The organism is Variovorax sp. (genome assembly GCF_035634955.1).
Taxonomy (GTDB): Bacteria; Pseudomonadota; Gammaproteobacteria; order Burkholderiales; family Burkholderiaceae_C; genus Variovorax.
The window spans coordinates 223,366-280,822 of record NZ_DASQBZ010000016.1 but is presented as its reverse complement, the minus strand read 5'-3'; the positions used below and the strand labels follow the sequence as shown (position 1 = coordinate 280,822).

Annotated in this window: 48 protein-coding genes (2 of these 48 running past the window's edge); 29 read left to right on the top strand and 19 right to left on the bottom strand. The window is 69.8% G+C overall.

The window, feature by feature from the left end; genetic code table 11:
- Window positions 1-18, bottom strand: partial view of a class I SAM-dependent methyltransferase gene (locus VES41_RS08850; RefSeq protein WP_324815767.1) — the beginning only. Its footprint begins 1,047 nt before the window's first position; only the first 18 of its 1,065 coding nucleotides appear in the window; it begins with the start codon at window positions 16-18; the stop codon falls past the left edge of the window.
- A gap of 56 nt (window positions 19-74) precedes the next feature.
- On the opposite strand from VES41_RS08850, the gene VES41_RS08845 reads away from it, so the two are divergent.
- From VES41_RS08845 to VES41_RS08800, 10 genes are all read left to right on the top strand, one after another.
- Window positions 75-890 (top strand): SDR family oxidoreductase, encoded by an 816-nt coding sequence (locus VES41_RS08845; RefSeq protein WP_324815664.1) that lies wholly within the window; start codon window positions 75-77, stop codon window positions 888-890.
- Entirely contained in the window at window positions 887-1,279 is a 393-nt protein-coding gene (locus VES41_RS08840) for a dihydroneopterin aldolase (protein ID WP_324815662.1), read from the top strand. Before VES41_RS08845 ends, VES41_RS08840 begins: the two co-directional genes overlap by 4 nt.
- The gene (gene ttcA, locus VES41_RS08835) at window positions 1,276-2,193 is read left to right on the top strand and encodes a tRNA 2-thiocytidine(32) synthetase TtcA (RefSeq protein ID WP_324815660.1); all 918 of its coding nucleotides are present in this window, start codon (window positions 1,276-1,278) and stop codon (window positions 2,191-2,193) included. Before VES41_RS08840 ends, ttcA begins: the two co-directional genes overlap by 4 nt.
- A gap of 46 nt (window positions 2,194-2,239) precedes the next feature.
- A complete protein-coding gene (locus VES41_RS08830; protein ID WP_324815659.1) occupies window positions 2,240-3,013 on the top strand; it encodes a DUF4136 domain-containing protein in 774 nt (257 codons plus the stop codon).
- Window positions 3,014-3,020: 7 nt separating this feature from the next.
- A complete protein-coding gene (locus VES41_RS08825) occupies window positions 3,021-3,665 on the top strand; it encodes a histidine phosphatase family protein (protein WP_324815657.1) in 645 nt (214 codons plus the stop codon).
- A 462-nt stretch (window positions 3,666-4,127) separates the two neighbouring features.
- Entirely contained in the window at window positions 4,128-11,501 is a 7,374-nt protein-coding gene (locus VES41_RS08820; protein WP_324815654.1) for a polyketide synthase, read from the top strand.
- A gap of 7 nt (window positions 11,502-11,508) precedes the next feature.
- Entirely contained in the window at window positions 11,509-16,524 is a 5,016-nt protein-coding gene (locus VES41_RS08815; RefSeq protein WP_324815652.1) for a non-ribosomal peptide synthetase, read from the top strand.
- Window positions 16,525-16,526: 2 nt separating this feature from the next.
- Window positions 16,527-17,282 carry a 4'-phosphopantetheinyl transferase family protein gene (locus tag VES41_RS08810; RefSeq protein ID WP_324815649.1) on the top strand — a complete coding sequence of 252 codons (756 nt, stop codon included), beginning with the start codon at window positions 16,527-16,529 and terminating at the stop codon, window positions 17,280-17,282.
- Window positions 17,279-18,103, top strand: coding sequence for an alpha/beta fold hydrolase (locus tag VES41_RS08805; RefSeq protein ID WP_324815646.1), 825 nt, complete (start codon window positions 17,279-17,281; stop codon window positions 18,101-18,103). Before VES41_RS08810 ends, VES41_RS08805 begins: the two co-directional genes overlap by 4 nt.
- Entirely contained in the window at window positions 18,093-19,100 is a 1,008-nt protein-coding gene (locus VES41_RS08800; RefSeq protein ID WP_324815643.1) for an alpha/beta fold hydrolase, read from the top strand. The genes VES41_RS08805 and VES41_RS08800 overlap by 11 nt, the downstream gene beginning before the upstream one ends.
- Window positions 19,101-19,121: 21 nt before the next feature.
- Here the strand turns inward: VES41_RS08800 and VES41_RS08795 are convergent, their stop codons facing one another.
- Window positions 19,122-22,280 (bottom strand): efflux RND transporter permease subunit, encoded by a 3,159-nt coding sequence (locus tag VES41_RS08795; RefSeq protein ID WP_324815640.1) that lies wholly within the window; start codon window positions 22,278-22,280, stop codon window positions 19,122-19,124.
- Window positions 22,277-23,524 (bottom strand): efflux RND transporter periplasmic adaptor subunit, encoded by a 1,248-nt coding sequence (locus tag VES41_RS08790; RefSeq protein ID WP_324815637.1) that lies wholly within the window; start codon window positions 23,522-23,524, stop codon window positions 22,277-22,279. The genes VES41_RS08795 and VES41_RS08790 overlap by 4 nt, the downstream gene beginning before the upstream one ends.
- Window positions 23,525-23,699: 175 nt before the next feature.
- Here VES41_RS08790 and VES41_RS08785 point away from each other — a divergent pair, with 175 nt between their 5' ends.
- The 7 genes from VES41_RS08785 (at window position 23,700) to mdoH (ending at window position 31,599) form a co-directional block, all read left to right on the top strand.
- On the top strand, window positions 23,700-24,173 hold the full coding sequence (locus tag VES41_RS08785; RefSeq protein WP_324815635.1) for a hypothetical protein: 474 nt from the start codon (window positions 23,700-23,702) through the stop codon (window positions 24,171-24,173).
- A gap of 96 nt (window positions 24,174-24,269) precedes the next feature.
- Window positions 24,270-25,625: a tRNA (N6-isopentenyl adenosine(37)-C2)-methylthiotransferase MiaB gene (gene miaB / locus VES41_RS08780; RefSeq protein ID WP_324815632.1), complete on the top strand. Its 1,356-nt coding sequence runs from the start codon at window positions 24,270-24,272 to the stop codon at window positions 25,623-25,625.
- Window positions 25,625-27,040: a sensor histidine kinase gene (locus VES41_RS08775; RefSeq protein WP_324815630.1), complete on the top strand. Its 1,416-nt coding sequence runs from the start codon at window positions 25,625-25,627 to the stop codon at window positions 27,038-27,040. Before miaB ends, VES41_RS08775 begins: the two co-directional genes overlap by 1 nt.
- A gap of 48 nt (window positions 27,041-27,088) precedes the next feature.
- Window positions 27,089-27,751, top strand: coding sequence for a hypothetical protein (locus tag VES41_RS08770; protein ID WP_324815628.1), 663 nt, complete (start codon window positions 27,089-27,091; stop codon window positions 27,749-27,751).
- A complete protein-coding gene (locus VES41_RS08765; protein ID WP_324815626.1) occupies window positions 27,748-29,175 on the top strand; it encodes a sigma 54-interacting transcriptional regulator in 1,428 nt (475 codons plus the stop codon). The genes VES41_RS08770 and VES41_RS08765 overlap by 4 nt, the downstream gene beginning before the upstream one ends.
- Before the next feature lie 182 nt (window positions 29,176-29,357).
- Window positions 29,358-29,564, top strand: coding sequence for a hypothetical protein (locus tag VES41_RS08760; RefSeq protein WP_324815624.1), 207 nt, complete (start codon window positions 29,358-29,360; stop codon window positions 29,562-29,564).
- A 16-nt stretch (window positions 29,565-29,580) separates the two neighbouring features.
- Window positions 29,581-31,599, top strand: a complete 2,019-nt coding sequence (mdoH, locus tag VES41_RS08755) for a glucans biosynthesis glucosyltransferase MdoH (protein ID WP_324815622.1) — start codon at window positions 29,581-29,583, stop codon at window positions 31,597-31,599.
- Between the two features lie 105 nt (window positions 31,600-31,704).
- Here the strand turns inward: mdoH and VES41_RS08750 are convergent, their stop codons facing one another.
- The 5 genes from VES41_RS08750 to VES41_RS08730 are packed head-to-tail and all read right to left on the bottom strand — an operon-like array spanning window position 31,705 to window position 36,253.
- Window positions 31,705-32,334 (bottom strand): SCO family protein, encoded by a 630-nt coding sequence (locus tag VES41_RS08750; RefSeq protein ID WP_324815619.1) that lies wholly within the window; start codon window positions 32,332-32,334, stop codon window positions 31,705-31,707.
- 15 nt (window positions 32,335-32,349) lie between these two features.
- Window positions 32,350-33,258: a heme o synthase gene (gene cyoE / locus VES41_RS08745; protein WP_324815616.1), complete on the bottom strand. Its 909-nt coding sequence runs from the start codon at window positions 33,256-33,258 to the stop codon at window positions 32,350-32,352.
- Complete coding sequence (locus VES41_RS08740; RefSeq protein WP_324815613.1) at window positions 33,255-34,475, bottom strand: COX15/CtaA family protein; 1,221 nt, start codon at window positions 34,473-34,475, stop codon at window positions 33,255-33,257. The genes cyoE and VES41_RS08740 overlap by 4 nt, the downstream gene beginning before the upstream one ends.
- Before the next feature lie 13 nt (window positions 34,476-34,488).
- The gene (locus VES41_RS08735) at window positions 34,489-35,223 is read right to left on the bottom strand and encodes an SCO family protein (RefSeq protein ID WP_414719071.1); all 735 of its coding nucleotides are present in this window, start codon (window positions 35,221-35,223) and stop codon (window positions 34,489-34,491) included.
- Window positions 35,159-36,253: an SURF1 family protein gene (locus VES41_RS08730; RefSeq protein WP_324815608.1), complete on the bottom strand. Its 1,095-nt coding sequence runs from the start codon at window positions 36,251-36,253 to the stop codon at window positions 35,159-35,161. The genes VES41_RS08735 and VES41_RS08730 overlap by 65 nt, the downstream gene beginning before the upstream one ends.
- An 18-nt stretch (window positions 36,254-36,271) precedes the next feature.
- Here VES41_RS08730 and VES41_RS08725 point away from each other — a divergent pair, with 18 nt between their 5' ends.
- Window positions 36,272-36,493, top strand: a complete 222-nt coding sequence (locus VES41_RS08725) for a twin transmembrane helix small protein (RefSeq protein ID WP_324815605.1) — start codon at window positions 36,272-36,274, stop codon at window positions 36,491-36,493.
- A 146-nt stretch (window positions 36,494-36,639) separates the two neighbouring features.
- Here the strand turns inward: VES41_RS08725 and VES41_RS08720 are convergent, their stop codons facing one another.
- The 8 genes from VES41_RS08720 to VES41_RS08685 form a co-directional block, all read right to left on the bottom strand.
- A complete protein-coding gene (locus VES41_RS08720) occupies window positions 36,640-37,521 on the bottom strand; it encodes a cytochrome c oxidase subunit 3 (protein ID WP_324815602.1) in 882 nt (293 codons plus the stop codon).
- Between the two features lie 49 nt (window positions 37,522-37,570).
- Entirely contained in the window at window positions 37,571-37,819 is a 249-nt protein-coding gene (locus tag VES41_RS08715; protein ID WP_324815765.1) for a DUF2970 domain-containing protein, read from the bottom strand.
- On the bottom strand, window positions 37,819-38,439 hold the full coding sequence (locus VES41_RS08710) for a cytochrome c oxidase assembly protein (protein WP_324815600.1): 621 nt from the start codon (window positions 38,437-38,439) through the stop codon (window positions 37,819-37,821). The genes VES41_RS08715 and VES41_RS08710 overlap by 1 nt, the downstream gene beginning before the upstream one ends.
- A gap of 16 nt (window positions 38,440-38,455) precedes the next feature.
- On the bottom strand, window positions 38,456-38,566 hold the full coding sequence (locus VES41_RS08705) for a cytochrome oxidase small assembly protein (protein ID WP_324815762.1): 111 nt from the start codon (window positions 38,564-38,566) through the stop codon (window positions 38,456-38,458).
- 32 nt (window positions 38,567-38,598) lie between these two features.
- A complete protein-coding gene (gene ctaD, locus VES41_RS08700) occupies window positions 38,599-40,230 on the bottom strand; it encodes a cytochrome c oxidase subunit I (RefSeq protein WP_324815599.1) in 1,632 nt (543 codons plus the stop codon).
- A gap of 48 nt (window positions 40,231-40,278) precedes the next feature.
- Window positions 40,279-41,451: a cytochrome c oxidase subunit II gene (gene coxB, locus VES41_RS08695; RefSeq protein WP_324815597.1), complete on the bottom strand. Its 1,173-nt coding sequence runs from the start codon at window positions 41,449-41,451 to the stop codon at window positions 40,279-40,281.
- 72 nt (window positions 41,452-41,523) lie between these two features.
- Window positions 41,524-42,000, bottom strand: coding sequence for a DUF2244 domain-containing protein (locus VES41_RS08690; RefSeq protein WP_324815595.1), 477 nt, complete (start codon window positions 41,998-42,000; stop codon window positions 41,524-41,526).
- Between the two features lie 156 nt (window positions 42,001-42,156).
- On the bottom strand, window positions 42,157-43,083 hold the full coding sequence (locus tag VES41_RS08685) for a biotin synthase (RefSeq protein WP_324815592.1): 927 nt from the start codon (window positions 43,081-43,083) through the stop codon (window positions 42,157-42,159).
- A 22-nt stretch (window positions 43,084-43,105) separates the two neighbouring features.
- Here VES41_RS08685 and VES41_RS08680 point away from each other — a divergent pair, with 22 nt between their 5' ends.
- Together VES41_RS08680 and VES41_RS08675 are read left to right on the top strand one after the other, a co-directional pair.
- The gene (locus tag VES41_RS08680; protein WP_324815590.1) at window positions 43,106-43,843 is read left to right on the top strand and encodes a ComF family protein; all 738 of its coding nucleotides are present in this window, start codon (window positions 43,106-43,108) and stop codon (window positions 43,841-43,843) included.
- A 26-nt stretch (window positions 43,844-43,869) separates the two neighbouring features.
- Window positions 43,870-44,331, top strand: coding sequence for a tRNA (cytidine(34)-2'-O)-methyltransferase (locus tag VES41_RS08675; protein WP_324815586.1), 462 nt, complete (start codon window positions 43,870-43,872; stop codon window positions 44,329-44,331).
- A 21-nt stretch (window positions 44,332-44,352) separates the two neighbouring features.
- Here VES41_RS08675 and VES41_RS08670 read toward each other — a convergent pair whose 3' ends face one another.
- A complete protein-coding gene (locus VES41_RS08670) occupies window positions 44,353-44,814 on the bottom strand; it encodes a MaoC family dehydratase (RefSeq protein WP_324815583.1) in 462 nt (153 codons plus the stop codon).
- Between the two features lie 57 nt (window positions 44,815-44,871).
- Window positions 44,872-45,492: a ParA family protein gene (locus VES41_RS08665; RefSeq protein WP_324815580.1), complete on the bottom strand. Its 621-nt coding sequence runs from the start codon at window positions 45,490-45,492 to the stop codon at window positions 44,872-44,874.
- 136 nt (window positions 45,493-45,628) lie between these two features.
- Here VES41_RS08665 and VES41_RS08660 point away from each other — a divergent pair, with 136 nt between their 5' ends.
- Together VES41_RS08660 and kefC are read left to right on the top strand one after the other, a co-directional pair.
- Window positions 45,629-46,321 carry an NAD(P)H-dependent oxidoreductase gene (locus tag VES41_RS08660; RefSeq protein ID WP_324815578.1) on the top strand — a complete coding sequence of 231 codons (693 nt, stop codon included), beginning with the start codon at window positions 45,629-45,631 and terminating at the stop codon, window positions 46,319-46,321.
- 2 nt (window positions 46,322-46,323) lie between these two features.
- A complete protein-coding gene (kefC, locus tag VES41_RS08655) occupies window positions 46,324-48,165 on the top strand; it encodes a glutathione-regulated potassium-efflux system protein KefC (protein WP_324815575.1) in 1,842 nt (613 codons plus the stop codon).
- Window positions 48,166-48,176: 11 nt separating this feature from the next.
- Here the strand turns inward: kefC and VES41_RS08650 are convergent, their stop codons facing one another.
- Window positions 48,177-49,040: an amidohydrolase family protein gene (locus VES41_RS08650; RefSeq protein WP_324815572.1), complete on the bottom strand. Its 864-nt coding sequence runs from the start codon at window positions 49,038-49,040 to the stop codon at window positions 48,177-48,179.
- 118 nt (window positions 49,041-49,158) lie between these two features.
- Between VES41_RS08650 and VES41_RS08645 the strand changes: the two genes are divergently transcribed.
- The 7 genes from VES41_RS08645 to VES41_RS08615 all read left to right on the top strand — a co-directional run.
- The gene (locus VES41_RS08645; protein WP_324815568.1) at window positions 49,159-49,929 is read left to right on the top strand and encodes a crotonase/enoyl-CoA hydratase family protein; all 771 of its coding nucleotides are present in this window, start codon (window positions 49,159-49,161) and stop codon (window positions 49,927-49,929) included.
- Between the two features lie 43 nt (window positions 49,930-49,972).
- Window positions 49,973-51,850 (top strand): feruloyl-CoA synthase, encoded by a 1,878-nt coding sequence (locus VES41_RS08640; protein WP_324815566.1) that lies wholly within the window; start codon window positions 49,973-49,975, stop codon window positions 51,848-51,850.
- Window positions 51,847-52,611 carry an SDR family NAD(P)-dependent oxidoreductase gene (locus VES41_RS08635; RefSeq protein WP_324815565.1) on the top strand — a complete coding sequence of 255 codons (765 nt, stop codon included), beginning with the start codon at window positions 51,847-51,849 and terminating at the stop codon, window positions 52,609-52,611. Before VES41_RS08640 ends, VES41_RS08635 begins: the two co-directional genes overlap by 4 nt.
- Window positions 52,612-52,657: 46 nt before the next feature.
- Window positions 52,658-53,794 (top strand): ABC transporter substrate-binding protein, encoded by a 1,137-nt coding sequence (locus VES41_RS08630; RefSeq protein ID WP_324815562.1) that lies wholly within the window; start codon window positions 52,658-52,660, stop codon window positions 53,792-53,794.
- A gap of 145 nt (window positions 53,795-53,939) precedes the next feature.
- Window positions 53,940-54,980 (top strand): branched-chain amino acid ABC transporter permease, encoded by a 1,041-nt coding sequence (locus VES41_RS08625; protein WP_324815560.1) that lies wholly within the window; start codon window positions 53,940-53,942, stop codon window positions 54,978-54,980.
- 2 nt (window positions 54,981-54,982) lie between these two features.
- Complete coding sequence (locus tag VES41_RS08620; protein ID WP_324815557.1) at window positions 54,983-56,824, top strand: branched-chain amino acid ABC transporter ATP-binding protein/permease; 1,842 nt, start codon at window positions 54,983-54,985, stop codon at window positions 56,822-56,824.
- On the top strand, window positions 56,821-57,457 hold the 5' portion of the coding sequence (locus tag VES41_RS08615) for an ABC transporter ATP-binding protein (RefSeq protein ID WP_324815554.1). Its footprint extends 98 nt past the window's final position; only the first 637 of its 735 coding nucleotides appear in the window; its start codon is at window positions 56,821-56,823; the stop codon falls past the right edge of the window. Before VES41_RS08620 ends, VES41_RS08615 begins: the two co-directional genes overlap by 4 nt.

Below are 57,457 nucleotides of genomic sequence, written 5' to 3'. Positions count from 1 at the left end.
GTCGATAATCGGATCCATCGGCTCGTCGTCTCGCGCGTTCGCGTTCGGCTCATTCATTGCAAGGAATCTATCAGGTGCTCCCATCCGCTCACAGGCAGGTGCTGGTGACCGGCGGCGGACGCCGGCTCGGCGCGGCGATCTGCGAAGCCTTCGCCCAGGCCGGCTGGCGGGTCTGGTGCCAGTATCGCGCCTCGAAGGACGAGGCGCTGGCGCTGTGCGAGCGCCTGCGCGCCGAAGGCGGCACGGCGCGGGCGGTCGAGGCCGACATCACCACCGAGGCCGGGCGCCGCGCGCTCATGGCAGAGGTTACCGCCGTTGCGCCACTGGATGCGGTGGTCAACAACGCATCGGCCTTCGAGCCCGACTCGGCACAGGACTTCGCGGCCGATGCAGCCGGGCGCCAGCTCGGGGTCAACCTGATCGCGCCGCTCGACTTCGCACGCCTGCTGGCCGCGCAGCCGCAGCCGGCCGGCACCGCGCCGGCCGACCGCTGCGCGCTGCACATCCTGGACCAGAAGGTCTACAACCTCAATCCCGACTATTTCACTTACACCGTCTCCAAGCTGGCGCTGGAGCGGGCGGTGGCGCTGCAGGCCCAGGCGCTGGCACCTTCGGCACGGGTGTGCGGGGTGTCTCCGGGCATCCTGTATGCAAGCGGGCCGCAGACCGGGGATAATTTCTCCCTGGCGGCGCGCGCCAACCTGATGCGCCGCCCGATCGACCCGGCCGACGTGGCACGAAGCTGCGTCTTCCTGGCCGAGACCGCCAGCGTCACCGGCAGCACGCTCAGCGTGGACAACGGCCAGCACCTGGTGCCCTTGCCCCGCGACATCATGTTCGTCGTCGACGAACTGCTGGCCGGCACGGCGCCTTCCACCCCTGCACCATGACTCACGCCCCCATCGACCCCCTGCTTGCCACCTGCCGCCGCGTCTTCCTGCGCGACTACGAGGTGTGGATCAACATCGGCGTGCACGAATTCGAGAAGCGCGCCGAGCAGCGCGTGCTGATCAACGTCGACCTGTACGTGCCGCTGGACGTGTCGACCCCCACCGCCGACGAACTCGACGAAGTGCTGGACTACGACTTCATCCGCCGCACCGTGGCCGAGCGGGTGCGGCGCGGCCACGTCCAGTTGCAGGAAACGCTCTGCGACGACATCCTGGCGCGGCTGATGGCGCACCCCAAGGTGCAGGCGGCGCGGGTGTCCACCGCCAAGCCCGACGTCTACCCCGACTGCGACGCCGTGGGCGTCGAGGTCTTCAGGAGCAAGCAATGAGCGCAGTGCTCGACCCGCAACAGCAGCAGGCCTACCAGGACGCCCGCACCAAGGCCGAGCGCGAGGCCCGGAAGCTGGACAAGCGCCTGTGCCGGCTGGTCGGCCAGGCCGTCACCGACTTCAACATGATCGAAGCGGGCGACAAGGTCATGGTGTGCCTGTCCGGAGGCAAGGACAGCTACGGAATGCTCGACATCCTGCTCAAGCTGCAGGCCCGCGCGCCGGTGCCGTTCGAGCTCATCGCGGTCAACCTCGACCAGAAGCAGCCGGGCTTTCCGCAGGACGTGCTTCCGAACTACCTGCGCGGGCTCGGCGTGCCGTTCCACATCGAGGAGCAGGACACCTACTCCATCGTCAAGCGCGTGGTGCCCGAGGGCAAGACGACCTGCGGCCTGTGCAGCCGGCTGCGCCGGGGCATCCTGTACCGCGTGGCCGACGAGCTGGGCGCGACCAAGGTCGCCCTGGGGCACCACCGCGACGACATCCTGCAGACCTTCTTCCTCAACATGTTCTTCGGCGGCAAGCTCAAGAGCATGCCGCCCAAGCTGGTGAGCGACGACGGCCGGCACGTGGTGATCCGGCCGCTGGCCTACGTGCCCGAAAAGGAACTCGTGGCCTGGGCCGCGCACCGCGGCTTTCCCATCATTCCCTGCAACCTGTGCGGCAGCCAGGAGAACCTGCAGCGCCAGGTGGTGGGCGACATGCTGCGCGACTGGGAGCGCAAGCACCCGGGCCGGGTCGAGAACATGTTCAACGCGTTGCAGAACGTGGCCCCCTCGCACCTGCTCGATGGAACGCTGCACGATTTCCGCGGTCTCAAGCCCACGGGCGTGCCCGACGCCGATGGCGACACCGCCTTCGACCCGCCGAGCTTTCCGGCGCCGACGGCCACGGTACGCATCGTGCAGGCCTGACGCGCGGCACCGCCTGCCACCACCGCACCTACCGGGAGACAGACCGATGAATGGCGCCCTTCCCACCCGTTGCCTTGCCCCGGCGGCGCTCGCAGTCCTGTTGTCCGGCTGCGCGACGAGCTGGACGGTCGAGAACCAGGTCACCAGTTTCTCGCGGCCACCCGGCGCCACGACACCGGCCACCTACCGCTTCGACCGCCTGCCGTCGCAACAGGCCCAGGAAGGCCCGCAACTCGAACTCGAAGCGATGGCCGCTATCGCCATGAGCAAGGTGGGCCTGCGCCGCGACGACGTCGCGCCACGCTATGCGGCCCAGATCAACGCCCGCGTCTCGGTCCAGATTTCTCCCTGGGCCGACCCGTGGGGACCCGGATGGTGGGGGCCCGGCTGGGGCGGCTACTACGGCCGGCCCTGGCCCTACTACGGCTATCCGCGCGCCGGCTTCGGCTACGGCTACGGCTGGGGCGGAGGCTGGTACGGCGGCGCCGGCGCGGCCTCGCCCTGGTACACCCGCGAGGTGAGCGTCGTGCTGCGCGAACTGCCGGGCAACCAGGTGGTATACGAGACGCGCGCCGTCAGCGACGGCCCCTACGCCGACAGCGGCCCGGTTCTCGCCGCCATGTTCCAGGCCGCGATGCAAGGCTATCCACGCCCGCTGGACGGCGTGCGGCGGGTCGACGTCACGATTCCGCTGGGCCAGGCGCCTCAGGCCGTGCAGCCGGTGCCGGACGGGCTGGCGGCCCCGGCCGCCGGCGATGCACCGGCGCCGGGCGCCACGGCGGCGCCAGCCGCGCCTGCCGCCGCGCCGGCACGGCCCTGACCGCGACATGGAGTTGCCGACCCGCCTGATCGCCGTGCGCCATGGCGAAACCGCCTGGAATGCGGACGCCCGCCTGCAAGGCCAGCTCGACATCCCGCTCAATGCCAAGGGGCGCTGGCAGGCGGCCAGGGTAGCGCAGGCGCTGGCGCAGGAGCCGGTTGCCGCCGTCTATTCGAGCGACCTGGCTCGCGCCTGGCAGACCGCCGACGCCATCGCCGCGCCGCACACGCTGCAGATCCGGCCCGAAGTTCGCCTGCGCGAGCGGGCCTTCGGCCAGTTCGAAGGACGCACCTTCGCCGACATCGAGCGAGAGCTGCCCGAGCAGGCCGAGCGCTGGCGCCGCCGCGATCCCGATTTCTCGCCGCCCGGCGGCGGCGAGGACCTGCGGACCTTCCAGGCCCGCGTGGTCGAGGCGGTGGGCGACCTCTCGGCCCGCCATGCCGGCGAGCTGGTGGTGCTCGTGGCCCATGGCGGCGTGATGGACGTGCTCTACCGGGCCGCCACCCGCCAGGCGTTGCAGGCCCCGCGCACCTGGCTGCTGGGCAACGCAAGCGTCAACCGCCTGCTCTACACGGCGCAAGGGCTCACTCTGGTGGGCTGGGCGGACGACACGCACCTCGCGGGCGACGCGCTGGACGAAGCCGCCGCCTGAGCCACCGCCGCCTCGGCGCTCCGCGCGCCAAGAAGCGGCCGGTTGCGCGCCGCACACGCGGGAAATCCCCGCAGCCTAGATAAGCCAAAAGCAATACGGACTTGTAACATACCGGCCCGGATTGTTAGCTTTTTGTATTATTTTTCGCCACAATGCCCACGATCCAGGGCTCTGGCGGTGAGGCTTGCGCATTTTTGGAAACAGATTGCGTCACGTCCGGGCGATACGCAAGCGCCCTATGCCGTTCGGGCAGCACCCTTTGGCAAATGGCGGCCCAGGGAGCAAGGACGCACCATTCAGTCCGGCCGCGCACACGATCCACAAGGGCAGAAACGCGCGAAGCCGGATACATGAAGTTTCATGGCGTGGTTGACGGAGGTTTGCGATGGTCCGCAGTGCTGAATTTGCCAAGGCAGGGAGGGAACCCGTTCGGGGACCGGCGCGCGGCCAGGACGTGCAGCCATGATGCGGGCCGGCAACGACGCGCCCGGCCAGCCCGGCGCCAACCTCCTGGAGCTCCTCCCCTCGCGCGGCCGCGAGGCCCGGCCCGGTGCCTCCCGCCATCGGCATCCGTGCGCGCAGCAACGCGCATGGGCCGCTGACGCAGGGCGCGCTGGCTGGGCCGCCGATGCGTGGCATGCCGCTGCCTGGGCCTGGCTGCGATGCGCCTGGCTCGGCCAGGCATCCTGGCTGGAACTCGGCTCCGACGGCGCCGCGGTGCGGCAAGCCGGGCTGGCCCCCACACCGGGCACCAGCAGCGCCGACTGGGTGGCCCAGGTCGACACCGCCCGCCGCGCGGCAGGCAGCAGCCCGGGCGGGGCCGAAGACATCTGCTGGCAGGCGATCGACGTCGCCACCGCCGCGGCATTGGCAAATGCTGGCGCCCATGCATGCATCGGCCTCGAGGCGGACGCGCTGTACCTCGACGACCCGCTGGACCGCATCGACCCCGCGGTGGCCCGATCGTGGCTGGCCGCCCTCGAGGAAGTCGCACAGCAGCTGCACGACATGCCGCAGGCGCCGCTGGCGCAATGCCCCGCGCTGGCGGCAGAGGACCGTGCGCGCCAGCTGGAACAATTCAATGCGCCGCTGCCGGCGCTCGATCGGTCGCTCACGGTAGACGGGACCTTTGCGCGCCGCGTGCAGGACGACCCGGCGGCCATCGCCGTGATCGACGGTCCGCTGCAGTGGAGCTACGCGGTGCTGGACCGCCAGTCGCGCCATGTGGCGGCACGGCTGGCCGCCGAGGGCGTGGTGCCCGGCGACCGCGTCGGCGTGCTGATGGAACGCTCGGCGTCGGCGCTGGCGAGCCTGCTGGGCATCCTCCGTGCCGGCGCCATTTACCTGCCCGTCCAGCCCGACTTTCCGGCCGGGCGCATCGCCTACATGCTGGACGATGCCGGAGTTCGCGTCCTGCTCATTGGCGCCGGCGCCGAGCTGCCCGCCATCCTGCCCCAGGGCATGCGGGTGCTCGCGGCCGACGCGCCGGACGACGCGCCGGGCGGACCACAAGCCGAGCCGACGCACGACGGCAGTGCCGGCGCCTACGTGATGTACACGTCCGGCTCGACCGGCCAGCCCAAGGGCATCGAGATCCAGCACAGTGCAATCCTGCGGCTGGTGACGCGGCCCAACTTCGTGCGCCTCGAGCGCGGCGACCGCGTGCTGCACGCAGCGCCGCTCGGATTCGACGCCGCCACGCTGGAAATCTGGGGGCCGCTGCTCAACGGCGGCTGCTGCGTCGTGCATGACGAGCGGGTGCCCAGCGGTCCCGGCCTGCAGCGCACCATCGCCGCGCACCATGTGCGCACGGCCTGGCTGACCGCGGCGCTGTTCAACGCGGTGGTCGACGACGACCCGGCCCACTTGCAGGGGCTGGAGCAATTGCTGGTCGGCGGCGAAGCGCTATCGGTCCCCCACGTCCGTCGCGCGCAGGCGGCGCTGCCGGGCACGTCGCTCATCAACGGTTACGGGCCGACCGAGTGCACCACCTTCGCCGCGACGCACGCGATCGCGCGCCCGCTGGCCGAGACCGCGCGCTCCATTCCCATCGGCAAGCCGATCAACGCCACCGTGCTGCGGGTGCTGTCGCCGAACCTCGCGATGCTGCCCGAAGGCATGGCGGGCGAGCTGTGCATCGGCGGGCATGGCCTGGCCCGCGGCTACCTGAACCGCCCGGCACTCGACACCGAACGCTTCGTCCCGGACCCGTTCGGTGCCCCGGGCGAGCGCCTGTACCGCACCGGCGACCTGGCACGCTGGCTGCCCGACGGCACGGTGGACTGCCTGGGCCGGATGGACGACCAGGTGAAGATCCGTGGCCACCGGGTCGAGCTGGGCGAGATCGAAGCGGCGCTGATGAGCCACGCCGGCGTGCGCTCGGCCGCCGTGCTGGCGCGTGCCGACGATGGCGAGCAGCTGCGCCTGGTGGCCTACCTGGTGGCGCATGGCGAACCGGTGCCGTGGAGCGCGCTGCGCGAATACCTGGCGCAGCGGCTGCCCGACGCGTTCCTGCCGGCGGCGCAGGTCTGGCTCGAACAGTTGCCGGTGACCGCCAACGGCAAGCTGGACCGCCGGGCGCTGCCCGAGCCGGCGCGCGAGCGGCCGGAACTGGCCCAGGCCTACGAGGAGCCGCGCAACGCCGCCGAGGCCAGCGTGTGCGCGGCGTTCGGCCGGGCGCTAGGGTTCGACCGCGTCGGGCGCCTCGACAACTTCTTCGACCTGGGCGGCGATTCGCTGCGCGTGCAACGCGTGCTCGCCGATCTGAAGAACGACCACCCCGCGTCCGCGCTGTCGGCCAACCTGTTCTTCCGCCAGCCCACGCCGCAAGCCCTGGCGCGGGCGATCGACGCCGGCGGCGATGCGAGTTCTTCGCTGCCCGCGAGCGCGCCGGGCGGCAGCGCGCCGGGCGGCAGCGCGCCGGCCGCGGACCGCGGGCGCGAGGCAGTGGCGCTGATCGCCATGTCGGGCCGCTTCCCGGGTGCCGACGACGTCGAGGCGCTCTGGGAAAACCTGGTGGCGGGCCGCGACACGATCACCATGTTCGACGACGCCACGCTCGACGCCGGCGTCAGCGCGGCTTTGCGTGCCGACCCCGACTACGTCAAGGCACGCGGCGTGATCGACGACGTGGAGAATTTCGACGCGGCCTTCTTCGGCATCAACCCGAAGGAAGCCGAACTGATGGACCCGCAGCAGCGCATCTTCCTCGAGTTGTGCTGGGAATGCATGGAGCGCGGCGGCTATGCGCCCGATCGTTGCGAGCGCCTGGTTGGCGTGTGGGGCGGCATGTACAACGCCACCTACTTCCAGCGCCACCTGAGCACGCGGCCCGACCTGGTCGAGGCAGTCGGCGAATTCCAGGTGATGCTGGGCAACGAGAAGGACTACATCGCCAGCCGGGTGGCGCACCGCCTGAACCTGCATGGTCCGGCGGTGAGCGTCCACACTGCCTGCTCGACCTCGCTGGTGGCCGTGCACCAAGCCTTCCGCGCGCTGCAGAACGGCGACTGCGACATGGCCCTCGCGGGCGGCGTCGCCGTCACCTGCCCCCCGCGCAGCGGCTATCTCTACAACGAGGGCTCGATGCTCTCGCCGGACGGGCACACGCGCAGCTTCGACAGCCGCGCCAGGGGCACCGTCTTCAGCGACGGCGCGGCCGTGGTGCTGCTCAAGCGCCTGTCGGACGCACTGGCCGATGGCGACCCGATCTACGCCGTGCTGCGCGGAACCGCCGTCAACAACGACGGCGGTGCCAAGGCGAGCTTCACCGCGCCCAGCGTGGACGGGCAGGCGCAGGTGATCGGCGCGGCCCTGGCCAACGCCGGGGTCGATCCGCGCAGCATCTCGTACGTGGAGACGCACGGCACGGCCACGCCGATGGGCGACCCCGTCGAGATCGAGGCCCTCACGCAGGCCTGGCGCCAGCACACGACGGACACCGGCTTCTGCCGCATCGGCTCGCTCAAGAGCAACGTCGGCCACATGGTGATCGCCGCAGGCGCTTCGGGACTGATCAAGGCGGCCCTCTCGCTGCACCACGAGAAGCTGCCGGCGTCGCTGCATTTCGAGTCGCCCAACCCGGCCATCGATTTCGACGCCACGCCGTTCCGGGTGAACGACCGGCTGTCCGCCTGGCCGCGCCACGACGCCACGCCGCGGCGGGCCGCCGTCAGCGCGTTCGGCGTCGGTGGCACCAACGCGCATGTGATCGTGCAGGAGGCGCCGCTGCGCGCACCGTCCGAGGCCGGCGAAGGACCGCACCTGCTGCAGCTGTCGGCACGCACACCCACCGCGCTGGCCGCCGCCTGCGCGCGGCTGGCGGAGCATCTCGAGGCGCACCCGGACATCCCGCTGGCGGACGTCGCCCACACGCTGCGCGTCGGCCGCACGCCTTTCGCACAGCGCGCGGTGGTCGTGGCCGATACGCCCGCGCAGGCCGCCGCCGCGCTGCGCACGGCCGACGCGCCGCGCCGAGCACAGGGCGCGACCGGCGCGCGCGTGCCGCAACCCGTTTTCATGTTTCCCGGCCAGGGCGCGCAGTACCCCGGCATGGGACGCACCCTTTATGCCAGCGGCCGCGCACCCCGGGCGGCGTTCGATGATGTCTTGCAATGCTTCGACGGGGTTCTGCCCTTCGATCTGAGCGAGCGCATGTTCTCGCCCGACCCCGCGGCGCTGGCGCCAACTTCGGTCACGCAGCCGGCAACCTTCGCGCTCGAGTACGTGCTGGCCCGGCAACTGCTCGGTCTCGGGCTGCAGCCCGCGGCGCTGATCGGCCACAGCGTGGGCGAATTCGTCGCCGCCGTGCTCGCCGGCGTGATGCGCCTCGAGGACGCGACCCGCCTGGTCGCCCGCCGCGGCGAACTGATGCAGGCGCTGCCGCCCGGCGTGATGCTGTCGGTGCGCTTGCCGGCCGAACAGTTGCAGGCGCGTCTTCCGGAAGGGCTCTCGCTGGCGGCGGACAACGGCCCGCAGGTCAGCGTCGCGGCAGGCCCGGCCGACGCGATCGAGGCGCTGCGCGCCGCGCTGGAAGCCGACGGCGTGGTCGCGCGCGTGCTGCAGACCTCGCATGCCTTCCACTCCGCCATGATGGACCCGGCCGTCGCTCCCTTCGAGCAACTGGTGCGCGGCATCGAACTCCAGGCGCCGCACCTGCCGCTGTATTCCACTCTCACCGGCGCCCTGCTGGCTCCGCACGAAGCGACCGACCCGCGCTACTGGGCACGGCACCTGCGCGAGCCGGTGCGCTTCTCGCCCGCGGTGCGCACGGCGACCGCTGCGCTGCCCGGTGCGGTGTTCGTCGAGCTCGGCCCGCGCAATACGCTGGCGACGCTGGTGCGCCAGCACGGCGGCGCGGCGCCGGCGCTGTCGCTGCTGTCGGACACGCCGGCCGAAGAAGCGCATGCATGGCGACTCGCCGCCGGACGCCTGTGGGCGCTGGGCGCCGGACTCGACCTGGCTGCCCTGGACGCGCGCAACGACAAGCGGCGCCTGTGCCTGCCGACCTACCCGTTCGAACGCAAGCGCTGCTGGGTGGATATCGCGCATGCGCCGGCGGCCGCCGTGACCGCCATCACTTCTGTGTCCATGCCCGTGGCCGAACCGGTCGCGGCCCTCCCTCTTCCAATGCCGACCCCTGCAATTCCGGAGCCGACCATGACCGCCGCCAGCACCGACCGCCGCGCCGACCTCGCCCAGCGCCTGCGCACCCTGTTCGAGGACATTTCCGGCATCGACCTGGCACAGGCCGATGTCTCGTCGCCGTTCGTCGAACTGGGCCTCGATTCGCTCACGCTCACCCAGGCCGCAACGCAGGTGAAGAAGACCTTCAAGGTCAACGTCACGTTCCGCCAGCTGATGGAGAGCTTGCGCAGCTTCGGCGCACTGGCCGAGTACCTCGACGGCAGCCTGCCGCCGGAGCAATCCGCGCCGGCGGCAGCCGCGGCTGGCAATGTTCCGGCGGCCACCGCCGCGGCAGCGCCGGCCATGCTGCCAGTGTCGCCCACCCTGCCGGCGGCAATGGCCGTCCCGATGCAGCCGATGGCCGGACTGCCGATCGGCGAGGGGTCGCTGGTGCAGCAGTTGATCGCACAGCAGATGCAACTGATGCAGCAGCAGCTGGCCTTGCTCTCAGGCGGTGCGAGCATGCAGCAAGGCGTTGCGCCGGCCGCGGTTCAGCCCGTGCCTGCCGCGCCTGCAGCCGCCGAGACATCCGCACAGGCCGCACAGCCCACGCCGGCCGCCGCCGGCCAGCCGGCCGCGCCAGCAGACGATGCGCAGGGCCCGATCAAGTACGACGTGAAGAAGGCCTTCGGCGCCATCGCTCGGATCCACACGCAGAACAAGGAGATCACCGAGCGGCAGAAGGCGCGCCTGTCGGCCTTCGTGCGGCGCTACACCGAGCGCACGGCCCGGAGCAAGGAATTCACCGTCGCCAACCGTCCGCACATGGCCGACCCGCGCGTGGTCAACGGGTTCCGGCCGGTAACCAAGGAGATCACCTACCAGGTCGTCATCGAGCGCACCAAGGGATCGCGCATGTGGGACCTGGACGGCAACGAATACGTGGATGTGCTCAACGGGTTCGGCATGAACCTGTTCGGCTGGCAACCCGACTTCGTGCAGGAGGCCGTGCGCAAGCAGCTGGACCTGGGCTACGAGATCGGGCCGCAGCACCCCCTCGCGGCGGACGTCACCAGGCTGATCTGCGAACTGACCGGATTCGACCGCGCCGCGCTGTGCAACACCGGCTCTGAATCGGTGATGGCGGCGGTGCGCATCGCCCGTACCGTCACCGGGCGCAACACGGTCGTGCTGTTCACCGGCTCCTATCACGGCACCTTCGACGAAGTGCTGGTGCGCGCAGGCCGCAACGCCAAGGGGCTGCCGGCCGCACCGGGCATCATGAGCGGCATGTTCGGCGACGTGCGGGTGCTCGAATACGGCACGCCCGAATCGCTGCAGTTCATCCGCGACAACGCCGACGACCTGGCCGCGGTGCTGGTCGAAGTCGTGCAGAGCCGGCGCCCCGACTTCCAGCCGCGCGAGTTCGTGCACGAGCTGCGCGCCATCACCGAGCAGTCGGGCACCTGCCTGATCTTCGACGAGGTGATCACCGGCTTTCGCGCGCATCTGCGGGGGGTGCAGGCCATCTTCGGCGTACGCGCCGACCTGGCCTGCTACGGCAAGGTGATCGGCGGCGGGTTCCCCGTCGGAGTGATCGCCGGCAAGCGCCAGTTCATGGACGCGCTCGACGGCGGTGCCTGGCAGTACGGCGACGACTCCATTCCCAGCGTGGGCGTGACCTACTTCGCCGGCACCTTCGTGCGCCACCCGCTGGCACTGGCTGCGTGCAAGGCTTCGCTCGAGCACCTCAAGCAGGCCGGCGAAGGCCTCCAGACGCAGCTCAACCTGCACACGGCGGCCATGGCCGACGAACTCACGGCCTTCTGCCGCGAGGTCGGCGCGCCGATCGAGATCCGCTATTTCGCGTCGCTGTGGCGGGTCAGCTGGCAGGAAGACCATCCGCTGCAGGACCTGCTGTTCGCCATGATGCGCAGCCGCGGCGTGCACATCCTCGACAACTTCCCCTGCTTCATGACCACGGCGCACACGCACGAGGACATCGCGCTGATCAAGCAGGCCTTCAAGGAATCCGTGGCGGAGCTGCAGGAGGCGGAGTTCCTGCCGCGCAATGCCACCGCCAGCGCGGGCATGGACGCCTCGCGCCCGCCGCTGCCCAATGCGCGGCTGGGCCGCGACAAGGACGGCCAGCCGGCATGGTTCATTCCCGACCCGGCAGCGGCGGGCAAATTCAAACGCGTGGAAGCGTGACGACGACATGAACACCCTTACTGACGATCAGTCCCTGGCCTTCGACCCGTTCGCCGCCGGCGCGATCGAGCGCGTCTACGACAGCACCGAGGCGCAGCGCGAAATCTGGCTGGCCGACCGGCTGTCGCCCAAGGCTTCGCTGGCCTACAACGAATCGGTCAGCCTGGTGCTGCGTGGCCGGCTGTCGGTCGACGCGCTGCGCAGTGCGCTCGATCAGACCGTGGCGCGCCACGAGTCGCTGCATGCGACGCTGTCCGGCGACGGCATGCAGCTGCTCGTGGGCGAGCCGCCGCGGCACGAACTGATGCTGCACGATCTCAGCGGGCTCGATGCGCATGCACGCGACGCAGCGCTGGCCCGCGCGCGCGCCGCCGCCGTGGAAACGCGGTTCGAGCTCGAGCAGGGGCCGCTGCTGCGCGCCGAACTGCTGCGATGCGGACCCGAACAGCACGAGTTGCTGCTGACGGCGCATCACATCGTTTGCGACGGCTGGTCCTGGGGGCAGATCATCGAGGACGTCGGCCTGTTCTACGCGCAAAGCCTGGGGCGCGGCGACGGCCCGCTCGCCACGCCGGAGCGCTACGAGGACTACGTTCGCTGGGAAATCGCCGAGGCCGCCAGCGCGCAGATGCAGGAACACACGCGCTACTGGATCGAGCGCTTCGCCGGCGGCAGTGCGCCGGTGCTGGATCTGCCCACCGATCGCCCCCGGCCCGCCGTACGCGGCTTCGAGTCGCGCCGCGTCGACGTGACGATCGAGGGCGACCTCCTGCGCCAGGTGCGCAAGCTCGGCGCCGCCTCCGGCGCCAGCCTTTTCGCCACGCTGTTCGGCGCCTTCGCCGGCACCATGCAGCGGCTCACGCAGCAGGCCGACCTGGTGATCGGTGTGGCTGCCGCCGGACAGTCGGCGGCCAGCATGCCCGGCCTGGTCGGCCATTGCGTCAACGTGCTGCCCATCCGCATCGCCGTTGACGACAGCGTGGGCATGGACGCGCTGGTGAGGCAGTCCAGCGGCACCCTGCTCGACGCATTCGAGCACCAGACCCTGACCTACGGCACGCTCCTCAAGAAGCTGCAGCCGGCGCGCGACCCGAGCCGGCCGACGCTGGTGAGCGTGGTGTTCAACCTCGACCAGGAGGCAGCCGTACCGGCCGGCGCGTTCCCGGAACTGGACGTCGAGGTCGTCGCCAACCCGCGGCACTTCGAGAACTTCGAGCTCTTCCTCAACTGCACCCCGAGCGCCGCGGGCCTGCGGCTGGAGTGCCAGTACAACACCGGCCTGTTCGACGAGGCCAGCGTGCGGCGCTGGCTGACGCTGTTTCGCACCGCGCTGACGCGCTTCGCCGCCACCCCCTCGCTGACCGTCGCGCAGGCCTTCGCGCCCGCAGCCGACGAACTCGACCTGCTGGCCACGTTCAACCGCCCAGCGGCCCAGGCGACCCGCGAGGAACTGCTGCATGTCTGCTTCGAGCGGCGGGCCGCCGCTTCGCCGGACGCCACGGCCCTGCGGCTGGGCGAGCGCACGGTGAGCTATGGCGCGCTCAACGCGCAGGCCAATCGCATCGCGCATCGCCTGCTGGCCCTGGGCGTGCGGCCCGACAGTCTCGTGGCCATCTGCGTCGAGCGCAGCGTCGAGATGCTGGCCGGCATCCTGGGCATCCTCAAGGCCGGCGGCGCTTATGTGCCGCTGGACCCGAGCTACCCGCCCGAACGGCTGGCACATGCGCTGCGCGACAGCGCGCCGGCGGCGCTGCTGACCCAGTCGCATCTGGCCGCCCGCCTGGAGCCCGGAGCCGCGCCGGTGATCCTGCTCGACGAGGATGCCCTGCTGGCCGACCAGCCGACGCACGACCCCGATCCGGCGGCGCTGGGACTGACGCCCGCCCACCTGGCCTACGTGATCTACACATCGGGCTCGACCGGGGTTCCCAAGGGCGTGCTGGTGGAGCACCGCCAGGTCAGCCGCCTGTTCGGTTCCACCGAACCCTGGTACGGGTTCGACGAGCGGGACACGTGGACGCTGTTCCATTCCTTCGCCTTCGACTTCTCGGTGTGGGAAATCTGGGGCGCCCTGCTGTACGGCGGGCAACTGGTGATCGTGCCGCAGCTCACCACCCGCGATCCGCAGGCCTTCTACCAGCTTCTGTGCGACCAGGGCGTGACCGTGCTCAACCAGACGCCCAGCGCATTTCGCCAGCTGATGGCGGCGCAGGCCGAAGCCGACCCGGCGGCCCGACACCGCCTGCGCACCGTCATCTTCGGCGGCGAGAAGCTGGAGCCGGCCTTGCTCAAGCCCTGGTTCCAACGCGCAGCCAACGCGGATACCCGCCTGGTGAACATGTACGGCATCACCGAGACCACGGTGCACGTGACCTACCGGCCGCTGAATGCGTCGGATGCCGACCAGATCGGCACCAGCCCCATCGGCGAGCGCATCCCGGACCTGCAGATTCACGTGCTCGATGCGCACCGCCAGCCCGTGCCGATCGGCGTGGTGGGCGAGCTGTACGTCGGGGGTGCCGGCGTCGCCCGTGGCTACCTGAACCGTCCCGAGCTGAATGCCGAACGCTTCATCCCGGACCCCTTCTCCGGCAGGCCGGGTGCCCGCCTCTACAAGACCGGCGACCTGGGCCGGTACCTCGGCGATGGCAGCCTGGAATACCTCGGCCGCAACGACTTCCAGGTCAAGATCCGTGGCTTTCGCATCGAGCTGGGCGAAATCGAGGCACGCCTGGCGGCCTGCGAGGGCGTGAGCGAAGTCGCCGTGATCGCGCGCGAGGACGTGCCCGGCGACGTGCGCCTGGTCGGCTACGTCAGTGCGAAGGCCGGGGCCACGCTCTCGCCGGCAACGCTGCGCAAGACGCTGGGGGCATCGCTGCCCGACTACATGGTGCCGGCCGCCATCCTGCTGCTGCCCAAGCTGCCGCTCAATGCCAGCGGCAAGCTGGACCGCAAGGCGCTGCCCGCGCCGGACCTGCAGGGCATGCTGGGCACCGCCCCGCGTGCACGCATCGAACCCGCCAGCGACCTGGAGCGCCTGGTGCTCGGTCACATGGAGCAGGTTCTCAGCCTGCCCGGCCTGAGCATGGACGACGACTTCTTCGCCCTGGGCGGACACTCCCTGTTGGCGGCGCGCCTGATGGCCGCGCTGGGCCGCGCACTGGATACGAAGCTGCCGCTGGCCATGCTGTTCCAGGCGCCGACCGCGCAGCGCCTGACGCTCGCCATCGAGCAGGGCCGCGCTCAGGGGCAAGAGGCCCCGCGCGTGACCATCGATCACCGCGGCGACCAGCGCAGCGCGCCGCTCACGCCGATGCAGGAGCGCATCCGGTTCATCGAGGAGCTGCACCCCGGTCGGCCGCTCTACAACGCGCCCTCGGGCCACCGCCTGTTCGGCCGGCTCGACCTGCCGGCCCTGGAAGCCACGCTGCGCGAGATGGTGCGAAGGCAGCCCGCGTTGCGCACGCGTATCGGCACCGACGAGACAACCGGAATGCCTGCCGCGCTGGTGCTCGACCGGCTCGCTTTCACGCTCCCGGTAGAAGACTTGCGCGACATGCCGCAGCCAGAGCGTGAAGCCGCGCTGCACGCACGCCTGCAAGTGCTGGCCGGCACTCCGATGGACATCCACCACGCGCCCTTGTGGCGGATGGCGCTGTACCGGGTGGAGGACGAGGAGCACGTGCTGGGCTTCGTGCCGCACCACCTGATCTGGGACGGCTGGTCCTTCGACGTCTTCCAGAGCGAGTTGGCGGCGATCTACAGCGCGTTTGCGCAAGGCAAGCCCAGCCCCCTGCCCGAACTCGCTATCACCCATGGCGACTACGCCGCCTGGTATGCGCAATGGCTCACCCAGCCCGAGGCACAGGCGCAACTGGCCTACTGGAAGGAACGCTTCTCGCAGTTGCCCCCGTCGCCGCCGGCGCGCACCGACATGCCGCGCAGCGCCAGCCAGACCGGCCAGGGACGCAGCTGCTTCCTGAACATCGACCGCCGCACCACCGATCGCCTGTACGAAGTGGCGCGCCGGCACGACGTGACGCTCAACATGCTGACCCTGGGCGTGCTTGCGCTGATGATGGGCAGCGTGATCGGCACCGACTCGATCGTGGTGGCGACGCCGGTGCGCGGACGGGACGTGCCCGAGCTCGAGCCGGTCATGGGCTTCTTCAACAACCTGATGCCTCTTCCATTGGAGACCGGCGGCGCGCAGACGCTTGGCGCCTACCTGCAGGCCGTCAAGCGCGAACTGGTGGCCTCGATGGACCGACAGCAGACGCCTTTCGAGTACCTGGCCACGGAGCCCGAGTTCTCCCGGCGCATGCACGGCGGCTCCTTCTACCAGGTGCTGTTCTCCTACCAGGACGCGCGCGAGCGGTCGCTGTCCATCGGCGCGCTGCGGCACGAACAGCTGCACGTTCCGCAACTCGGCGCCACCGACGACCTGGGCCTGTGGCTGATGGAAAAGGCGCACGGCCTGGCAGGGGCCATCACCTACAACGCCGACATCTACCACGCCCAGACGGGGGAAACCTTCCGGGAGCGCTACCTCGAGTTGCTCGAGCGCGTGATCGAGCGACCCGAGGCCACGCTGGCCGAACTCGCCGAGCCGGGCAACTCCGGCGCCGCGCGGCTGCTGGCCCGCCTGGCCGCAACGCAGGACGCCGCGCCGGCCCCGATCCAGGTTCGAGGAAAGGCGATCGACCTGCTGCCGCCCGAGCAGGCACAGCTGGCGCAGATCTGGGCCAACCTGCTGGGCATCGACGACGACGACATCCGGGCGACGGACAACTTCTTCGACCTGGGCGGGAATTCGTTGCTGGCCATGCGCGCCATCCAGCAGACCGAGCAGTTGCTCGGCCAACGCATCGAGGCGCGCCGCTACGTGTTCGAAAGCCTGGCGCAGCTGGCCGCCAGCCTGGCCGAGCCCCCGGCGCCGCTGCCCGTGGCCGCCCTCAAGGAAGCGCCACCCAGGCGCGGCTTGATGGACCGGATGTTCTCCTCGCTGGGCGGCCGCAAGTGAGCATGGCGGCGCACATCCGGTCGAACGAACGGCTGCGCCGCTTGCCGGACATGCTGGGCTGCCAGCTGTGGGTGCTGTCGCTGGACCTGCCGGTCTCGCCGTCGGACCGTGCGGTGCTGGACGAGGCCGAGCTCGGGCGCGCGGCACGGCTGGTGTTCGAGCGCGACCGCCATCGCTTCGTCGCCGCCCGAGCAGCGCTGCGCCGGGTTCTCGGACAGTGCCTCGGCCAGAAGCCCGAAGCCGTGAAACTGGTCGCCGGGCCGCATGGCAAGCCGGGCCTGAGCGACGCGCCGCAACTTCGCTTCAACCTGAGCCACAGCCTCGATGTGGGCGTGATCGCGCTGGATGCCACGTCGCTCACCGAACAGCGGGAGCCGGTCGGCGTCGACGTGGAATGGCTGCGCCCGATCCCCGACGCGATGGCGCTCGCCGCCGACCTTTTCGAGGCAGCGGAATGCGATCAGCTGGCCAGTCTCGCGGAACCTCAGCGCAGCCATGCGTTCCTGATCGGCTGGACACGCAAGGAGGCGTGCCTGAAGGCGCTTTCCACCGGCTTCTCCGGGTCCGCGCACGTCGCGACGGGGCTGTCGGAGGAAGGCCGCATCGCGCGCTGGCGAGACGGCTCGCCCCGGCACGAGGCGCACGTCCGTTCCTTCGAACTGCCGGCGACAGGCGCCGTCGCGGCGCTCGCCCGCCTGCAGGAAGCGCCTGCCGCCCATGAATCCCACGGCCGCGCAGCCGCGGCCATCGCCCCATGACGCCCATTCGATTCGGCCCGCTATCACGCCGCCTGTTCGGCCTGTTCCACCCCGCCGACGAGCGCACGGCCAACGGCAGCGCCGCGCTGCTGTGCAATCCCTTCGGCCACGAAGCCATGCGCACGCACCGGTTCTACCGCCTGCTGGCCGAACGGTTGTCCAGGCAAGGCGTGGCGGTGCTGCGCTTCGACTACTACGGCACCGGCGACTCGCCCGGCACCGACGAGGACGGCGAACTGCAAGGTTGGGTGCAGGACATCCTGGAAGCCCAGCGCGAGCTTCTGCGCCGCAGCGGCGCGCGCCGGGTCGTGTGCTTCGGCGCCCGCCTGGGCGCTCGACTGGCCATGATGGCCGCCCCGCAGGCCGGCGCCGGCATGCAGCGCCTGGTGGCGTGGGACCCGGTCGTCGATGGTCGCCACTACCTCGAGTCACTTGGCCAGGCGCAACTGGAGGAACTGGAGGCGGGTCACATCATTCCGGATCCGGCCTGGCGCCGGGGCGTGAGCCGCGACCCTTTGTACTTTTCCGGCGAAAGCCTGGGCTTTGCCATCTCCAGCACGTTGCGCGCCCAGTTGCTGGAGCTCCAACCCGACTCGCCGTGCCGGCTGCCGCACGCGGTCGTCGTGCGGGTGATCGCCAGCGAACGGGACGCACGGGTGGCCAGATGGGTCGAGCACGCGAAGGCACAGAACCCGCAGGCGCGCATCGCGTTGTCGCCGTTCGAGCATCAGCTGATCTGGACCTCCAATCCCTTTGCGCAAAACGAGCTGGTTCCGGCCGAGGCGCTGCAGAAGATGGTGGGCGAACTCCATGAACGTTGACGAAAACACCCTTTCCTTCGGGCCGGAGCGCAACCTGATCGGTATTCTCAGCGAGCCCGCGCAGCCCTCCGTGCAGGCGCGCGTCGGCTGCCTGCTGATCAACGTGGGCATCAACCACCGCATCGGACCGCGCCGCATCAACGTCAAGGCCGCGCGCGAACTCGCCCAGGCCGGAATCCCGAGCCTGCGCATCGATCTCTCCGGCGTGGGGGACAGCCGGGCCTCGGCGCAGCCCCACGGCTTCCGGCAACAGTCGCTGCTGGACATGCAGGCGGGCCTGGATCAGTTGCAGGCGAGCACCGGCCTGACGCGCTTTATCGTCCTGGGCATCTGTTCGGGCGCGGCAAACGGCCTGACGCTGGCCGTGAACGACCCGCGCGTGGTCGGACTGCTGATGGTCGACGGCCACATCTTTCTCACGCGCCAGGTGCGCATGGTGCGCAAGCTGCGCATCCTGGCCGCGTTTCCGTTCAACCCGTCCGTGCGGCGTGGCTTCGGCGCCTGGAGCGACTGGATGGGCTGGCTGCGGGCGCCGGGCGACCGGCAGGCACGCGAGCGCTTGCGCACGCGCCTGTTCGGCCGCGTCGGGCCGACCACGACAGAGGAAACGGGCCTTCTCACCGAGGCATCGGCCGAGCGCACCGGCGAGGAATTCACGCGCGACATGAAGCAACTGGTCACGCGCGGCGTCGACGTCTACCTGGTCTACACGGCCTCGCTGCTATCGGCAGACGGCGGCGGCGCCCTGCTGCGCGGTCTGGGCCCGCAGGACTTCCTCTCGCGCGTACGCTACGACCACTTCGCGGACCTGGACCACACGGCGACGCTCCTGAGCGCGCAGCGGCGCCTGCTCGACGCCGCCGGCGCGTGGGCCGCGCGCGTGAATGCGGCGCAACCCGCGCCGGAAGCGGCGCCGAGCCCGCTGGCGGACACCCCCAGGCCGGCCGCCCCGGCATTGGCCCCGCTGGAGCAGCGGCTGGCTTCGCACGGTGCCTGACCGCGCGCCCCGCGGGGTGCCTCAGGCGGCGGAGCGCACCGCCGCCGCAGCCTCGGTCTCGGGCAGGTCGCGCAGCGGCCCGCTCCCGCTGTACCGGTCCAGCGCCAGGTAGATCGCCGGGGTGATGTAGAGCGTCACCACCTGCGAGAAGATCAGCCCGCCGACCACCGCAATGCCCAGCGGCTGGCGCAGCTCTGCGCCGGCGCCGAGGCCCAGCGCGATCGGCAAGGCGCCGGTCATCGCGGCGAGGGTCGTCATCAGGATCGGGCGGAAACGCAGGCGGCAGGCCTCGCGGATGGCCTGTACCGGCGCCATGCCCTCGGCGCGCTGGGCCTCCAGCGCGAAGTCGATCAGCATGATGGCGTTCTTCTTGACGATGCCGATCAGCAGAAGAATGCCGATGGTGGCGATCAGGGTCAGGTCGAGCTTGAACAGCACCAACGCCAGCAGCGCGCCCACCACCGCCGACGGCAGGCCGGCCAGGATGGTGATGGGGTGGATGTAGCTCTCGTAGAGCACGCCCAGCAGCACGTAGATCACCAGCACCGCGATCACCAGCAGCGCCGCCTGGCTGCCCTGCGAGCTCTTGAACACCGCCGCGTCGCCGCCGTAGCTGGTGATGATCGACTGCGGCAGCTTGATCTCGTGCGTATAGCGGTCGATCGCCGCGGTGGCGTCGCCCAGCGGCGCCCCCGGCGCCAGGTTGAACGACACCGTGACCGCCTGCAGCTGCCCCTGGTGGTTCACCGCGGTCGGCCCGACGGTGCGCTTGACGTGGGCGAAGGCCGACAGCGGCACGAGCTGGCCGGCCTTGTTGCGCACCGACAGGCGCGCCATGTCGGACTCGAACTGGCGGTCGTCATCGGCCGCCGAGAGGATCACCTGGTAGGTGTTGCTGGCCCCGTAGATGCTGCCGATCTGCCGGTCGCCGAATGCGTTGTAGAGCGCGGTGCGGATCTGCTCGATGTCCACGCCCACCACGCCGGCCTTGTCGCGGTCGATCTCGAGCGAAGCCTGCAGGCCGCTGTTCTGCGAATCGCTGGTCACGTCGCGGAAGATCGGGTCCGTGCGCATGTGCGACATCAGCTTTTCGGACCAGTCGCCCAGCGCGCCGGAGTTCACGCTCTGCAGCGTGTACTGGAAGCGCGCCTTGCTGGCGCGCCCGCCAAGGCGCAGGTTCTGCACCGGCTGCATGTAGACCGCAATGCCGGGCACCGCGCGCACGCGCTTGCGCAGCGACTCCATCACCTGCGGCATGGCCGGGCGCTCGCCGCGCGCCTTGAGCACCAGGAAAAGCCGGCCGGAATTCTGCGTGGTGGCCGAGCCGCCGACGCCGACGAAGGAGTTGACGTAGTCCACGCTCGGGTCGCTGCGCAGGACCTCGGCCACGCGATCCTGCAGCGCCTGCATGGCCGGGAAGGAAATGTCCTCGGCCGCCTCGGTCACCACCGACACCTGGCCGATGTCGTCCTCGGGAAAGAAGCCCTTGGGGATCACCCAGAACAGCCAGGCGGTGAGTGCGAACGTGCCCACGGCAAGCGCGAGCATGAGCGGCCGGCGCTCGAGCGTCCAGTCGAGCGTGCGCATGTACAGACCATGTACCGCGCGGTAGCCGCGCTCGAAGACGCGGCCGACGACGGTGCCCGGCTCGGGGTGCGATTCCTCGTGGTCGGCGTGCGCGTCCGGTGCCTGCGTGGCGCCTTTCGCCCGGGGCATGCGCGCGGCGAGCATCGGCACCAGCGTGAGCGACACCAGTGCCGACACCATCACCGCCAGCGCCACCACCACCGCGAATTCGTGGAACAGCAGCCCGATCACGCCGGGCATGAAGAACACCGGGATGAACACCGCCACCAGCGACACCGAGATGGAGATGATGGTGAAGCCGACCTCGCGCGCCCCGCGCAGCGCCGCCGCCATCGGGGCCATGCCCTTCTCGATGTAGCGCATGATGTTCTCGAGCACCACGATCGCGTCGTCCACCACCAGGCCGACGGCAAGCGTGATGCCCAGCAGCGAGACGTTGTCCAGGCTGTAGCCCAGGCCCCAGAGCAGGGCTACCGCGCCGATGAGCGAGATCGGAATGGTGGCGGCCGGGATCAGGGTCGCCACCAGCCGGTGCAGGAACAGGAAGATCACCAGCACCACCAGCACGATGGTGCCCAGCAGCGTGAGCTGCACGTCATGCACCGCCTCGCGGATGGAGATCGAGCGGTCGTTGACCACCCGGATCTCGACCGACGACGGCAGTTGCGCCTGGAAGCGCGGCACCAGGCTGCGCACCGCATCCACCACCTGCACGGTGTTGGCGTCGGGCTGGCGGTCCACCGCCAGCGAGATCGAGGCCCGGCCGTTGAAGCTGCTGCCGGTCTTGATCGACTCGTAGCTGTCCTCGATGGTGGCGACCTCGTCCAGCCGCACCGGCGCGCCGTTGCGCTGGGCCACGATGAGCCGGCGGAAATCCTCGGCGCGCAGCAGCTGCTCGTTGGCCTGGATCGTCAACGTCTGGCGGGGCCCGTCGAGCACGCCCACGGGCGTGTTGGCGTTGGCCGAGCGCACCGCCGCGGCGAGTTCGTCGAGCGTGATGTTGCGCGCATTCAGGCGGTCGGTGTCGACCTTCACGCGCACGGCAAAGCGCTTCTGGCCGAACACACGCACCTGCGCCACGCCGGCGATGGTCGACAGCGTCGGGGCGACCAGGTTCTCGGCATAGTCGTTGAGCTCGGCCGGCGACATCGACTCCGACATCAGCGCGATGAACAGCACCGGCGCATCGGCCGGGTTCACCTTGCGGTACGACGGCAGCTCCGTCAGCTCGGCGGGCAGCTGGCGCTGCGCGCGCAGCAGCGCCGCCTGCACGTCGACCGCGGCCGCATCGATGTCGCGGTTGGTGTCGAACTCCAGCGTGATCGACGTGTTGCCCTGCGTGTTGACCGAGCTGATGGTCGACAGCCCCGGGATGGTGGAGAACTGCTTCTCCAGCGGCAGCGCCACCGACGAGGCCATGGTGTCCGGACTGGCGCCTGCCAGCCGCGCCGAGACGTTGATGACCGGCGTGTTGTAGCTGGGCAGCGCCGCCACCGGAATGCGCAGGTAGGCGTAGATGCCCAGCAGCACCACGGCGCAGGACAGCAGCACCGTCATCGCGGGACGGCGGATGCACAGCTCGGAGATGTTCATGTCCGGCTCCGCACCGGCGCTTCGGCCCCGCTCGACGGCACGGCCGAGGCCGCGTTCGGGCCACGCGGCGCGGCCGCCGGCGACGGCGATGCCGGCGACGTTTCAGGCGCCGCGGCGGGTGCCGGCGCGGCGGCGGCCGCATCGACGCGCACCTTGCCGTTCGGGCGCACGTTCTGCTTGCCTTCGACCACCACCTGTTCGCCCGGCTCCACCCCGCGCACGGCCACCTGCGTGCCCATCGACTGGAGCGTCTGCACCTTGCGCGGGCTGGCGGTGCCCGAAGCATCCACGACGTAGACGGTCAGGCCATCGGCCAGCTGCATCACCGCCGCGGCCGGCACCACGGTCGCGCCCACGAAGGTGCTGACGGTGACCCGCGTCTCGACGAACTGGCCGGGCCAGAGGTTCTGGCCGGCGTTGTCGAACACCGCCTTGGCGCGGACCGTGCCGATCTGCGGGTCGACCGCGTTGTCGACGAAGTCCAGCACCCCGCGCACGGGCGCGCGCCCCGGCACCACCGCGTCGACCGGCGCCCGGCGCCGCGCGGCCTCCAGCAGGTCCTGCAGGCGCGCCTCGGGCACCGGGAAGCTGACCGCGATCGGGTCGAGCTGGGTGATCGTCAGCAGCGTGGTCGTCGGCTGGACCAGGCTGCCGGGGTAGATGTTGACCGCGCCGATGCGTCCGGCAATGGGCGCGCGCAGGGTCGAGAAGCTCAACGCCACCTGGGCGGCCTGCACGGCGGCCTTGTCGGCGGCCACGGTGGCCCGCTGCGCGTCGAGTTGCGACTGGGTCGCGTCGGTGGCGCTGCGGGAGATGAAGTTCTGCGCCAGCAGTTCGCGGCTGCGCCGGAATTGCCGCTCCAGGTCGGCCAGCGTGGCCTCGTCCTTGAGCTGTTGCGCCCTGGCCTTGGCCAGGTTGGCCTGGTCGGCCCGCTCGTCCAGGGTGAACAGCAGCTGTCCTTGCTTGACGAACTGGCCTTCCTTGACGTGCACTTCGCGCACGGTGTTGGTGATCTGCGGGCGCAGTTCCACGCTGTTGAGCGACACGACGCTGCCATTGACCTGCACCGTCACCGGCACGTCCTGGCGCACGGCGCGCGCCAGCGTCACCAGGGCGGGGGCGCCCGTCTGAGGGACTGCCGACGAGGCAGCGGGCGTCGCGGCCGGGCGGGCAACGACCCACCACCAGGTGGCACAGCCGAACGCGGCGACGGCCACCAGGGGCAGGATGACTTTCTTCTTCATGGGACGAAATACAACAGCGCGAACCAAGCCGGGACGATAGTGTTAATGATTGCAACGATTGCCGCCCACTGAGCGCGGTTCCCGTCGCCATGGCCGTAAAGATAAGTAAAGGCACGGGCCGGCCGGGCGTGCGCGGGCTCCTTACAATCTCGCCCTCAGCCTCTGGATATACCCCATGAACCGCTGCCTTGCGCATTGTCTTGCTTCCGCCGCGCTGTTGCTGGCCGCCGCCCCCGCGGCGTTCGCCCAGGAGCTGCCGGTCCAGACCCAGAACGAAGCCGCCGTCGGCGGCCGCACTTTCCCGCCCGGCACGCTGCGCGGCGAGGTCGAGTTCCTGGCGCCGCCCATGATCGAGCTCGACGGGCAGGCCACGCGCCTGTCGCCCGGCTCGCGCATCCAGAACGCCCAGCGCATGCTGGTGCCGCCGGCCGCGCTGGCGGGCCAGAGCTTCGTCGTGAACTACACCCGCGACGCCGCCGGCGGCGTACGCGACATCTGGCTGCTGACGCCCGAGGAAGCGAAGACCGATCGCGCCGGCGTCGACAAGCCCTTCTTCAACTTCTGGCCTTTTGCCTCGAACGCGGCGCCGGTGGACAACGGCACGACGCCGTACAACCAGCTGCCGGGCTACGGCGTACCAGGCCGCTGACCCCGGCAGCGCACGGCCGACGCGCGGCGTCACCGCCCGCGCCAGCGGCGCGGCCGCATCGCCCGTGCGACGCCCCATTGAAACGAAAACGGCCCCATGACCACCAAGAAAGTCTTCATCAAAACCTTCGGCTGCCAGATGAACGAGTACGACTCGGACAAGATGGCGGACGTGCTGGGCGCCGCCCAGGGCTATGAGCCCACGCAGGACGTGGAAGAGGCCGACCTGATCCTGTTCAACACCTGCTCGGTACGCGAGAAGGCGCAGGAGAAGGTCTTCTCCGATCTCGGCCGGGTGCGCCACCTCAAGGAGCGCGGCGCGCTCATCGGCGTGGGCGGCTGCGTGGCCAGCCAGGAGGGCGAGGCCATCATCGCGCGCGCGCCGTACGTGGACGTGGTGTTCGGCCCGCAGACGCTGCACCGCCTGCCCGAGATGCTGGAGGCGCGCCGGCGCGAGCGGCTGCCGCAGGTGGACATCAGCTTCCCCGAGATCGAGAAGTTCGACCACCTGCCGCCGGCCCGGGTGGAAGGCGCCACCGCCTTCGTCTCGATCATGGAGGGCTGCTCCAAGTACTGCAGCTATTGCGTGGTGCCCTACACCCGCGGCGAGGAAGTGAGCCGGCCGCTGGACGACGTGCTGATCGAGGTGGCGGGCCTGGCCGCTCAGGGCGTGCGCGAAGTGACGCTGCTCGGCCAGAACGTCAATGCCTACCGCGGCGCAATGGGCGGCACCGCCGAGATCGCCGACTTCGCGCTGCTGGTCGAGTACGTGGCCGAGATCCCCGGCATCGAGCGCATCCGCTTTACCACCAGCCACCCGAACGAATTCACTCCGCGCCTGATCGAGGCCTACGCGAAGGTGCCGCAACTGGTGAATCACCTGCACCTGCCGGTGCAGCACGGCAGCGACCGCATCCTGATGGCCATGAAGCGCGGCTACACCGCCATGGAGTTCAAGAGCACGGTGCGCAAGCTGCGCGCCATCCGGCCCGATCTGGCGCTGTCGAGCGACTTCATCGTCGGCTTTCCCGGCGAGACCGACGAAGACTTCGGCAGGCTGATGAAGCTGATCGACGACGTCGGCTTCGACGCCAGCTTCAGCTTCATCTTCAGCCCCCGTCCCGGCACGCCGGCGGCGCAGCTGCCGGACGACACGCCGCACGCGGTGAAGCTGGCCCGGCTGCAGCAGGTGCAGAAGGCGATCGACGACAACATGCGTCGCATCAGCGAGTCGCGCGTCGACACGCTGCAGCGCGTGCTGGTCGAAGGCGCCTCGCGCAAGGACGCCACCGAACTGATGGGCCGCACCGAGTGCAACCGCGTGGTCAACTTCAAGGGCGATGCGCGCCTGGTCGGCCAGCTGGTCGACCTGCGCATCACGCGGGCGATGTCGCACACCTTGCGCGGCGAAGTGCCCACGCGCGAATCGGAAACCCTGGCGGCAGCCGCCTGATGCTGCGCCTGGGCTCCTTCCGGCAGCTGCTGCTGTTCGCCTTCCTGCTCATCACTGCGCTGCTGGTGGGCGTCGCGCTGCGCTCGGTGCTGCAGTACGACGCGCTCATGACCCAGAGCCGCGACGCCGCGGCCAGCGCGCTGAGCCTGTCGGGCGCGGCGCAGTCGCTGGCCGAGCGCAGCGCCGCAATGGAGCGCGCCGGCCGGCAATCGCTGGTGCTCAACGACGCGGTGCTTCGCCGCCGCTTCGAGGACGCCACGCGCGACGCCTACGGCGTGGTGCAGCGCCTGGTCGACAACGGCCTTGCGCCCGAAGCGGCCGACGACTGGCGCAAGCAGAGCGGCGCCATCGAGGCGCTGATGGTCGGCCCGCAGGAAACCGCGTTGGCGCGCGAGAGCAGCATGGCCATGCAGTTCCGCGACCTGGATGCGCAGAACACCCAGATCGCGCAGCAGGCACAGGTCCTCATCGAGGCCCAGAACAAGGCGCTGGCCGAGCGCATCGAGAGCGCCCGCATCCGGCTCATGCGCGAGGTGCTGGCCGCCAGCGCCCTGGCGCTGGCCCTGGCACTGGCCTTCGGCGTGTGGCTGGCGCGCCCGTTCAAGCGGCTCGAGCGCGCCATCGTCGGGCTGGGCGAAAACCGGCTGGACGAGCCGATCGACATCAGGGGCCCGGCCGACGTGCGGCGCGTGTCCGAGCAGCTCGAATGGCTGCGCCTGCGCCTGACCGAGCTGGACGCCGACAAGGCGCGCTTCCTGCGGCATGTCTCGCACGAGCTCAAGACGCCGTTGGCCGCGCTGCGCGAGGGCGTTTCGCTGCTCGAAGACGGCGTGACCGGCGCACTCAACCCGGCGCAGCGCGAGGTGACCACCATCCTGCAGCAAAGCACGGTCTCGCTGCAGGCGCAGATCGAGGCGCTGCTGCGGTTCAACGCCGCCGCCTTCGAGGCGCGCCAGCTCAAGCGCGAGCGGGTCGACCTGCTGGCGCTGATCGAGGAGCAGGTGCATGCGCAGCGGCTGCAATGGCAGGCGCAGGGGCTGTCGGTCAACATCGACGGCGAGGACGTGCGCCTGTCGGCCGATCCGGTCAAGCTCGGCACGGCGATCGCCAACCTGCTGTCCAACGCGATCCGGTTCTCCGAACGCGGCGGCACCATCCGCTTCGCGGTATCGAGCGCGCCGGGCCTGGTGCGGCTGGACATCTCCGACGCCGGTCCGGGCATCGCCCAGGCCGATCGCGAGCGCGTCTTCGAGCCGTTCTTCCGCGGCGAGCGCCAGCCCGAATACGCCGTGAAGGGCTCGGGTATCGGCCTTTCCATCGTGCAGGAGTACATTGCAGCTCATGGCGGCCGCGTCGTGCTGCTGGACGACGGCCCCGGTGCGCACTTCCGCATCGAGCTGCCGCGCTCGGCCTGATGCGCGCCACCCCGCCTTCCCTCCTTCGATTCCTTCCCGTCTGAATTCATGACGTTCCTGTCCGTTCGCAGCATCGTGTCGTTCGTGGCGCTGTCCGCCGCGCTGATGCTGGCCGGTTGCAGCACGCCGCCCCAGGCGCCGCAGGCGCCCGACGCCTCGGCCCGTACGCCCGTGCCCGCGCCCGCGCCCACGCCTGTGGTGCCGGTCGAGGCCGAGCCGGCCGCGCCCGCCACCCAACCCGCCATCAACTTCATCGCCGCCACCTCGGGCCCGGTCGCCGCCGCGCTGGCCTATGCCGACAAGGTGCGCGCCATGCCGCCGGCCGAGCTGACGTCCGAGATCAACCGTCTGGGCGGACCGAGCGAAGTGCCGCTGGCGCAGGTGCAGCTGGCCCTGGCCCTGGCCCAGACCCGCAACCCGCCGGACCTCGCCCGCGCCCAGGGGCTGATGCAGCGGGTTTCCGGCAGCACCACGCCCGAAGGCCAGGCATTGGCGCCGCTGGCCCGCCTGCTGGCCGCGCGCTACGGCGAGCAACGCCGTGTCGAGGACGAGCGCGACAAGCAGGCCCAGCAGGCGCGCGACAGCCAGCGCCGGATCGACCAGCTCAGCGAGCGGCTGGAGGCACTGCGCGCCATCGAGCGCAGCTTCAGCCGGCCGGGCCACACGGCGCCGGTGCCGGCCCTGCCGGCGAACGGCGGAGCCAAGCCATGACCACCCCCGACGACGCCCTGCCCGCTGTCCAGCACGGCGCGCGCCTGCTGGTGGTCGACGACGACCCCGACATGCTGCGCCTGCTGTCGCTGCGCCTGACCGGCGCCGGCTACCAGGTCACGGCTGTCAGCTCGGCCGAATCGGCGCTCAACCAGCTTGAGGTGGAGCATCCGCAGCTGGTGCTCAGCGACGTCCGCCTGCCCGGCCGGGACGGCCTGCAGCTGTTCGACGAGATCCGCAAGAACCACCCGACGCTGCCGGTGATCCTCCTGACCGCGCACGGCACCATCCCGGACGCGGTGGAGGCCACGTCGCGCGGCGTCTTCACCTACCTGACCAAGCCGTACGACGCGCGCGAGCTGCTCGAGAAGATCGCCCAGGCGCTCGCCTTGGGCGCGCCGGCCTCGGCGCCGGCGAAGGGGACCGACGAGCGCTGGCGCACCGAGATCGTCAGCCGCAGCAACCGCATGGCCGAAATGCTGGCCGAGGCGCGCATGGTGGCCAAGTCCGACGCCAGCGTGCTGCTGCGCGGCGACAGCGGCACCGGCAAGGAACTGCTGGCACGGGCCATCCACCGCGCCAGCGCACGGGCCGCCAAGCCGTTCGTCGCCGTCAACTGCGGCGCCATTCCCGAGGCGCTGCTCGAATCCGAGCTGTTCGGCCACATGAAGGGCGCTTTCACCGACGCGGTGGCCAACCACAAGGGCCTGTTCCAGCAGGCCGACGGCGGCACCCTGCTGCTCGACGAGATCGGCGACATGCCGCCGGCGCTGCAGGTCAAGCTGCTGCGGGTGCTGCAGGAGCATGCGGTGCGCCCGGTGGGCGGCAGCCAGTCGATCCAGGTCGACGTGCGGATCATCTCCGCGACCCACCGCGACCTCGACGCCGCCATGGAGGCCGGGCAGTTCCGCGAGGACCTGTACTACCGTCTCAACGTCGTGACGCTGCACCTGCCGCCGCTGTCCGACCGGCGCGAGGACATCCCGCTGCTGGCCAACCACTTCCTGCAGCGCCTGGCCGGCAAGTACGGCAAGCGCCTGTCGGGCTTCGCGCCGGAGGCGCTCAAGGCCCTGGCGACGGCGCCCTGGCCGGGCAATGTGCGGCAACTGTTCAACGTGGTCGAGCAGGTGTGCGCCCTGTCCACCTCGCCGTTGATTCCGCTGGCGCTGGTGCAGCGCGCGCTGCGCGTGCCGACGGTCGAGGTGCAGACCTATGCCCAGGCCAAGCAGCGCTTCGAGCGCGACTACCTCGTGGGCCTGCTCAAGCTGACCGACGGCAACGTGGCGGACGCGGCTCGCCTGGCGGACCGCAATCGCACCGAGTTCTATCGCCTGCTGCAGAAGCACGAACTCACGCCGGGCACGTTCAAATCCGACGGTCCCGCGGCCTTCGGCGATCCCGTCGCCGATGAGCGACATGGCTAAGTTGTTGATTTAAAAGGAAATCGATCCTATTGCCCGCCACCTTGTCGTGGCTCGGCGACAAAAATCGTGGGTTCGGCGGGAAAAGCGGGCTTCCGGCCCCGTTGCCGACCCGAAAAATGGCACTAAGCCATTGATTTGAAAGTACTTTTCTGCGCTGGCATGGGGATTGCCCTATACCAGCCATGACGACTACTTTCAGTCCCTCCGCCACCCTGCTGCGCTCGCCGCTGCAGGGCCTGCGCCACAAGCATGTTTCGCCCTCGCGCCTGCGCCCCGCGGCGCCGACGGGCCATGGCGCGCCGGCCGACCATGGGATGGCGGCTGACAGCGTGTTCAAGCGATTTCCTGCGATCGGCGACACGCCGGTACGCGACAAACAAGCCTTCTAAGGGGCCCCGACACATCATGAAGCCAAACGACTTTTCCCAGCTTCGTGTGCTGGGCGAACAAGACATTGCCGTGTCCACTCGCCCCGCGCTGCGTGAGGAACGCCACCCCAATTCCGTCACGGCCCCGCCCGTCCATCGCGGCTCGATGGCGCCGCAACCCTGGCGCGGTTTCTGGAACAGCATCGGAGCCGGTCTGATGGCGCGCCTGGGCATGACCAGCCGCCGCGCCGACCCCGGCGTGCCGGCCGGCCCCCAGCAGCCGTGGCAGCGCGCCGCGCGCCAGCGCCGCATGACCTTCATGCTGCTGACGCTGCTGAGCACCGGCCTGGCCGCCTGGCTGTTCGCCGGCATCCAGCCCGAGTACGACAGCGCCTGGCTCGAATACGGCCAGATCGGTCTGTACGCCGTGCTGTCCGGCTGGGTGGTGTCGGGCTTCGTCACCGCGCTGATGGGCTTCTATGTGTCCGTGCGTGGCGACAAGCACGCCCTGTCTGCCAGGCAGGTGGCCCACCATCCGATGAACCGCGACGCCCGCACCGCGATCATCATGCCGATCTGCAACGAGGACGTGGCCACGGTGTTTGCCGGGCTGCGCGCCACGTGCGAATCGGTGGCCGGCACCGGCCATGCCGCGCAGTTCGACGTGTTCGTTCTGTCCGACACCAACAAGCCCGAAGTGGCCGCCGCCGAGCGGGCCGCCTGGGAAGGGCTGCGTGCCGCCCTGGCCGAAAACGGCCAGCAGCCGCAGGTCGAGGTGTACTACCGCCTGCGCACCCGCCGCACGCACCGCAAGGCCGGCAACGTCGCCGACTTCTGCCGCCGCTGGGGCAAGGACTACCGCTACATGGTGGTGCTGGACGCCGACAGCGTGATGAGCGGCGACTGCCTGACCTCCATGGTCAAGCTGATGGAAGCCAACCCGACCGCCGGCATCATCCAGACCGCCACGCAGGCCATCGGCCACGTGACCCTGCACGCCCGTGCGCAGCAGTTCGCCTCGCGCGTCACCGGCCGCCTGTTCACGCTGGGCATGCAGTTCTGGCAGCTGGGCGAGTCCCACTACTGGGGCCACAACGCCATCATCCGCGTCGAGCCGTTCATGAAGCACTGCGCGCTTGCGCCCATCAAGGGCACGGGCGGCATGTCCGGCGGCATCATGTCGCACGACTTCGTCGAGGCTGCGCTGATGCGCCGCGCCGGCTATCACGTGTGGCTGGTGGCCGACCTGGTCGGCAGCTACGAGCAGCAACCGCCGGACCTGCTGGCCGAGCTGCAACGCGACCGCCGCTGGTGCCAGGGCAACCTGCAGAACGCCCGCCTGATGGCCGAGCCGGGCATCCACCCGGTGCACCGCGCCATGTTCGTCACCGGCACGATGGCCTATGTCTCGGCCCCGCTTTGGCTGGCTTTCATGACCCTGGGCACCGCCCTGTGGCTGTCGGGCTCGAGCCTGTTCTCGCTGTGGAACGACGTCCTTCCGATGGAACTGGTCGGCCTGTGGCTGTGGACGCTGTGCCTGCTGTTCCTGCCCCGCGTGCTGGGCGTGGTGGCCGTGCTGATGCGCGGCGAGCAGCGCCACTATGGCGGCGTCGGCGGCCTGCTCAAGAGCTCGGCCATGGAAAGCGTCCTGGCGATCGTGCAGGCGCCCGTGCGGATGCTGGCGCACTCGGTGTTCGTGCTGGTGGCCGTGACCGGCATCAAGCTGGAATGGAAGTCGCCTCCGCGGGAAGCCGCTGCTGTCGGCTGGCGCGATGCCACCGCGGCGCTGGCCCCGATGAGCAGCGCTGTCGCGCTGGCCGCCATCGGCGTGGCGCTGGTCGACTCGGCTGCCCTGATCTGGCTGATGCCCGTCGCGCTGCCCCTGCTGATGGCGATCCCGCTGACGGTGCTGAGCAGCCAGATCGAACTGGGTACCACCCTGCGCGAGAACGGCTTCCTGCTGATTCCCGAGGAAGCGCGTTCCCCGGCGGTGCTGCGCCGCGCCTGGCGCCACGCGCTGCGGCTGTCGCGCCCGGCGGCACTGACCGCCGCCTGAGCCGCCCGACCGGCCCCTTCATGAAAAAAGCCGTCCGCAATCGCGGACGGCTTTTCTTTTGGTGACTGCCCCGGCGGCCGCAGCCAACAGGAGCCGCGCTAGCGCTCAGGCCGCCAGCAGCGTCCTCACGTCGGCCACGATGTCGGGCACCGGGCTGCCGTAGCGCACGTACAGGCGCAGGCGGCCTTGTGGGTCGTACACGTATTGCGCCGCCGAATGGTCCATCGAGTAGCTGGTGGGCGTCTTGCCGTCGACCTTCTTGTAGTAGACCTTGAAGTCCTTCGCCGCGGCGACCAACTGCTCCGGCGTGGGAATCAGGGCGACGAAGGTGGGGTCGAAGGCCGCCATGTAGGCCTTCATCACCTCGGGCGTGTCGCGCTCGGGATCGACGGTGACGAACACCACCTGCAGCTTGTCGCCGTCCGCGCCCAGTTCCTTCTTGACCCGCGCCATCTCGACCATGGTCGTGGGGCACACGTCGGGGCATTGCGCGTAGCCGAAGAACAGCACGACCACCTTGCCCTTGAAGTCGGACAGCTGGCGCTGCCTGCCGTCGGCGTCCTTGAGCGAGAAATCGCGCGCGTACTCGGCGCCGGTGATGTCCACCGCGTGGAAGCTTTTCTTGTCGCCGCCGTCCGTGCAGGCGGCCAGCGCGCCCAGGGCCGGCACGGCCGCGGCGGCCGCGAGCACCTTGAGCAGGGCACGCTTTTCGAGGGATGTGACAGCAGAAAGCATCTTGTCGTTCGATCGTCAGTACACGAGGTAGTGGTCCACCAGCAGCGCAGCGAACAGCACGCTCAGGTGGATCAGCGAGAAGCGGAAGGTCTTGCGCGCCAACGCATCGGAGTAGTTCCGCCACAGTGCGAAGGCGTAGCCCGAGAAGCCCAGGCTCACGGCCACCGCCACCGCCAGGTAGAGCCAGCCGCTCATGCCGTAGATGAACGGCATGAGGCAGGCGGCGAACAGGATGAAGGTGTAGAGCAGCACCTGCAGCCGGGTGAACTCGTTGCCGTGCGTGACCGGCAGCATCGGCAGGCCGGCCTTGCGGTAGTCCTCCACGCGGTACAGCGCCAGCGCCCAGAAGTGCGGCGGCGTCCAGAGGAAGATGATGAGGAAGAGAATCAGCGCCTCGGGCCCGACGTCGCCGCGCATGGCCGCCCAGCCGAGCACCGGCGGCATGGCGCCGGACGCGCCGCCGATCACGATGTTCTGTGGCGTCAGCGGCTTGAGCACGACCGTGTAGATGACGGCGTAGCCCACGAACGTGGCGAAGGTCAGCCACATGGTGAGCGGATTGACCGCGAACCACAGCAGCGCCGAGCCGGCCAGGCACAGCGCCATGGAGAACACGAGCGCCTGCCGGTCGCTCAGCTCCCCGCGCGCGGTGGGCCGCCAGGCGGTGCGCTTCATCTTGGCGTCGATGCGCTTCTCGACCAGGCAGTTGAAGGCGGCCGCGGCCGCGGCGACGAGCCAGATGCCGGCGCTCGCGAGCGCGGCGACGCGCACGTCGGCCCACCCGGGCACACCGGGCACGGCAAGCACCATGCCGATGAACGCGCAGAACACGATGAGCTGCACCACGCGCGGCTTGGTCAGCGCGTAGTACTGGCGCAGCAGGTCGGCGTGCGGCCGGGAGTGCGCGGACAGCGGCGTGCTCATCTGGCGGCCTCCGCACTGCGTACCGATGGCGTGGCCCGCCCGGCAGCGCCGGGCTGCGTGGCCCGGTCGGCAGCCCGGGCGCGCCGGCTTTCGCACAGCGTCCAGGTCAGCACCACGGCGAGCGCGGCTGCGCCGCCGGTGTGCAGCAGCGCGGCCACCAGCGGCCAGCCGAGCAGCACGTTGCCCAGGCCGGTGGCCAGTTGCAGCAGCGCCAGCGCGGCCAGCCAGCGGGACTGGGCGCGCAGCCCGGGTGCGTCGCGATGCAGTCGCCAGGCCAGCCAGCCGATCAACGCGAACACCACGTAGGCCGTCAGCCGGTGCACGTAGTGGATGGCGGTGAGCGCGGCGAACTCGATGGGCACGCCGCTGGCGTCGGTGCCCAGTTCGCGCCAGATCTGGAAGCCCTGGGCGAAGTTCATGGGCGGCCACCAGCTGTCCTGGCAGACCGGGAACTGGGTGCAGGCCAGCACCGCGTAGTTGGTGCTGACCCAGCCGCCGAGTGCGATCTGCAGCAGCAGTGCCCCGGCGGTCCACCAAAGGAGCCCGCGCAAGCCGCCCGACAGCGGCAGCGGCGCCCGCAGCTCGGCCGCCTGGCTGTAGCGGACGGCCTGGATGCACAACAGGGCCAGCAGCACCACGGCGCCCAGCAGGTGCAGGGTGACGATGGCCGGGTACAGACGCCAGGTGACCGTGAGTGCGCCGAAGGCGCCTTGCAGGCAGACCCACACCAGCGTCGCAGCGGGCCACCAGGCGCTGAGAGAGCCCAGGCCGCGTTCGGCGGGTTGCGGCGCCGCCCGCTCGCGGCGCCGGGCCACCCAGGTGGCCACCGCCAGCACCAGGATCAGGAAGCCGACGGTGGTCGCCAGGTAGCGGTGGACCATCTCGACCCAGGCCTTGGAATGGGTGACCGGCCCCGTGGGCTGCGTGGCCTGCGCCATGGCGATCTCGTGGCGCGCGCCCAGCGGGCTGGCGTTGCCGTAGCAGCCGGGCCAGTCGGGGCAGCCCAGGCCGGAGTCGCTCAGCCGGGTGAAGGCGCCGAACAGGGTCAGGTCGAAGGTCAGGAACAGCGTCAGCACCGTCAGCGCCCGCAGCCTGCGGCCGGGCCCGGCGCCGGCATGGCGACGCCACAGGTACAGCAGCGGCCCCAGCGCGAGCAGCACGCCAACGCCCAAGAGCCAGGCGACCGGCGCGAGGTCGTAGAGCGGCACGTCGTTCATCGCGTCGGCTCCTTCAACGTCCGGGCTCGTCCCAGGACGAGGAGGCGCGCAGCACGCGCTCGATGTCGCGCTTGGCACGGGCCGCGCCGGCGGCGTCCATGTTCGGCGGAAAGCGCATCATCCAGTTGCCCATCGGGTCGACCAGGTACATGTGCTCGGACAGCTCGTGGCCGGCAGCCGGCTGCAACCAGGCCGCCAGCTGCGCCTGCGGCACGCGCAGCACGGTGGCGCCTTGCAGGCCGGGGCGGAGCCGCTCGGGCAGCGGCTGCGCGTCGGAGATCAGCCAGACGCGGTCGAGCCGGTCCTTCTCGCGGCCCAGCGTCTCGCGCAGCTGGCGCTGCAGGTACAGCGCCTGTTCGCATCCGGCGTCGCAGGCCGCGCCGCCGACCACCACCAGCAGCCACTGGCCCTTCAGGGAAGCCAGCGCCACGCTGGTGCCGTCGGGGGCGACAGCGTCGATGGCCGGCAGGGGGCGCTGCGGGTCGATCAGTTCGCCGTAGACGCTGCGGCCCTCGGGCCGCACGACGTAATAGGTGAAGTACGAGGCGAGCACGGGCGCGGCGCACACGAGCATCACCAGCAGCATCTTCGCCCGGCCCAGGCGGGTGCGTCGCCCCTGCTCGGCCACCGCCAGCGTCTGCTGCGGCGATGGCATCGAATGCACCGTCAGGCCGAGCGGTTCGTCAGTCATGGAACCTGGACGCGCGGCGGCGGCGGCGGAAGGGGACGATGATTTGGAACCAGACATACAGGATGGCGACCACCGCCGACAGGCTGAACCATTGGAATGCGTAGCCATAGTGCCGCTCGACACCCAGTGCCGGCGCCGGCCAGTCGCGCTGCAGGCCTTCCGACGCGGCGCCGACCTGCTGCAGGCTCAGTTCGGTGCGCAGCGGCAGGCCGGTTTCGCCGCGGAAGGCGGCCAGGTCGAGATTCTGCCGGATGGCGGTGCGGCCCGGCGCGGCCGCCCGTGCCTCGGGTGCCAGGGGTTGCGCCGGCGTGGCCTTGTCCTGGGCCGCCTTTTGCTGCAGCGCCGGCGACGGCACCTGGGTCGTTGCCTCGCTCGTGGCCGGCGCCTCGGACGCGGCCTGCGGCTGCACCGGCAGCGAATGCAGGCGCGGCGCCACCGGCGTGTCGGACAGCGTGCGCTGCGACTCCGGATCGGTGGTGACGGTGGTCGTCGTCGTGGAGGCCTGAGGCGGCGGCGCGCCATCGGCGGGGGGCGCAGTTGTGGCCGCGGGCGCCGAAGCCGCCGGCTCGCCCAGATCAAGCAGGTGCGCGGGCGGCGCGGCGATGACGGCGTCGATCTCGACGATGCCCGGCGGCGTCTGGACCGGCTGCAGCTTGGCGCGGTCCTCGAAATTGCGCTGGATCCAGCCGCGCTGGATCATCAGCGTCTGCTCGGTCCCCTCGAGGGCGAAGGGCGTGAGCACGTAGAACCCCGGCACGCCGTGCATCTGCCGGTTGTCCAGGTAGACGGTCTGCGCGCCCAGCCACAACCCGCGCAGGTGCACGCGCCGGTGCTCCGAGGCGAGTGGCTTGTCCATCGCCAGGAACTCCTCCTGCGACAGCGGCGGCAACTTGCCCTGAGCTTCGATCTGTGCCTGCATCGCCTCTTTCTGGGAGGCGCGGGACAGTTGCCAGCGCCCCAGGGCGATTCCGGTGGCGATCAGGGCAAGGGCGACCAGGGCGATCAGCCAGCGCAGGGCGCGGCGGGGTGCGGAGGACGATGCGGGCGACAGCGCGGCATGCGTTCGCGTCGAGTGGCCAGGGCTCACAGGCAGATAATCCGTGTCATGAAATTCGTGATTGCCGTTGCCCTGCTGGGCATACTGGCCTGTCTGGCGGCCGCGCTGTTCTTCATGCTGAAGGGGGGACGCGACGGCCGCGGCAAATCGGGAGGGATGGCGCGCGCGCTCACCCTTCGGATTGCGTTGTCGGTGATTTTGTTCCTTTGCGTGCTGCTGGCCTGGAAATTCGGGCTCATCCAGCCAGGGGGCCTGCCGGTCGGCAAATAGGTCGGGGCGTTCTTCGTGCCCCCAAGAAAAAAGCGCCTTGCGGCGCTTTCTTCCTGCCTGACGATCAAATTGTCGCATCAGTGGCGCAGTGCGCCGGATGCCCGGCGCAATTCCCCGTCAAGCAAAGAGAAACCCATCGTTGCGGCTCAGAGCCAGTAGACGAGGAAGTACAGACCGAGCCACACCACGTCGACGAAGTGCCAGTACCAGGCAGCGCCCTCGAAGCCGAAGTGGCGCTCCGCGGTGAAGTGTCCGGCACGCAGTCGCAGCGTGATGAAGAACAGCATCAGCATGCCGATGAACACGTGCAGGCCGTGGAACCCGGTCAGCATGAAGAAGGTCGAGCCGTAGGTCCCGGAGCTCAGCTTGAGGTTCAGCTCGGTGTAGAGGTGGTGGTACTCGTAGCCCTGCACGCACAGGAAGATGAAGCCCAGTGCCACCGTCAGCCACATGAAGCGGATCGTCTGGGCCCGGTGGCCTGCGCGCAGCGCATGGTGCGCCAGTGTGATGGTCACGCCCGAGCTCAGCAGCAGCGCCGTGTTGATGGTCGGCAGCCAGAACGGACCGACCGTCTGGAAGGGCTCGACGATGTTGGCCGGCGAACCGGTGGCACCGGCCGCGAGCGTGGGCCACACCGCCTTGAAGTCCGGCCACAAAAGGGCGTTGTCGAGGCTGCCGAGCGTGGGCAGCGCGTGCGTGCGGGCCCACCACAGCGCGGTGAAGAAGGCGCCGAAGAACATCACCTCCGAGAAGATGAACCAGCTCATGCTCCAGCGGTACGACAGGTCGACCTTGTGGCCGTACTGGCCGCTCTCGCTCTCGCGCGCGGCCGAGCGGAACCAGCGGAACAGGGTGCTGAGCCAGATCAGCATGCCCGCCAGCAGAGACCAGGCGCCCCAGGCGTGCCCGTTGATCCACTGGGCCGCGCCCAGAATCACGAAGAACAGGCCAATGGCGCTGAGCACCGGATAGGCCGAGGGGGCCGGCACATAGTAGTAGGGCGTGCTGCCGTGGGCGGTCGAACTCATGAATCGCTCCTGCTTTGTCGTTCTCTATTGCTCGTCTTGCGGTGGCCGCTCACGGCGCCACCACGAATTTCACCAAGGCCACCAGGCCCAGCACCAGCAGCACCACCGCGACCAGGCCGACGGCGACCACGTGCAGCGGCGTCAGGCGCCGGATGTCTTCCTCATAGGCGCTGTTCTTGCGCACGCCGAAGAAACCCCATGCCACGGCCTGCACGGTGCGCAGCAGCGACGGCTTGCGCGCCTCGCCGCCGGCGGCCGGAGCGGCATCCTGCTCGTGGCGCGGATCGCTCGCGGCCATCACGAACGCGGCTCCGCGGTGTTCGCGGCGACCGGGCCGGCCGGCGCCGCGGGAATGGGCGAACCCACCTCGAAGAAGGTGTACGACAGCGTGATCGTCTTGACGTCCTTGGATATCTTCGGATCGATCACGAACGCCACCGGCCAGTGCTTGCTCTCGCCCGGCTGCAGCGTGTACTGGTTGAAGCAGAAGCACTCGACCTTGTTGAAGTACGGTGCCGCCTGCTGTGGCGCGTAGCTGGGAATGGCCTGGGCCGCCATGCGGCGGTTCTGCGTGTTCTGGAACTCGTACATCACGGTGTTGAGTTCGCCCGGGTGCACCTGCATCGAGCGCACTTCCGGATGGAACTCCCACAGCCCGCGCGCATTGGCGTCGAACTCGACCGTGATGGTGCGACTGCGGTCGACCTGGGTGTTGTCGACCCGAACGTCCTTGCCGCCGGCGGCACCGCCGGGCACCTGCAACTCCGACACCGCCAGGATGTTGATGCCGGTGACTTCGCAGATCGCGCGGTACATGGGCACCAGCGCATAGCCGAAGGCGAACATGCCGGCCGTGACCACGGCCAGCTTGCCCACCATGCGCAGGTTGCCGCGTCGGATGCGCTCGGTCTTGGCCATGGCCGGTCGTGCGGTCTCAACCGCGCATGAAGATCATGCGCGCCAGGAAGCCGAAGAAGAACACCAGGGCGATCGAGGCCAGGATCAGGCCCAGACGGCGGTTGTTCTTCTTCTGCTCGGGCGTCATGGCGGCTGGGCTGCTCATTCGGTGCGGCGGGCTCAGCCGACCACGCGGGTGGCGGTGGCGTCGAGCTTGGGCGGCGTCTCGAAGGTATGGAACGGCGCCGGCGACGGCACTTCCCACTCGAGGCCCTCGGCGCCTTCCCACGGATTCTGCGGCGCCGGCTCGCCCTTGCCGCGCATGGTCGGCAGCACGATGAAGAAGAAGAAGTACACCTGCGCCAGGCCGAAGGCGAACGCGCCCACCGAAGCCACCGCGTTGAAGTCGGCGAACTGCATCGGATAGTCGGCGTAGCGGCGCGGCATGCCCGCCAGGCCCAGGAAGTGCATCGGGAAGAAGGTGAGGTTGAAAGAGATCAGCGACCACCAGAAGTGGATCTTGCCGCGCATCTCGTCATACATCACGCCGGTCCACTTGGGCACCCAGTAGTAGAAGCCCGCGAACATGGCGTACAGGGAGCCGGCCACCAGCACATAGTGGAAGTGGGCCACCACGTAGTAGGTGTCCTGCAGCTGGATGTCGATCGGGGCCATGGCCAGGATCAGGCCGGTGAAGCCACCCATCGTGAACACGAAGATGAAGCCCACTGCGAACAGCATCGGCGTCTCGAAGGTCATCGAGCCCTGCCACATGGTGGCGATCCAGTTGAAGATCTTCACCGCCGTGGGCACCGCGATCAGCATGGTCGCATACATGAAGAACAGCTGGCCGGTCACCGGCATGCCGGTGGTGAACATGTGGTGCGCCCACACGATGAACGACAGGATCGCGATGGAGCTGGTGGCATACACCATCGACGCGTAGCCGAACAGCTTCTTGCGGGCGAAGGCCGGAACGATCTGGCTGACGATGCCGAAGGCCGGCAAGATCATGATGTAGACCTCGGGGTGGCCGAAGAACCAGAAGATGTGCTGGTACATCACCGGGTCGCCGCCGCCGGCGGGGTTGAAGAAGCTGGTGCCGAAGTGGCGGTCGGTCAGCGTCATCGTGATGGCACCGGCCAGCACGGGCATGACCGCGATCAGCAGGTAGGCGGTGATCAGCCAGGTCCAGCAGAACATCGGCATCTTCATGAGCGTCATGCCCGGTGCGCGCATGTTCAGGATGGTCACGATGATGTTGATCGAGCCCATGATCGAGCTGGCGCCCATGATGTGCATGGCGAAGATGCCGGCGTCCATCGACGGGCCCATCTGCAGCGTCAGCGGCGCGTAGAGCGTCCAGCCTGCTGCCGGGGCGCCGCCGGGCATGAAGAACGAACCCACCAGCATCAGGGCAGCCGGGATCAGCAGCCAGAAGCTGAGGTTGTTCATCCGCGCGAACGCCATGTCGGAGGCGCCGATCTGCAGCGGGATCATCCAGTTCGCGAAGCCGACGAAGGCCGGCATGATCGCGCCGAACACCATGATCAGGCCGTGCATGGTGGTGAACTGGTTGAACAGCTCGGGGTTGACCAGCTGCAGGCCGGGCTGGAACAGCTCGGCCCGGATGCCCAGCGCCAGGATGCCGCCCACGATCAGCATCGTGAACGAGAACAGCAGGTAGAGCGTCCCGATGTCCTTGTGGTTCGTGGCGAACACCCAGCGGCGCCAGCCGTGCGGATGATGGTGTTGCTCGTCGTCGTGCGCGTGGCCGCCGGCGTGTCCGTGGGGATCGAGGACTGCACTCATTTCGGTATTCCTTGGCTTGTCGCTACTTCGTCGTGGGCGCGCCGGGCGTCACTGGATCTTCTTGCGCTCGGCCAGCACCTCGGCCGGCTGCACGAGCTGGCCGGTCTTGTTGGACCAGCTGTTCTTGGTGAAGCTCACCACCGCCGCGATGTCGGTGTCGCTCAGGTGCTTCCAGGATGGCATGGCACCGTTGTTGCGGCCTTGAAGCACCACGTCGATCTGCTTGGCATGGTCGGCGTCGAGCACGATCGCCGAGGCGTCGAGCGCCTTGATCGGGCCGGCGCCCTTGCCGTTGGCCTGGTGGCAGGCGGCGCAGTTGGCGGCGTAGACCTTCTCGCCGCGGGCCAGGATCTCGGGCAGCGTCCAGACCTTGTTCGGATCGTCCTGCTTGGCCGCCGCTTCCTTGCGCTTGGTGTCGACCCAGGCGGTGTAGTCGTCCGCCGAGACCACCTTCACGTGGATCGGCATGTAGGCGTGTTCCTTGCCGCACAGTTCCTGGCACTGGCCGTAGTAGTCGCCGATCTTCTCGGCGCGGAACCAGGTGTCGCGCACGAAGCCGGGGATGGCGTCCTGCTTGATGCCGAACTGCGGTACCGCGAAGGCGTGGATCACGTCGTTGGCGGTGGTGATGATGCGGATCTTCTGGTTGACCGGCACCACCAGCGGGTTGTCGACTTCCAGCAGGTAGTTGTCGGGCGCGTTCTTGGCGCCGGCATTGGACATGGCGCGCTGCTCGGGCAGCAGCGTGGAGATGAAGCCCAGGCCTTCGCCCTCGCCCTTGATGTAGTCGTAGCCCCACTTCCACTGGTAGCCGGTCGCCTTGATGGTCAGGTCGGCATTGGTGGTGTCCTTCTGCGCGACCAGGAGCTTGGTGGCCGGCAGCGCCATGAGGATGACGATGACGAAGGGGACGATGGTCCAGATGACCTCGACGACGACCGACTCGTGGAAGTTGGCCGCCTTGTGGCCGACCGACTTGCGGTGCTTCCAGATCGAATAGAACATGACCGCGAACACGCCGACGAAGATCACCGTGCACAGGATCAGCATCCAGTTGTGGAGCAAGTGCTGCTCTTCGGCAACCTTGGTGACGCCGACCGGCAGGTTCAACTGGCGAACCGCCGGCCCACCGGCCAGATCGCCCACGGCCCAGGCCGAACCACTGAACGCCGCGCCAGCCGCCAGGAACAGATTCGCTGGCATGTACCACTTGCTCTTCATCGTGTTCACTTCTTCATTTTCCAGTTAACCCATCGGCCAGACCGTCGGCTTGGACTGCGCCGCGCCGCCTTGTCAGGCATCGCGCAGCGCCATGCGGATCTCCCGTGCCAGCGCCGCCCGAAGTTCGGGCCGCACGAAGCGGCCCACCTTGACTGAACGACCCTGGCCCGAGACCGTGATCAGCGAGCGATCGCTGGCCTCCGGCTCGATCCGCACCTGGTGCGGCAAGAACTCCGTGCGCTGCCAATGCCCCCCGTTCTCCAGCTCGACGATCAGCCTTCCGGCCTGCAGCTCGATCGTCTCCCCATCTGCCGCGTGCCTGGCGTAGACCAGCAACGCCACTCCGACCGCCGCCAGCTCTGCCCACGCAAATGGCAGCACCAGCGTCGCGCCGTGCAGCCAGAAACCGGTTCCGATGCACAGCGAGACCAAACACAGCGAAACGTAGAGCCAGCCCAACTGGCTCGGGGTGACCGAGCAGTTGCGTCTGAGCAGCCAGCGGATGCCTTGGCCGGAGACGGTGGCAAAACGGAACACGGAATTCGGCACGGGCGAAGTTCAGTCAATCGAGGCAAATCGGCCGTCAAAACTGTCGTTGCTCGGGCCAGGAAAGCGAGGACGAATGTTCGCGCAACGAGGCATTGTAGCGGGAGGTTTTGCTGGGGTTCACCAGGGTTGACGCGGTGTACAGCCTTGTTGTTGGGCCTATCTGACACCGCCGCCGCGACCCTGTTGCAGCATCGATCGCATGTCCCTCAAGGACACCGCGCTTTGCGGCGACAAGGCCACTTTCGGGGCCGGCTTGAAGGCGTGGCCGTAGACGATTTCGATGGTCATCGACAGGCGTCCGTCGCCTGCCTGCAACGCTCGCCGGGCCAGCGCCCCATGCAGCGCCGCCAGCCACCCCCGCCCGCGCAGGGCGCCGAAGCGCGCCGGATGCAGGTTGCGCCCGATGGTGCGAAGCTCGTCCAGGCAGGCCTGGGGCGAGCTCCATGACAGCTGGATGTGCTCCATGTCCATCACCGGCTCGGCAAATCCGGCGCCGACCAGCATGTCGCCCCAGTCGTGCATGTCGGTGAACTCGTGCCCGGCCGGCGGCCAGCCGGCTTCGCGGTGCAGCTCGCGCAGCTCCCGCAAGGTGTCGGGGCCGAGGCAGGAGAACATGAGGAATCCGTCGACCGCCACCAACCGGTGCCACTGGCCGATCAGCGATTGCGGATCGGCGGCGGCGTGCAGGGCCATGTTGGCCCACAGCAGGCCGACGCCATCGGGCGGCGCGGCGTCGGCGCCGAAGCGCGGCTGCGGCCCGAGCCAGCGCCGCGCGCGCCACCACGGCGCGGCCAGCGCCGCCTCGGTGGCGGCGCGCAACGCCGGTTCCGGCTCGATCACGATGGCCTGCGCCTGCGGGTAGCGGGCGGCCACCAGCGCGTGGGCTTCCAGGCCCCCGCGCAGGGGCGCCCAGTCGGCCCACGTGGCCGGCGCGGCCTTGATCCATTGCAGGCGGTCGGCCATGCGGCGCCCCACTTCTTCGTGCAGCCAGGGCGAGCCCTGCGTCACGGGCAGCCGTGCCCAGCGCGAGGCGGCGGCGGCATCAATGGTCGGGGGACGCCGCGTGGGCTCTGTCTCAGGCATGGGGCGGCAAGTATATTGAGGCATGGTCAGACTCCCTGCCGCCCTGCGCGCATGGCCCTGGCGCCGGGGATGGCACGAACGCCTGTCCGGGCAATGCGCGATCTGCCATGCCTGGCCGGCGCGGACCGTGTGCGATGCCTGCGCGGCCCGCTTCGCCCGCCCGGTGCCGCGCTGCCAGTGTTGCGCCCTGCCCGTGCCCGACGGCGTCACCCGGTGCGGCGCATGCCTGCGCCATCCGCCGCCGCTGGACGCCTGCGCGGCCTGCTGCGACTACGCCTGGCCCTGGCCGGAGCACATCGGCCGCTTCAAGTACCAGGGCGACCCCGGATGGGCGGCGACGATCGCGACCCTGATGCGCAGCGCGCCCTGGGTGGAACCGGTGCTGGACGCCGCGCAGGTCGTCGTGCCCATGCCGCTGGCGCCCGGCAGGCTGCGCCAGCGCGGCTTCAACCAAGCGCTGGAGCTGGCGCGCCGCCTGGTCCCCGCGCAGCGGCTGGAGCCGCGCCTGCTCCTGCGCACGCGCGAGACCACGCCGCAAAGCGGCCTGGACCGCCGCGCGCGGCTGGCCAACCTGCGCGGCGCCTTCGCCGTCGCGCCGGCGCGGGCGCACCGCCTGCAGGGCGCGCAGGTGGCCCTGGTGGACGACGTGATGACCAGCGGCGCGTCGCTCTTCGCCGCCGCGCAGGCCTTGCGCGATGCCGGAGCCGCCGGGGTGTCGGCGGTCGTCTTCGCGCGGACCGAGGCGCCGGCGCCGGACTGACCAGCCGCCGCGCGGACAATCGCGCCATGTTCAACATCGTTCTCGTCGAGCCGGAGATTCCGCCCAACACCGGCAACGTGATCCGCCTGGCGGCCAACACGGGCTGCGCGCTGCACCTGGTCGAGCCGCTCGGTTTCTCGATGGACGACCGGCTGCTGCGGCGCGCCGGGCTCGACTACCACGAGTACGCGCCGGTGCGCCGGCATGCCAGCTGGCAGGCCCTGGTCGACGCGCACCAGCCGCCTGCCGAGCGCATGTTTGCCATGACCACCCGCGGCAGCCGGCCGGTGCACGAGGTGCGGTTTTGCCCCGGCGACTGGCTTGTCTTCGGGGCCGAGAGCCGCGGCCTGGCGCCCGAGCTGCGCGAGTCCTTTCCCGAAGCCCAGCGGCTGCGGCTGCCGATGCGCCCGGGCCAGCGCAGCCTCAACCTCTCGAATGCAGTCGCGGTGACGGTGTTCGAGGCCTGGCGCCAGAACGAATTTGCCTGAACGCGCCCGCCTCGGCCCGTCTCAGGCGTAGCGGCGCGCGACCGATTCGGCCACGCAGGCAGGCTTGGTGGCGCCTTCGAGCTCGATGGTGGTCTCCCACACCATCTGCACGCCGTCGTTGTCGATCGGCTCGCTCGACAGCAGCTTCATGCGGGCGCGCAGGCGGCTGCCCACCGGCACCGGCGACATGAAGCGCACGCGGTTGAGGCCGTAGTTGACGCCCATGCGCGCCTGCACCACCTCGACCGCGTTCTGGAAGAACAGCGGCAGCAGCGACAGGGTCAGGAAGCCGTGGGCGATCGGGGCGCCGAACGGCCCCTTCTTCGCCTTCTCGACGTCGACGTGGATCCACTGGTGATCGCCGGTCGCCTCGGCGAACTGGTTCACCTGTTCCTGGGTGATGGTGATCCAGTCGCTGACGGCGACTTCCTGGCCGACGCATGCGGACAGGTCCTGGAGGGTCTGGAAGGTCTTCTTGGTCATGTGGCGCACTCTATCCGCGGCGGCGCGGGGCGCCTTGTCGGGCAGGCGACAGGCGCTTCAGCCCTCGAGCCAGGCGCAGATCGGGCGCCACTGCTCCAGGTCGCGCTGCACGCGCCAAGGTGCCACGTCGAAGACGCTCAGCCCGCGCGCAGCCAGCTGGACGTAGTTCTGCGTGTCGCGCACCTCGCCGATGACGGGCAGCCCGAGGCCGGCGGTGAACTCTCGCAACCGCTCGGCCGCCAGCGTGCGGCCGTCGACCCGCATCGCCACCAGGCCGATGCGCGTCCTGGCCGCGTTGCGCTGTTCCTTGAGCCGGTCGAGGAAGTCGCGGGTGGCATAGATGTCGAAGATGCTCGGCTGCAGCGGCACGATCACCCGGTCGGACAGGGCCAGCACCTCGCGCAGCCGCTTGCCGTGCAGGCCGGCCGGCGAATCCAGCACCGCATGCGTGGTGCCCTTGGGCGGCCGCACCACGCCTTCGGTGTCGGTCGCCTCCCAGGTGGCGATCGGGGCGGCCGAAGCAGGCCGCAGGCTCAGCCACAGGCGGGACGACTGCTGCCGGTCCACGTCGCCGAGCATGACCGCCCGGCCGCGGCTGGCGAAGTACCCGGCGACCTGCGTCGCGAGCGTTGACTTACCGACGCCACCCTTGGGGTTGGCGACCAGAACCACCGGCATGAGCGTTCCTCCAGTCCGTCCGACGCCCGGAATGTATCAGCCCCGTAACGTGCCGCAGCCGCTCGGGTCCGCAGCGCCGCGCCGACGCATGCCGCACGTTGGACGCCGCCGGCGCCAGTGCGCTATGTTCGCCGCCATGCCATCGAATCACGACGCCCCTGCTGCACCCGTCGCCGCGCGCAGCATCTATCTCATCGCCGCCCACCCGCGATGGCGCGAATCCCATGTCAACCGCCGCCTGCTGGAGGTGGCACGCCAGGCCCCGGGCGTCGACGTCAACGACCTGTACACCACCTATCCCGACTACGTGATCGACGTCGAGGCCGAGCAGGCCCGGCTGGCCCAGGCCGACCTGCTGGTCCTGATGCACCCGATCCAGTGGTACTCGATGCCGCCGCTGCAGAAGCTGTGGCTCGACGAAGTGCTGGCCTACGGCTGGGCCTACGGCGCCGACGGCAGCGCGCTGCGGGGCAAGGACTTCTGGCTGGCCGCCAGCACCGGCGGGCCGGAATCGAGCTACCACCCGCAGGGCTACAACCGCTATTTCTTCGACGCCTTCCTGCCGGCCTACGAGCAGACCGCCGCGCTGTGCGGCATGCGCTTCCTGCCGCCGCTGATGCTGCACGGCGCACGCACGGCCACGCCGGCGCAGGTCGAGGCACATGCCGAGGTGTTCGACCATCGCCTGCGCAGCTACCCGGACTGGCCCGAGATGGACGAGATCGAGCCCTGCCCGCGCTGCATCGTGCCGCAGTCCGACCGGCCGGTCGACCATGACGAGGCCGCCGCCGCGCCCGCCGAAGCCGCGCCGCTGGCGCAGGAGTCCTGAGCATGGAGCACGCACCGGCCTGGCTCATCAATTCGCTGATCTACCTCGGCGCCGCCGTGGCGGTGGTGCCGCTGTCCAAGGCGTTGGGGCTGGGCTCCATCATCGGCTACCTGGCCGCGGGCATCGTCATCGGCCCGTGGGGCCTGAAGCTCGTGGGAAACACTCAGGACGTGCTGCACTTTGCCGAATTCGGCGTCGTACTCATGCTCTTCCTCGTGGGCCTGGAACTGGAACCGCGCCGTCTCTGGAGCCTGCGCCGGCCGATCTTCGGCGCCGGCTCGGCGCAGGTGCTGCTGTGCGCGGCGCTGATCTTCGGCGTTGCCCTGGCCGCCGGCATCGACTGGCACATCGCGACCGTGGCGGCGCTGGGGCTGGCGCTGTCGTCCACCGCCATCGCGCTCCAGGTCATGGGCGAGCGCAACCTGCTGCGCACCGAGAGCGGCCAGGCGTCCTTCTCGATCCTGCTGTTCCAGGACGTGGCGGCCATTCCCATCCTGGCGCTGCTGCCGCTGCTGGCCGTCGGCCCGGAAGCCGCCGGGCAGGCCGGCGGCTGGGAGCGGGCGCTCGAAGGCCTCAAGATCGTCGCGGTGGTCGCCGCCGTCATCCTCGGCGGGCGGCTGCTGCTGCGCCCGGCCCTGCGCTGGATTGCCCGCAGCCGCACGCCGGAGATCTTCACCGCCGCCTCCCTGCTGCTGGTCGTGGCCATTGCCGCGCTGATGCAGCAGCTCGGCCTGTCGATGGCCCTGGGCGCCTTCCTGGCCGGCGTGCTGCTGGCCGACAGCGAATACCGGCGCGAACTGGAAACCGACATCGAGCCGTTCAAGGGGCTGCTGCTCGGCCTGTTCTTCATCGCCGTGGGCATGAGCATCGATTTCGGCGTGCTGCTGGCGCACCCGGGATGGATGGCGCTGGTGGTGGCCGGCTTCATGCTCGTCAAGGCAGCGGCGATCTACAGCCTGGCCAAGGCCATGAAGCTGCCGGTGCAGGAGCGGCCCGTGTTCACGCTGCTGCTGGCGCAGGGTGGCGAGTTCGCCTTCGTGGTCTTCCAGGCGGCCGGACCCAACGTGCTGCCGCACGCCGTGTCGTCCTTTCTCATCGGCGCGGTCGCCCTGTCGATGCTGCTGTCGCCGCTGCTGCTGGTGGCGATCGACCGCTGGCTCATGCCGCACTGGTGCACGCAGGGCAGCCGCACGCTGGAGGAAATCTCGCAGCCGCAGGAGGCCAAGGTGCTGATCTGCGGCTTCGGCCGGTACGGGCAGATCGTCGGCCGCGTGATGAGCGCCCAGGGCCTGAAGGTGACCGTGCTCGACCACGACCCGGACACCGTGGAAGGCCTGCGCCAGTTCGGCTTTCGCGTGTTCTACGGCGACGCCACGCGGCTCGACCTGCTGCGCATCGCCGGCGCGGCCACCGCCAAGGTGCTGGTGGTGGCGGTGGACGACGTGGAGCAGTCGCTGTCCATCATCGACCTGGCACGCGAGCACTTTCCCGAGGCACGCATCGTCGCGCGCGCACGCAACCTCAACCACTGGTACCAGCTGCGCGACCGGGGCGTGCACATGGCCGAGCGCGAGGTATTCGAGTCGTCACTGCGCAGCGCGCGCCAGGTGCTCGAGATCCTGGGCTGGCCGGCGCACGAGGCGCGCGAGAACGTGATGCGCTTCCGGCAGTTGAACATCCGCTTCGCCGAGGAGTCGCATCCGCTCTACCGGGACCGCGCCCAGCTCATCAGCGCCGCCAAGGCGGGGCGCCAACAGCTCGAGGAGCAGATGGCCATGGAGCGCGAGGCGCGGCGCCGCGTGGCGGTCAAGGGCTGGGTCGAGGACGACGAGCAGGCCGGCTGAGCGCAAGCCGCTCAGGCCAGCCCCAGCAGCCGCGCCGCGTTGCCCTTCAGGATCCCGGGCATCACCTCGGGCTTGAACCCGGCGTCCTCGAAGTCCTTCATCCAGCGGTCCGGCGTGATCAGCGGGTAGTCGCTGCCGAACAGGATGCGGTCCTTGAGCAGCGTGTTGGCGTACTGCACCAGCTGCTTCGGAAAGTACTTGGGGCTCCAGCCCGACAGGTCGATCCACACATTGGGCTTGTGCGTGGCCACCGACAGCGCCTCGTCCTGCCACGGGAAGCTCGGGTGCGCCATGATGATCTGCATGTCCGGGAAGTCGATCGCCACGTCGTCCAGGTGCATCGGGTTGCTGTATTCGAGCCGCAGGCCGCCGCCGCAGCGCATGCCCGAGCCGATGCCGCTGTGGCCGGTGTGGAACACCGCCGGCAGCTTGTGCTCGGCGATCACCTCGTAGATCGGCCAGGCCATGCGGTCGTACGGGTGGTAGCCCTGCACCGTGGGGTGGAACTTGAAGCCGCGCACGCCGTGTTCCTCGATGAGCCGGCGCGCCTCGCGCGCGCCCATCTTTCCCTTGTGCGGGTCGACGCTGCCGAATGCGATCATCACGTCCGGGTTCTTCTGCGCCGCCTCGGCGATCTCCTCGTTCGGGATGCGCCGGCGCCCCATGTTCGACTCGGCATCCACGCCGAACATCACGAAGCCGATCTTGCGCTCGCGGTAGTAGTCGATGCTTTCCTGGATGGTCGGCCGGCGGCTGGAGCGGAAGTACTTGTCGGCGGCGCGGTCGTACTCCTCGCCGTAGTTGTCGAACGGGTTCCAGCAGCTGACTTCAGCGTGGGTGTGGGTGTCGATGGCGATGAGGTTGGCGATGTCCATTCGGGATGTCTCCGGGTTGTCAGCAGGATAGGGGTAACTCCCAAGTCTGGATGCCCGTTTTCAGCTTGAATTGATTATTTGTCATAACCATAATCGCGTCAACTTCCGGATGCAATCCATGCCCCAAGCTGACCTTCAACTCGAACTGCAAGGCGAGATCGCCGTCATTCGACTGATGCGCGCCGCCAAGCGCAACGCCCTCAACGACGGGCTCATTCTCGCCCTGCGCGACACCTTCGAACAACTGCCCGACACCGTGCGCGCCGCAGTCATCGACGGCGACGGCCCGCACTTCTGCGCCGGCCTCGACCTGTCCGAACTGAAGGAGCGCGATGCCGCCCAGGGCATGCACCACTCGCGCATGTGGCATGCCGCGCTCGAGCGCATCCAGCACGGCCCGGTGCCGGTGGTGGCGGCGCTGCACGGCGCCGTGGTGGGCGGAGGGCTCGAACTGGCCAGCGCCTGCCACATCCGCGTGGCCGACACGAGCAGCTTCTACGCGCTGCCCGAGGGCTCGCGCGGCATCTTCGTCGGCGGCGGCGGCTCGGTGCGCATCCCGCGCCTGATCGGGGTCGCGCGCATGACCGACATGATGCTCACCGGCCGCGTCTACGACGCCGAGGCCGGCGAGCGCGCCGGCTTCGCCCAGTACCTGGTGCCCGAGGGCACCGCCTTCGACAAGGCAATGGAACTGGCACGCCGCATCGCGCAGAACGCGCCGCTGACCAACTACGCGCTGATGCACGCGCTGCCGCGCATCGCCGACCAGAGCGCGGACCACGGCTTCTTCACCGAATCGCTGATCTGCGCGATCGCCCAGTCCGCGCCGGAGGCGAAGCAGCGGCTCAACGATTTCCTGGAAGGCCGCGCAGCCAAGGTGGCCAAATGAAGGCACCGCGCGCGCTCGCCGTCGTCCTGGCAGGCGTATCCCCATGACGTCTGCCCGCTATCGGCCCCTGGAATTCGGCGTGACGCGCGGCGTGGTCCGCGAGGGCGCGCCGGGGGTGCGCTACCTCGAGGCCGAGGTGCCGCTGGCCCCGTATTGCGAGCGCATCACCGACCGCCTGCTGCACTGGGCGGAGGTGGCGCCCCAGCGCACCATGATCGCCCGGCGCGAACGCCTGCCGGACGGCCGCACCGGCGACTGGATCCACGTGACGTACGCCCAGGCGCTGGACGCCGCTCGCCGGATCGCGCAGGCGCTGCTCGAGCGCGGCCTGTCGCCCGAGCGCCCGGTGGCCATCCTGTCCGAGAACGGCATCGAGCATGCGCTGCTCAAGCTCGGCTGCCTGTACGCCGGGGTGCCGCACTGCTCGGTCTCGCCGCCGTACTCGGTGGTCAGCCAGGACTTCGACAAGCTGCGCCACGTGATGGCCACGCTCACGCCCGGCATGGTCTTCGCGGCCGACGCCGCGCGCTTCGGCCGCGCCATCGCGGCCACGGTCGCGCCGGACGTCGAGGTGGTGCTGGCCGATGGCGAACTGCCCGACCGCGCCACCACGCCCTTCCAGGCGCTGCTGGCGACCGAGCCGACGCCCGCGGCGGATGCCGCGCAGCGCGCCACCGGGCCGGACACCATCACCAAGTTCCTGTTCACCTCGGGCTCGACCAAGATGCCCAAGGCGGTGATCAACACGCACCGCATGTGGTGCGCCAACCAGCAGCAGCTGCGCCACTCCATTCCGGCGCTGGCCGAGGAGCCGCCGGTCCTGATCGACTGGCTGCCCTGGAACCACACCTTCGGCGGCAACCACAACGTCGGCATCGTGCTGAGCAACGGCGGCACGCTGTACATCGACGACGGCCGCCCCACGCCCCCCGGCATGGCCGAGACGCTGCGCAACCTGCGCGAGATCGCGCCGACCATCTACTTCAACGTGCCGACCGGCTTCGAGGCCATCGCCCAGGCAATGGAGACCGACGCGCAGCTGCGCCGCACGCTGCTGTCGCGCGTGCGCATGTTCTTCTATGCCGGCGCCGCCCTGCCGCAGGCGGTGTGGGACAGCCTGCACCGCACGCAGGAGACCGAGATCGGCGAGCGCATCGTGATGGGCACCGGCCTGGGCATGACCGAATCCGGCCCGTTCGCGCTGTACATCTCCGGCCCGGAGGTGACTTCGGGCGACCTCGGCCTGCCCACGCCCGGCCTGTCGCTCAAGCTGGTGGACGTGGACGGCAAGACCGAGGTGCGCTACCGCGGCCCCAACATCACGCCCGGCTACTGGCGCGATCCGCAGGCGACTGCCGAGGCCTTCGACGAGGAAGGCTACTTCCGCACCGGCGACGCCGTCGCGTGGATCGACCCGCAAGACGTGCACCGCGGCCTGCGCTTCGACGGCCGCATCGCCGAGGACTTCAAGCTCGCCACCGGCACCTTCGTCAGCGTCGGGCCGATGCGCGCGAAGATCATCGCCGCCGGCGCGCCGTACATCCAGGACGCGGTGCTCACCGGCCTGAACATGAAGGAAGTCGGCGCGCTGGTCTTTCCGACGCAGGCGGTGCGCCAGCTCGCCGGCCTGCCGGCCGATGCGCCGATGCGGCAAGTGCTCGAAAGCGCGCCGGTGCAGGCGCACTTCCAGAAGGTGCTGGACGAACTGGCCGCCGGCGCCACCGGCAGTGCCAGCCGCGTGGCGCGCATGCACCTGATGCACGAGCCGCCGTCGATCGACAAGGGCGAGGTGACCGACAAGGGTTCGATCAACCAGCGCGCCGTGCTCAAGCACCGCGCGGCACTGGTCGACGCCATGCACGCCGGCACCCTGCCCTTCACGCTGCTGCCCCTTTCTTCCAGGAGAACAACCGAATCATGAAGATCGAATCCCAAGCCGCCGTCGTGACCGGCGGCGCCTCCGGACTGGGCGAAGCCACCGCGCGGGCCCTGGCCGCCAAGGGCGCCAAGGTCGCGGTGCTCGACCGCAACGGCGAACTGGCCCGCAAGGTGGCCGGCGAGATCGGCGGCATCGCGTGCGAATGCGACATCACCGACACCGCCAGCGTCACCGCCGCGCTCGATGCAGCGCAGAAGGCGCACGGGCCGGCACGCATCCTGATGAACATCGCCGGCATCGGCAGCGCGCGGCGCATCGTCGGCAAGGACGGCACCGCCGCGCCGCTGGAAGACTTTCAGCGCGTGGTCAACGTCAACCTGATCGGCGCCTACAACATGAGCCGCCTGTTTGCCGCGGCCTGCGCACAGCAGCCGCCGCAAGAAGGCGGCGAGCGCGGCGTGATCCTGTTCACCGCCTCCGTGGCCGCCTTCGACGGCCAGGTCGGCCAGCAGGCCTACAGCGCGTCCAAGGGCGGGCTGGTCGGCATGACGCTGCCGATGGCGCGCGACCTGGCTCAGCACGGCATTCGCGTGTGCACCATCGCGCCCGGCCTGTTCGCCACGCCGCTGCTCAAGGAGCTCCCCGAGGCGGTGCAGCAGTCGCTGGCCGCCTCCATCCCGTTCCCGCCCCGCCTGGGCGAGCCCTCGGAGTTCGCCGAGCTGGCCTGCCATTTCGTCGTCAACGGCCATCTCAACGGCGAAGTCATCCGCCTCGACGGCGCCCTTCGCATGGCGCCGCGCTAGTCCCGTCAACGCCGGATTCCCTGCTTCATCAACCCGAGGAGACATCATGAAGATCAAGAAGACGATGCTCGCCAGCCTGTTCGCGCTGGCCTTTGCGGGCGCCGCCCATGCCGACCTGACGGTCGGCGTGGTGCAGCCCCTGACCGGACCGGCCTCCGGCCTGGGCATTCCGGTGAAGAACGCCATCATGATCTGGCCCAAGACCGTCGCCGGCCAGAACATCAAGCTGGTGGTGCTGGACGACGCCAGCGACCCGACCGCGGGCGTCAAGGCGGCGCAGCGACTGGTGACCGAGGACAAGGTCGACGTCATCGTCGGTTCGTCCGCCACGCCGGTGGCGATCCCGATGGCCGACGTCACGGCCGAGGCCGGTACGCCGCAGCTCGCCACCTCGCCGGCCGGCCTGCCGCCGGGCAAGGACAAGTGGTTCTTCCGCCTGCCGCAATCGAACAACGTCATGGCCTACGCCATGGTCGAGCACATGAAGAAGCAGGGCATCAAGACCATCGGCTTCCTCGGCTACACCGACGCGTACGGCGAACTGTGGCTCAAGGCCATCACCGAAGAGGCCGGCAAGAACGGCATGAAGATCGTCGGCACCGAGCGGTTCGCGCGCGCCGACACCAGCGTCACCGCGCAGGCGCTCAAGCTCACGTCGGCCAACCCCGACGCGATCCTGATCGTGGCCTCGGGCAGCGGCGCCGGCATGCCGCAGAAGGCGATCATGGAGCGCGGCTACAAGGGCAAGGTCTACCAGACCCATGCCGCGGCCACGCCTGACCTGATGCGCGTGGCCGGCAAGGATGCCGACGGCACCTTCGTCGTCTCCGGCCCGGCCATGCTGGGCCCGCAGCTGCCCGACAGCAACCCGTCGAAGAAGGCGTCGCTGACGTTCCTGGACGAGTACACCAAGGCCTACGGCGCCGCCTCGGCGAACCAGTTCGCCGGCCACGGTGCCGACGCCTACACCATCCTCGACAAGGCGGTGCCGATCGCGCTGAAGAAGGCGCAGCCGGGCACGCCGGAATTCCGCGCCGCGCTGCGCGATGCCTTCGAGACGATGGGCCGCACGGTGATCTCGCACGGCGTTCTCAACTGGACCGCCCAGGACCACTGGGGCTACACCAACGAGACCGGCGTGATGATGCAGGTGGTCGACGGGAAGTTCAAGGTCGTCCAGTAACACCCCCCGCGCCCAGGCTGGGCGCTACGCGCTTGGCCACCCCCTCCCGCCGCGCGGAGGGGGGCGCACCCGGCGGCCTGGCGAGGCCGGTTCAGCGGGTGCCCCCTTCGAATAACTTTCCGACGCACTCTTCTCGTCGCCCACCATGGACTTTTCGATTGCCAGCATCCTGATGCTGGACGGGCTCACCAACGGGGCGATCTATGCCCTGCTGGGCATGTGCATCGTGCTGGTGTTCACCGTGACCCGCGTCATCTTCATTCCGCAGGGCGAGTTCGTCGCCTACGGCGCGCTCACGCTTGCCATCTTCCAGACCGGGCAGGTGCCCGGAACGGTCTGGCTGCTGCTGATCCTCGCCGCGGTGGCGGCGTTGATGGAACTGGCCAGCGTATGGCGCCATCGCGGCCGCTTCGCCCCGGCGCTGGTGGCCGCCCTTCGCACCTTCGTGCCGCCGGCACTGGTGGCGGGCATCTCGGTCTGGGCCGCGCCGCAGGGCTTTCCAATGCTGGTTCAGGCGCTGCTGACGGTGTGCATCGTCACGGCCTTCGGGCCGCTCGTCTACCGCGTTGCCTATCAGTCGCTGGCCGGCGCGAGCACGCTGGTCCTGCTGATCGTCTCGGTCGGCGTGCATTTCGCCATGACCGGCCTGGGCCTGCTGTTCTTCGGTGCCGAGGGCTTTCGCAATCCGCCGTTCTGGGACGTGCGCATGCCGCTCGGCCCGCTCAACGTCAGCGGCCAGGCGCTGGTGATCTTCGGCATGTCGGCGCTGCTGATCGTGGTGCTGTGGCTGTTCTTCGAACGCTCGTTGTACGGCAAGGCGCTTCGGGCCACGGCCGTCAACCGGCTCGGCGCACGCCTGATGGGCATCTCGACCCAGGGCGCCGGCCAGCTCACCTTCGCGCTGGCCGCGCTGATCGGCGCGCTGTCGGGCCTGCTGATCGGCCCGACCACGACCGTGTTCTACGACTCGGGCTTCCTCATCGGCCTCAAGGGCTTCGTCGCGGCGGTGATCGCCGGGCTCGCCAGCTACCCCGGCGCGCTGATCGGCGCGCTGTCGGTCGGCGTGATCGAGGCCTTCGGCTCGTTCTGGGCCAGCGCCTTCAAGGAGGTGATCGTCTTCACCATCATCCTGCCGGTGCTGCTGTGGCGTTCGCTCGCCTCCGGCCATTCCGACGAGGAGCATTGAGCATGCCCACCCACGACTCCCGCGCGCTGGCTGCCGACGCCATCGCGCACGCCTCACCGGCCGGCGCCGACAAGGGCAGCGCCATCCGTCGCTATGGCCCGCTGGCCCTGGTCGCCGTGCTGGCCGCCCTGCCCTTCCTGCCGCTGCCTGAGTTCTGGATCATCCAGCTCAACTACATTGGCCTGTACACGTTGCCGGTGCTTGGGCTGGTCCTGCTGACCGGCGTGGCGGGGCTGACCTCCTTCGGGCAGGCGGCGTTCGTCGGCATCGGCGCGTACACCACGGCTTGGCTGACCGTGCACACGGGCATGTCGCCCTGGCTGACGCTGCTGGTGGGGCTGGCCATCACCGGCGTCAGCGCGCTGGTCATCGGCGCCATCACGCTGCGCATGTCGGGGCACTTCCTGCCGCTGGCGACCATCGCCTGGGCGCTTTCGCTCTACTACCTCATGGGCAACCTGGATGCGCTGGGCAAGTACGACGGCATTCTCGGCGTGGAGGGGCTGTCCCTGTTGGGTTTCGAGATCGGCCAGCGCCGCATCTTCTACGGGCTGGTCTGGCTGTTCGTGCTGGCGGCGTCCTTCGCGCTGCTGCGCCTGCTGGACTCGCGCTCCGGCCGCGCCATCCGCGCGCTGGCGCGCGGCCCGCAGATGGCCGAGGCGATGGGCATCGACACGCTGCGCCACAAGATCGGCATCTTCGTGCTCGCCGCCATGCTGGCGTCGGTCTCGGGCTGGCTGTTCGCGCACTTCCAGCGCACGGTCAATCCATCGCCCTTCGGCCTGAAGATGGGCATCGAGTACCTCTTCATGGCGGTGCTCGGCGGCGCCGCCTACGTCTGGGGCGCCGTTGCCGGCGCCGGCGTGGTCAAGGTGCTGGAAGACCAGCTGCAGGTGCTGCTGCCCAAGCTGATCGGCACGGCCGGCAGCTACGAGGTGATCGTCTTCGGCATCCTGCTGGTGCTGGTGCTCAAGTACCTGCCGGACGGCCTCTGGTCCTTCGTCGACAGGCGGCTGCCGCGCGCGCCGCGCAAGGTCGACTGGCAGGACGCCGCGCCGCTGCCGCTGCGCGCCAAGCCGGCGGGCGGCGACGTGCTGCTCGACGTGCAGGCCGTGCGCAAGACCTTCGGCGGCCTGGTCGCCGTCAACGACATCAGCTTCCAGACGCGGGCCGGCCAGATCGTCGGCCTGATCGGCCCGAACGGGGCCGGCAAGTCCACCACCTTCAACCTTGTCACCGGGGTACTGCGTGCCAGCGGGGGTGCCGTGCATTTCCGCGGCCAGCGCATCGACGGCCTGCCCTCGCGGCGCATCACCCGCCTGGGCCTGTCGCGCACCTTCCAGCACGTCAAGCTGGTGCCCGAGATGACCGTGCTCGAGAACGCTGCCCTGGGCGCGCACCTGCGCGGCCGGCGCGGCCCGCTGGCGGCGATGCTGCGCACCGACCGCGCCGAGGAGCGGCAACTGCTGCGCGAGGCCGAGCGCCAGCTCGTGCGCGTCGGCCTGGGCGACCTGCTGCACGAGCAGGCGGGCAACCTGGCCATGGGGCAGCAGCGCCTGCTCGAGATTGCCCGCGCACTGGCGGCCGACCCGGCGCTGCTGCTGCTGGACGAGCCCGCCGCCGGCCTGCGCCACAAGGAGAAGCAGGCCCTGGCCGACGTCCTGCGCGGCCTGCGCGCCGAGGGCATGGGCATCCTGCTGGTGGAGCACGACATGGGACTCGTGATGGACGTATGCGACCACATCGTCGTGATGGAGTTCGGCACGCACCTGATGGAAGGCACCCCGGCCGAAGTGCAGCGCAGCGAGAAGGTCCGCGCCGCCTACCTGGGAACAGAACATTGACCACGACTTCCCTCCTTTCCATTCGCGATCTGCACGCCGGCTACGGCCGGGCCGAAGTGCTCCACGGCATCGCGCTCGACGCGCCCGAAGGCAGCGTCATCACCGTGATCGGGCCGAACGGCGCCGGCAAGTCCACCTTCCTGAACGCGCTGATGGGCGTGCTGCCCGCGCGCGGCCACATCGCTTTCGACGGCCGCCCCATCGGCGGCATGACGCTGGAGGAGCGCGTGATGCTGGGCATCGCCCTGGTGCCGGAGAAGCGCGAACTGTTCGGCACGATGACGGTGGAGGACAACCTGGTGCTGGGCGCCTTCCGCCAGGTGCGCCTGCGCCGTCGCGACTGGCGCGCGCAGATCGACACCGTCTACCAGCTGTTCCCGCGCCTGCTCGAGCGCCGCACGCAACTGGCCGGAACCCTCTCGGGCGGCGAGCGCCAGATGCTGGCGGTCGGCCGCGCGCTGATGGCCCGGCCGCGCCTGCTGATGCTCGACGAACCCAGCCTGGGGCTGGCGCCGCTGGTGGTGCAGGAGATCTTCCGCACCGTCGACCAGCTGCGCGCCACCGGCGTGACCATCCTGCTGGTGGAACAGAACGCCCGCGCCGCGCTGGAGGTGGCCGACCATGGCTACGTGC

Excerpts from the sequence above, each read along its gene's own strand:
- VES41_RS08645 (WP_324815568.1), top strand. The coding sequence starts at position 49,159 with ATGCCCCAAGCTGACCTTCAACTCGAACTGCAAGGCGAGATCGCCGTC.
- VES41_RS08790 (WP_324815637.1), bottom strand. The coding sequence starts at position 23,524 with ATGAAGAAGAAAGTCATCCTGCCCCTGGTGGCCGTCGCCGCGTTCGGC.
- VES41_RS08710 (WP_324815600.1), bottom strand. The coding sequence starts at position 38,439 with ATGGCCAAGACCGAGCGCATCCGACGCGGCAACCTGCGCATGGTGGGC.
- VES41_RS08785 (WP_324815635.1), top strand. The coding sequence starts at position 23,700 with ATGAACCGCTGCCTTGCGCATTGTCTTGCTTCCGCCGCGCTGTTGCTG.
- VES41_RS08830 (WP_324815659.1), top strand. The coding sequence starts at position 2,240 with ATGAATGGCGCCCTTCCCACCCGTTGCCTTGCCCCGGCGGCGCTCGCA.
- VES41_RS08825 (WP_324815657.1), top strand. The coding sequence starts at position 3,021 with ATGGAGTTGCCGACCCGCCTGATCGCCGTGCGCCATGGCGAAACCGCC.
- VES41_RS08665 (WP_324815580.1), bottom strand. The coding sequence starts at position 45,492 with ATGCCGGTGGTTCTGGTCGCCAACCCCAAGGGTGGCGTCGGTAAGTCA.
- cyoE (WP_324815616.1), bottom strand. The coding sequence starts at position 33,258 with ATGAGCACGCCGCTGTCCGCGCACTCCCGGCCGCACGCCGACCTGCTG.
- VES41_RS08660 (WP_324815578.1), top strand. The coding sequence starts at position 45,629 with ATGCCATCGAATCACGACGCCCCTGCTGCACCCGTCGCCGCGCGCAGC.
- VES41_RS08680 (WP_324815590.1), top strand. The coding sequence starts at position 43,106 with ATGGTCAGACTCCCTGCCGCCCTGCGCGCATGGCCCTGGCGCCGGGGA.
- VES41_RS08750 (WP_324815619.1), bottom strand. The coding sequence starts at position 32,334 with ATGCTTTCTGCTGTCACATCCCTCGAAAAGCGTGCCCTGCTCAAGGTG.
- VES41_RS08725 (WP_324815605.1), top strand. The coding sequence starts at position 36,272 with ATGAAATTCGTGATTGCCGTTGCCCTGCTGGGCATACTGGCCTGTCTG.
- VES41_RS08805 (WP_324815646.1), top strand. The coding sequence starts at position 17,279 with ATGACGCCCATTCGATTCGGCCCGCTATCACGCCGCCTGTTCGGCCTG.
- VES41_RS08640 (WP_324815566.1), top strand. The coding sequence starts at position 49,973 with ATGACGTCTGCCCGCTATCGGCCCCTGGAATTCGGCGTGACGCGCGGC.
- VES41_RS08760 (WP_324815624.1), top strand. The coding sequence starts at position 29,358 with ATGACGACTACTTTCAGTCCCTCCGCCACCCTGCTGCGCTCGCCGCTG.
- VES41_RS08675 (WP_324815586.1), top strand. The coding sequence starts at position 43,870 with ATGTTCAACATCGTTCTCGTCGAGCCGGAGATTCCGCCCAACACCGGC.
- VES41_RS08815 (WP_324815652.1), top strand. The coding sequence starts at position 11,509 with ATGAACACCCTTACTGACGATCAGTCCCTGGCCTTCGACCCGTTCGCC.
- VES41_RS08735 (WP_414719071.1), bottom strand. The coding sequence starts at position 35,223 with ATGTCTGGTTCCAAATCATCGTCCCCTTCCGCCGCCGCCGCCGCGCGT.
- VES41_RS08685 (WP_324815592.1), bottom strand. The coding sequence starts at position 43,083 with ATGCCTGAGACAGAGCCCACGCGGCGTCCCCCGACCATTGATGCCGCC.
- VES41_RS08820 (WP_324815654.1), top strand. The coding sequence starts at position 4,128 with ATGATGCGGGCCGGCAACGACGCGCCCGGCCAGCCCGGCGCCAACCTC.
- coxB (WP_324815597.1), bottom strand. The coding sequence starts at position 41,451 with ATGAAGAGCAAGTGGTACATGCCAGCGAATCTGTTCCTGGCGGCTGGC.
- VES41_RS08705 (WP_324815762.1), bottom strand. The coding sequence starts at position 38,566 with ATGACGCCCGAGCAGAAGAAGAACAACCGCCGTCTGGGCCTGATCCTG.
- ttcA (WP_324815660.1), top strand. The coding sequence starts at position 1,276 with ATGAGCGCAGTGCTCGACCCGCAACAGCAGCAGGCCTACCAGGACGCC.
- VES41_RS08740 (WP_324815613.1), bottom strand. The coding sequence starts at position 34,475 with ATGAACGACGTGCCGCTCTACGACCTCGCGCCGGTCGCCTGGCTCTTG.
- VES41_RS08795 (WP_324815640.1), bottom strand. The coding sequence starts at position 22,280 with ATGAACATCTCCGAGCTGTGCATCCGCCGTCCCGCGATGACGGTGCTG.
- miaB (WP_324815632.1), top strand. The coding sequence starts at position 24,270 with ATGACCACCAAGAAAGTCTTCATCAAAACCTTCGGCTGCCAGATGAAC.
- VES41_RS08630 (WP_324815562.1), top strand. The coding sequence starts at position 52,658 with ATGAAGATCAAGAAGACGATGCTCGCCAGCCTGTTCGCGCTGGCCTTT.
- VES41_RS08840 (WP_324815662.1), top strand. The coding sequence starts at position 887 with ATGACTCACGCCCCCATCGACCCCCTGCTTGCCACCTGCCGCCGCGTC.
- VES41_RS08720 (WP_324815602.1), bottom strand. The coding sequence starts at position 37,521 with ATGAGTTCGACCGCCCACGGCAGCACGCCCTACTACTATGTGCCGGCC.
- VES41_RS08670 (WP_324815583.1), bottom strand. The coding sequence starts at position 44,814 with ATGACCAAGAAGACCTTCCAGACCCTCCAGGACCTGTCCGCATGCGTC.
- VES41_RS08775 (WP_324815630.1), top strand. The coding sequence starts at position 25,625 with ATGCTGCGCCTGGGCTCCTTCCGGCAGCTGCTGCTGTTCGCCTTCCTG.
- VES41_RS08650 (WP_324815572.1), bottom strand. The coding sequence starts at position 49,040 with ATGGACATCGCCAACCTCATCGCCATCGACACCCACACCCACGCTGAA.
- VES41_RS08715 (WP_324815765.1), bottom strand. The coding sequence starts at position 37,819 with ATGGCCGCGAGCGATCCGCGCCACGAGCAGGATGCCGCTCCGGCCGCC.
- VES41_RS08770 (WP_324815628.1), top strand. The coding sequence starts at position 27,089 with ATGACGTTCCTGTCCGTTCGCAGCATCGTGTCGTTCGTGGCGCTGTCC.
- VES41_RS08620 (WP_324815557.1), top strand. The coding sequence starts at position 54,983 with ATGCCCACCCACGACTCCCGCGCGCTGGCTGCCGACGCCATCGCGCAC.
- VES41_RS08625 (WP_324815560.1), top strand. The coding sequence starts at position 53,940 with ATGGACTTTTCGATTGCCAGCATCCTGATGCTGGACGGGCTCACCAAC.
- VES41_RS08635 (WP_324815565.1), top strand. The coding sequence starts at position 51,847 with ATGAAGATCGAATCCCAAGCCGCCGTCGTGACCGGCGGCGCCTCCGGA.
- kefC (WP_324815575.1), top strand. The coding sequence starts at position 46,324 with ATGGAGCACGCACCGGCCTGGCTCATCAATTCGCTGATCTACCTCGGC.
- VES41_RS08800 (WP_324815643.1), top strand. The coding sequence starts at position 18,093 with ATGAACGTTGACGAAAACACCCTTTCCTTCGGGCCGGAGCGCAACCTG.
- ctaD (WP_324815599.1), bottom strand. The coding sequence starts at position 40,230 with ATGAGTGCAGTCCTCGATCCCCACGGACACGCCGGCGGCCACGCGCAC.
- mdoH (WP_324815622.1), top strand. The coding sequence starts at position 29,581 with ATGAAGCCAAACGACTTTTCCCAGCTTCGTGTGCTGGGCGAACAAGAC.
- VES41_RS08810 (WP_324815649.1), top strand. The coding sequence starts at position 16,527 with ATGGCGGCGCACATCCGGTCGAACGAACGGCTGCGCCGCTTGCCGGAC.
- VES41_RS08765 (WP_324815626.1), top strand. The coding sequence starts at position 27,748 with ATGACCACCCCCGACGACGCCCTGCCCGCTGTCCAGCACGGCGCGCGC.